Consider the following 57671-nt stretch of genomic DNA (forward strand, 5'->3'; position numbering starts at 1 on the left):
CCGCAAGCCCCCCGAGCCGCCGAAGCTCCCCGAGGCTGCCTGGATCAACAGACCCTCTCAAGATCAAACGATCCCGGCACAGCAATAGAACGACCTACCTGCCTTGATCACGTTGACAGGTTCCGCAGCACCGTCGCGTAGAGCTCGGGGCAACGGCCCAGGAGAGTAAACACCATTTCCTGCCGGGCCACCCCCAGGGACGTGAGTGCGTTGGCGAAGCGCCCTGTGAGGCCGGCGAGCTCGCCATAACTGATACGGGTGACCGTGTCGTTTGCTGCGATGCAGCGCAACGCCTCCCGCCCGCCAAGGCCTGCGGCCACCTGACGGTCCACGGCTTCGTATCCCATGTTCAGCCCGCCACCGGGCAGCCCGGCCAGCTGCGACCGGGCCTCGTCCCAGGTGAATTCGGCGCGGACGCGGTCATAGTCCTGGAGCATGAAGTCGGCGCCGGGCCTGGGCTGTTTATGGATGACGCGGTGGTCCATGGCCGAGTCCTTGTCCTCGCTCCGGAATCCTCAAGGAGACGCTCCGGCGTTCGTGGTGGCGGTGATGCTGGCGGTGCGGCCTCACGGCTCTGCGGACGGTCCGTGGGCGGCACATGGCGGGGAATCGGGTACGGGGCCATCCGTGTGTGCGGTCACATGGCTCACCACCGCGACCACCCCGTCGATTTGTTCGGCAAGGCGTGTCAGGACCGAGATCTGGCTCCGGTTCTCCAGTCGGCCTTCCAGGGTGACGACGCCGTCCACCACATGGGTGGTGACCGCGCTGGGTCCGAGTCCCATGGTGTCTTCGAGTACGTCCTCGACGAGGCGTCGTCGTATCTCCGCGTCGGAGCGCAGGAAGAGGCGCAGCAGATCCCGGCGTGTGACGATGCCGACGAGCCGGTCCTCGTCGTCCACGACCGGGAGCCTCTCCACGCCACTGCGGGTCATCAGCCGGGCGGCTTCCGGTGCGGTCTCCTGCGCGTGGACGGTCACGGCCGGCGTCGACATGACCTCGGCAGCGGTGAATTCGGCTCCGGACGAGGTCCTGGTGGCGGCGTCGGGAGCGTCGCCCGTCACCGGATGTCCCGTCGCCTGTCGGCTCAGCAGGTCGCTCTCGGAGACGACGCCGACAACACGGTCCTCGTCGTCGAGCACGGGAAGTCCGCTGATGTCGTGCTGCGCGAGCAGCTTCGCGACCTCCTTGAAAGAGGTGACCGAGACGACCGAGACGACCTCGTCGGTCATCAGGTCTCCCACTCTGATGTGCCTCATGGAGGCACCTCCTGCTCTCTCACGGAGACCCGCATGGACGTAATGCGGGCGACTCGTTCAGAAACCACGATTCACCGGGCTGCACCGGGATGAAGAGGGCCGAATGGGTCTGTGCCGGGACCAGTCGGACCCGGATCGGGTGCTCAGACACGGCACGATTCTCTCGACAGGGACCATTGGGCCCCGGGCGGCCCTGACGGCCCCTCTCTCTGCGGGGCTCGCGGTGCCAGCGTGAGAGCTGCCCCTGCCCGTGGCAATCGGTGAGGAGGAACCATGAAAGGCACCACAGGCAGCCCGGAACTGGGCTCCGTCATCGTCGGCGTCGACGGCTCAGAGCCGGCCCACCGGGCAGCGCTGTGGGCAGCGGCCGAGGCCGCGCGCCGTGACAGCCCGCTGCACATCGTTCACGCAGTGGACACGGATGGTCGGACTCTCTACCTTTCGGCGGAGAGCGTCGAGCGGGTTCGCGACGCGGGCCGCGAACTGCTGCGGGACACCGCCGCTGCCATCGGGGAACGGTACTCCGGCCTGCACATCACCACGGAGCTCAGCTGCGGCGCACCCGTCCCCAGCCTGCATCGGACCGCCAGCCTCCGCGGCACTGTCGTGGTGGGCAACCGTGGTCTCGGCGGGTTCGAATACCTCATGCTCGGATCCGTCGGCCTGAAGGTCGCCGCAAGTGCCACGACGCCCGTCATCGTGGTCAGGGGCATGGACGACGGGGCCGAGACGATCGTCGGCCAACAGGTCCACCATCTGACTGCCGTGGCGAACCGGATCCGTGACGAATTCCCGGGCCTGACCGTGCAGGCGGATGCCGAGAAGAGCCTGACCGTGACAGGAGTACTGGTGGAGGCATCGCGGCATGCGCATCTGCTGGTGATGGGCGGGCGGCGGTCGCCCGGTTACATCGGCCCCACTCTCGGGCGGGCGACGCACAGCCTTCTGCACCACGCGCACTGTCCCGTGCAACTCATTCCGCAGCGGGGTTCCGGACACGGGAGTGAGTCGTGATGGGCGCCGCCGAACACCGTGAACTCGTCGTCGGTATCGACCCGTCGAGGAACTGGCACCTGTCGTTGGCCTGGGCGGCGGACGAAGCACAGCGACGCGGGCTGGAACTCCGGCTCGTGGTGGCCGTACCTCCACTGCACGACGCGCATCCCCGCGATGACAGCCCGCGCAGAACGTCCCTGCTTCAAGCCGGGGCGAACGCTCTTCAGGAGGGGGCCGCCTGGGTCCGGGCGCGCCATCCGCGGCTGCGGCCGGCCACCGATCTGCTCGACGGATACCCGGCTGCCGTGATCGGCGGGCTGTCCGGGCGGGCCCGGATGGTCGTCCTCGGGTCCCGACACCTGAGCCGTACGGCCGAATACCTCAGTGCCGACTCCCTCGTCGTCCCCGTCACGGCCCAGGCACGCTGTCCCGTGGTGGTCGTGGGTGATGCGGAGCATGTCACTCAGCAGCCGACCTACCTGGTCGTGGGAATCGACGGCGGCGAGTCCTCGAAGGCGGCGCTGGGGCTGGCGTTCGAGGAGGCCGACCTCCGCGGTGCCGCGCTCCGCGCCGTCTCGGTGTGGCAGCCGCCCCTTTTCACGCTCCAGGACGAAAGGGACGCTGTACAGGCGCAGCGACGCATGCTCTCCGAGGTTACGGCGGGCTGGTCGATCAAGTACCCGGACGTGCATCTGACCCATGAGGTGCCGACCGGACACCCGGTGGAGGAGCTGGCCAGTGCGGCCGAGCATGCCTTGGCCGTCGTCGTGGGGCGCCGCGGCCGGGGTGGCTACACGGGCATGCGGCTCGGTTCCGTCGTCCACGGACTGCTGCACCGGGCGCACTGCCCGGTGATCACCGTTCCCCTTGTGTGAATTCCCGCCGTGATGACCAGCCCGGCCGTGGAGGAGGAGCCCGGACAGGAGTCCTGCGGGCTGGCCGGGCCGGAGGCCGAGCGCCGTCTGGCCGAGCAGGGCCGCAACGAGGTGGCGGAGGCGCACAGCGCGTCTTTGTACGCCCGCGTTCTTGCTCAGCTTCGTGATCCTCTGATCATGGTGTTGCTGGGGGCCGCACTGCTGACCGTTGTGATCGGTGACCACTCGGATGCGGTGGTCATCGGTCTGGTGATCGTCTTCAACACAGCGGTGGGGGTCGCGCAGGAGATCCGCGCCGACCACGCCGTGGAGGCCCTGTCGGTGATGTCGGCACCGAGTGCTCGTGTCCTGCGGGACGGCGCCGCATGGGAGGCCGCCGCAGCCGTTGTGGTGCCAGACGACGTGCTGCTGCTGCTGCTGCTGCTCGGCGAGGGCGACATCGTCGCTGCCGCCGCCGAGGTCCTTGAGGCATCCTCCCTGCTCATCGACGAGTCCATGCTCACCGGGGAGTCCGTTCCCGTGGACAAGGACGCCCGCTCACTGCTGGCGTCGGCCCTGCTGGCTGTGGCGGCGCTGTATGTTCCGCCGCTGCAGTCGATCCTGGAGACCGAGCCGCTCGGTTGGTCCGGGGCCGCCCTTGCGACGGCCGCCCTCATGAGCGGCTACCTGGCCGCTCGGCTCACACGAAGCGCATTTCGAGAAGCGAAGGCCGTGAACGTGAAGTGAGAGTCAAGCGGGCACAGACCTTGGCGGCGCCCTGATCCCCCCATCGACCGCACTGTCTCCACGGGCCGCATGGCGAAGCCGGGCCGACTGCTGCGGTTCGCTGTGCCTGGAGGGCGTTTCAGTCAAGCTCCATGCGTACGTCCACGACGCCTTCGACCGCGCGAATGGCCCGAGCCAGTAGTGGCACCAGGGAACGGTTCTGGAGAGGTCCCCGCAGGGTGACGACACCGTCCATCACGGAGAATTCCACGCGGTCCGGAGGAGAGAGTTCGGCGACAACAGCGGATCGGATCTCCTCGTCGATCTCCTCATCCGGGCGCAGGAAGACTTTCAGCAGGTCGCTGCGGCTCACGACGCCCTCCAGCATGCCGATGCCGTTCACGACGGGCAGACGCTTCACTCGCTTGCGTGCCATGATGCGGGCGGCCTCGGCGAGTGTGGCATCGGGATGGACGGTGACGGCCGGGCTCGACATCAGCTCCTCGGCCAGCACCGCGTCGGCTTTGGACGCCTCCTCGAGCTGGCCGGGCAGTGTCGGGGCGCCCTGCCGGAATTCCTCCTTCGGCAGCAGGTCCGCCTCGGAGACCACCCCGACGACACGGCCCTCGCCTTCGAGTACCGGTACCGCGCTGACCTTCCACTGGTGCATCAGCTCGACGATCTCCTTGTACGAAGCCTCGCGGCCGATGGCCACGGCCGTGTGGGTCATGACATCGCTGACGGTGTACCGGGATGCAGCCATGGCGTGCTCCTCGGGCGTAGCTCTCGGATGGCGGCACGGCGGCGTGCATCACACAAAGCCGCCGCTGCCGTGAGGGGCGTAGAGATCGAGCAGACGGATCCGGGCGGCCTGCAACCGGTGGGCGAGAACCTGCCCGACCCAATGGCCGATGGCCGAGCCGAAGGCGGGATCCGCGTCCATCATCATCCGTACCCTCGCTGCGTCGAACTCATGGGTACGGACATGCGTCATCGCCTCGGCTCCGAGGTGCCAGATGTAGGGCTCGAACAGCCAGGACCAGCCCACCAGCTCGCCGGGCCCGAGGTTCTCGATCGCGGCCGGTGAGCTTCCCGGTACGCGGAAGTCCAGCGTGACGGTGCCCGAGCGCAGGATCCAGAAGCGGTCCGCGCGGTCGCCTTCGTGGAAGAGACGGGTTCCCTCCTCGAAATTGACCTCCTGCCCGATCTGCATCAGGCGGGCACGGTACACGGCAGGCAGAGCTGTAGTGATGCGAGTGGGAGAAGCGCTCATCGGTGGACCTCCTCTGTAGCCTCCGATTTCAGCATCGCCGGACAGCCGCCTCACAGACATGGGTCGACCGGCCCCTGCCGCGGTCCCGCCCGGCCCTGGGCCGGAGAGCTCTGAGAAACTTGCCGGTTCCGTCGGCCGAGGTCATTCCTGCGCCCGATTGCGAGATCGGATCAGAGAGCTCCGTGCGTGTGCCCCAGCAGATTCTGCTCGATGTGTCGGCGGACATCTGCGGCGAGTGAGCTGAGGCATTCTGAGGGTTCCGCCCTTGGCGCGGTGGGCGCCCGTATGGTGCGGGCCCCGGCCGGCAGCGCCGCGAGGTCGGTGACGAACCGCTGCCGGGCCGTGTCCAGCTTCGTGCGTTCCGAAACACGGTGCCCTTCCCGCATGACCGACTCCAGCAGCGGGGTGCCGTCCGGGGGCGGGGGCTCGTCGATGAGAGTGATGAGATCTGCATGTTCCGGCCTTCGGAACACCTGTTTGCGTCCCGGCGCTGTCACCTTGGCCGAGGACAGTTTCATCACTGGCCGACCGTCGTACTCGACCAGTTTGTACGCGGAATCCAGGTAGGGGGCATCCGCACAGACGCCGATTCTGGTGCCGACCGCGTACGTGTCGATGGGCGCTTTGGAGCGGACCAGACCGTCCACTGCGAACTCGTCGAGACCACCGCTCGCCACAATCCGTGTCTCTCGGAGGCCGGCGGCATCGAGGATGGTCCGTGCCCGCACGGCCAGGGCCCCGAGGTCACCGCTGTCCAGCCGGATGGAGCACCCCAGGTCGAGCCCCAGATCGCGCAGTACGCGCGCTGCCGTAGCCACGCCTGTCTCGGTGTCGTAGGTGTCCACGAGGAGCGTCACCGGGCCCGGATGGGACCGGGCGAAGGCCCGGAACGCGTTCTCCTCGGCACCGAACGCCTCGATGTACGAATGGGCCATCGTGCCTACTGCGGTCAGGCCCTCGGAGTAAGCGGCCGCCACATTGCTGGTTCCGGCGAAGCCGACCATGGCCCCCAGCCGGGCGGCCTGGTGTCCGGCTTCGATGCCATGGGTGCGGCGCAGGGAGAAGTCCACGACGGGGTGTCTGTCGGCGGCCAGGACACACCGGGCGCATTTGGAGGCGACGGCGGTCTGGTGGCTGAGCTGGTTGAGTACGTAGGTTTCGACGAGCTGGGCCTGCGGGAGAGGCGCGGTGATTTCCAGCAGGGGCTCTCCGGCGAGCACGATGCGTCCTTCGGGCATTGCCCGTACCTCGCCGCTGAATTCCAGGCCGAGCAGCGGGGCCAGATCCTCGGGCCGTCGTCCCATGACGGTGGCGAAGACGTCCACGTCATCTGCGTCCACACGGTAGGCGGAGAGGTAGTCGAGGACTGGCTCCAGCCCGGCACAGACAAGAAAGCCCCGGTCCGGCGGCAGATCGCGTACGAACAGACTGAACGTTGCCGAACCGGTCATGCCCTCGCGCAGATACGACTGAGCCATCGTGACCTCGTAGAGGTCGGTACTCGTGGCATCGGACATCGACGGCACCTTCCTCCCCGCCGCGTCACCCCTGCCGGTATGCCTGTATTGCCTCCCGGCCCCGCGCGCTCACGCCGCACCACGCTGCTCCTCCACTATCGGCCTTCCTCGCATCGTGGGCCAGCCAGACGCCGGGGCGCTTCCTGTCGCGGCCGAAGTGCACGTTGTGCGTGCGGACCGGCCGGACCACGGAGGGGGCCGAACGTTCCGCATCGGGACCGAACTGGTCCTGACGAATGGCCTGCTCCGGTGCAACTGTGAGGAGAGGTGCCTCTTACCCGGTCGAGTGGAAGGCGGTGGGGACGATGAGGCTGCCCCTGGTCTCGGGTGTGGACGGATCGGAGACCAGCCTGCGGGCGGTCGACTGGGCCGTCGACGAGGCGGCCCTTCATGGGCTGCCGCTGCGGGTGGTGTACGTGTTGGAGGGGGAGTACCGCGGGGACGCCGCACCGGTGCTCAGCCTCGGTCGTCCTTCGGAGCGGGCGCTCGCCGAAAGCATCGTCGAAACTGCCGCTGAGCGCGTCCGCCGCCGCCATCCGGACGTCGACGTCACGGCCGAAGTACTGCCCGGGGACGTGGTGACCGGCCTCCTGCGCGAGGGGCACAACGCAGGGGCGCTGATCACCGGGGAACGAGGCCGCGGAGGGGTCACCGGACTTCTGCTCGGCTCCGTCAGCCTCGCCGTGGCCGCGTCGCACCCTTGCCCCGTCATCGTCGTGCGCGGCGACAAGGCCGGTATCGATGGCACGCACGGGCGGATCCTCGTCGGGGTCAAGGAACCGGAGGGAGGATCAGCGGCGATCCGGTTGGCCTTCCGTGAGGCTGAAGCAAGGGACTGTGTCCTGGACGCCGTACATGCCTGGCGCTGCCCGCCGCGCAATCACGCCGATCACCCCCGTACTGCCGGTGAGCCGCACCTCTACTGCAAGGAACGCGCGGCCACTCTGATCGACCACGCGGTGGCCGACTCCGTACGCGATCACCCGACGGTCCGACTGCACTCGGCGGCAGTCGAGGGAACGGCCGCAAAGGTGCTGGCCCAGCGATCGGCTGCCGCGGATCTGATCATCGTCGGAGCGCATCGTCGCCGCAGTCATCCAGGCCCCCACCTCGGCCGGGTCGCTCGCACCCTGCTTCACCACGCCGACTGTCCGGTGGCTGTCATACCTCCGGCGACTTGAATGTACGAGACGCGCCTACCTCACCCGCTCAGTGCTGACGCATGGTCGGGGACGTACGTCTGAAGGTCCCTCGGCGGACGTTGGTATCCGGTGGCCGGCGGGCGTGGAGGCAGTTCGATCGCCGGCGGAGCGACCTCCTCGTACGGCACGGTCGACAGCAGATGGGCGATCATGTTCAGCCGTGCCCGGCGCTTGTCGTCGCTCTCGACCACGTACCAGGGAGCTTCCGAGATGTCCGTATGGACGAACATCTCGTCCTTCGCCCGCGAATAGGCCTCCCAACGGCTGATCGATTCCAGGTCCAGCGGAGAGAGCTTCCACCGGCGGGTGGGATCCTGCAGCCGACGCCGGAACCGCTGCTCCTGCACCGCGTCACTCACCGAGAACCAGTACTTGCGCAACAGGATGCCGTCCTCCACCAGCATCCGCTCGAAGATCGGGCACTGGCGAAGAAACCGCTGGTGCTCCTCCATGGTGCAAAAACCCATGACGCGCTCGACGCCCGCGCGGTTGTACCAGCTCCGGTCGAGCAGGACCACTTCACCCGCGGCCGGCAGATGCCCGACGTAGCGCTGGAAATACCACTGGCCGCGCTCGCGCTCGGTGGGCCGCGGCAGCGCGACGATACGTGCTACCCGGGGATTGAGGAACTCGGTGACGCGCTTGATCGTGCTGCCCTTGCCCGCCGCGTCACGCCCCTCGAACACCACGACGAGCCGTGCGCTCTCGGCGCGCACCCACTCCTGGAGCTTCACGAGCTCGGTCTGGAGCCGGTACAGCTCGCGCTCGTACAGCGAGCGCGGCAGTCTTCCGGGCCCGCCCGAACCTTTCTCATCCGACATGGGATGACGTTACGGAGAAGACCATGCTCGAGGTCAAGCGTCAACGCCGAACGGGCTTCGTTGCGCGGATCCGGAACGGCGGTACGCGTGGCTGCGCCGTGACGGCGACCGCCCGGATCGAACGACCACGGGTACCGGATCCCCGCTGGTCGAGGCATGCCAGGTATCCCGGCGCCTTTCTGCCGCGGCGGGCTGTGTCTGCTCGGTGAGCCTTGTTGCCTACGTTCAATGGCGATGCGTCGGCCGACGTCGCCGGGGGCTGCGTGTCCCCTCGGACCCGATCCTGGTGGACCGGGCACCAGGATCGTTCGCGCCCGGCTGGGATGACTCGTGGGTTCTCCCAGCCCCGTGCTCAAGGTGACGGACATGGGCGTCGGGTCCTGGGAACACGAGCGACACATGGTCGGTGTCCGACCAGTGCACGTCGTAGGGAGGGGTCCCATCCGCATGGCGGAGTCCGACGATCTCGCCGTCGCGCCTGCTGGCGCCGGTGGCCGGACTTTCGACAACAAGATGATCGCCGAGGTGAGCTCGCATGATCGTCACCGATTCCTCACTATGTTGCTGTACTCAAACTGCCACGTACGGCGTGCCGCTGCCGTGGGGTCCAGTGGGCCCGTTTTGGACCCACTGGACCCCCAAAACGGGCCTGGTCGGCTCAACCGTGGGCGTCCGGTTCCTGATCCGCTCGACACATGACCACTTCTGACCGCCACACCCCGAAGGAGGAGCCACATGCATCACCGAACCGTTGCAGAGCTCATGACCCGAGGCGTCGTCCGGGCGCGGCGTGACCTGCCATTCAAGGAGATCGTCAAACTATTGGCGGAGAACGATGTCACCGCCGTGCCCGTGGTGGACGAACTGAACCGGCCCATGGGCGTGGTGTCCGAGGCCGACCTGCTGCGCAAGTCCTCCGACCAGGCCGATCCATCCGGGCTGACGCCGATCCCGCATATCGAGGCGTGGGAGCGGGCCAAGGCCGAGGGGGCCAGAGCGGAGGAGCTGATGTCGGCTCCCGCGGTGTGTGCGCGTCCGGAGTGGACCGTGGTGGAGGCAGCCCGCCTCATGGAAGTACAGGACGTGAAACGTCTGCCCGTTGTGGACGAGACGGACAAGCTGCTGGGCATCGTCAGCCGCAGAGACCTGCTACGAGTCTTCCTGCGCCACGACGATGCCATCCGTGAGGAAATCAACCGCGATGTGCTGCAGCAGACGATGGGCCTCGCTCCCTCGGCGGTGACGGTCGAGGTCCGGCAGGGAGAGGTGGTCCTCAACGGATCCGTCGAGTTCAAGAGCCTGATCCCCATCATCGAACGGTTGTGCCGGAGCGTCGACGGTGTGGTATCCGTCGCCGAGCACCTGAATTACCGGACCGACGATGTACGGAGTTCACCCGCCGGCACGTGAGACCGCCGTGCCGCTGTTGTCTGACCACAGGGCTGGCGACCGTCCCGCCGAACGCCTGTTCCGAGATCACTTCACCGCCCTCACGACGCGAGGCCGGAGCAGTCCCGCCCGGTGAAGTCCGCCCTCCGTGCCGGAGTGCTTCGGCGGCGGATTCTTCCGCCCGCCGGGCCCGTCGATGCGCAACCGCCGGAGCACGCGCGACCTGCTGCCCGCCGCGCGCGGACCGGGTTCCTCCCCGAGCGCCACGCCGGGTTCCGTGTGCGCCACGGAAGGATCTGGGGTATTTGTCGAATGAAGAGAACCCGTGTTCGGTGCGTCTGCGCAGATGCTCACCCCGTCGATCCCCTGCCGTCGTCCTCCGCGCCCTGGGTTGGGGCACAGGGGCGACAGCAGTGCGGAAAGGCGGGGCGCCGACACCGTCGTTCCGGCTTCTTGCGAGACGGAGGCAGTTGTCATGGAGCCAGTCGTCACCGTCGGCCTTGACGGGTCCCCCGAGAGCCTGGCCGCTGCTCGTTGGGCCGCCGACGAAGCCGAGCGGCGCAAGCTCACGCTGCGCCTGCTGCACGCGTGGCCTCTGCTGGTGCCGGAACCGACCCGCATTCCCGCCGAGATGGATCAGAACTACTGGGCGAGACGGATCGTGCACAACACTCGGGCAGAGCTCCAGGCACACCACCCGGGCCTCCCCGTCGTCGGCAGCCTGGTCGCCGACGATGCCGAGCACGCGCTGCTACGCGCGGCATCGGAGTCCGAGATGATCGTGCTCGGTTCGCGGGGGCTGGTGCCCGTCGAGAGCTACTTCCTCGGCGACATCAGCATGCCCGTCGTGGCACGCGCCGAGCGGCCGGTGGTCCTGGTGCGAGCCAGTACGGGCGAGGACGGCCCACAGCCCACCCGAACTGCGACAAGCGGCGTGGTGGTGGCGCTCAAACTGCACGGCCCCTGCGACGACCTGCTCCAATTCGCCTTCGAGACCGCTGCCGCGCGAGGCATACCTCTTCGGGCCGTCCACGGCCGAAGCCTGCCGGTGGACGCATACGTGCCCTGGGGCGTGAACCATGACGTGGCGGAAGAAATCGTTCAGGACGCACAGAAGCTCCTCAGCCAGACCCTCCGCCCCTGGCGTGACAGGTACCCGCAGGTGGACGTCACCGACAGCACCCCACTCGTAAGCCCCGCCAAGGCTGTCGTACGGGCCGCCGAGGGTGCCGATCTGCTGGTCGTCGGCCGACGACAACACCATCGCGCCCTGGCACCACACCTGGGCCCGGTAGTCCAGGCCGCCATTCATCACGCACGCTGCCCTGTCGCGGTCGTCCCCCACGATTGACGCGAGGAACCGCACAGGGCCGACGCGTCGACGCATCGGGCCGACCGCGCGTTCCTCGGAGCCGTCGGCCCCATACGAGTCGTACGCGCCGTTCAGCCCCCCGGCAGGGTCCATGTATCCGTTTCTCAACGACGCGGCGCCGCGCCACCCTGGAACTGTCGACGGTCGGCCGTCCGAAAGACGGTGATTGGCATGATGTGGTACTACGGCGGCTGGAACGGATGGCTGCTCATGACCGTGATCATGATTGTGTTCTGGTCGCTGCTGATCGTCGGGGTCGTCGCTCTCACTCACTACCTCACCAACACCCGGCGAGGTCATCAGCCCGGCCCGCCCAGCGGTGAGACAGCATGGGGAAGCCGACGAGCCGAAGACCTGCTCGCAGAACGGTTCGCCCGCGGGGAAATCGACGAGGACGAGTACAAACGCCGCCTCACGCTGCTGCGTGAACAGCGGTGAACAGCGCCGCCGCACACTGCGGCCGGGCATCCGCTGGGGCGTTGCCGCGGTGCGAGGCACCGCCATGCGCAGGATGCGCCCGACAGCCCACCTGCCCACGGTTCCGGCTCGGGGTGATCTCGCTGCAGGGGAGCACTCCGGGCGCAGGAGAGTGGCAGAGCCTCCTCCGCCGTCATCCGACGGTGTAGGGGCGCATCATTTCGTTGTCTTCGTGTTCGAGCATGTGGCAGTGCCAGACGTACCGGCCCGCCCGGTCGAATGTCGCCTTCAGCCTCGTCACGGCACCCGGGTAGGCGACTGCTGTGTCCTTGAACCCGCTCTCCCACGGCTCTGCGGGCCGGGCGGCGCGGCCGGCCTGTTGCCGGTCGAGGACCTGGAACTGGACCTCGTGGACATGGATCGGGTGGGCATCCTTCGTGAGATTGTGAATCTCCCAGATCTCGGTGGCACCCAGGGCCGGATTCTCCGTGACGGGGTCGTCCCAGTGCATCGGCACAGCGGCCCCGTTTCGGTCCAGGGTGCCGAGCAGTATTTGCCGGGGGCCGACGTGCGGCAGCGATGCGGAGTTCTGCTCGCTGAGGGAAAGCCGTCGGATGCGGCTCGCCTTCCCCAACGGCTCGAACGACGGCAGCGACAGCTGGGAGGGTGGCACGGTCGTGTCTGGTGTGGTGAGTGCTCCGACCGTGAGCTTCATGACCTGCCCGGTGGTGGCGGGGTCCGCCGGGGGGAAGTCCGTACCCGCCTTCCCGCCCTGGAACGCTTTGTCGGGGCCCTCGTTGATGAGATAAAGCTCGGTCCCGACTGGTAGGGACGCGAAGTCGACGATCACGTCGGCGCGCTCGGCGGGAGCGATGAGCACCTGGTCGCGCCGTACGGGCTTGGGGAGGAAGCCTCCCTCGCTGCCGATCTGCCAGAAGGGGAGGGCGGGGGCCGCGGGTCTGTGGGCGAGTGGGCGGGTGACGATCTTCAGGATCAGGTACCGCGAGTTGCATCCGTTGAGAAGCCGAAACCGGTAGCGGCGCGGTTCGACTCGAAGGACCGGCCAGGTTCTCCCGTTGGTCACCATCATGTTGCCGAAGAACTCGGGGTTCCAGATCGGAGGGATGTCGCTGCCCGGGATGTAGGGGCCCCTGAATCCGTCGAAGGCAGCGCGTCCGGCCGGGTAGAAGAGGCTGCCGTCGACGTGGAACGAGCGGTCCTGGATGGCGAGAGGGATCTCGTAGTACTTCCGACCGGGCGGATCACCGGCCCGGGGTGCGGGACCGGGCAATACCCCGTCGGGAAGGTCCGCAGGTCCGCCCCGCAGGAGGTAGAACCCTGCCAGTCCGGCGTAGACATTCAGCCGCGTGACGCCCAGGGCGTGATCGTGGAACCAGAAGGTCGAGGCTCTCTCCGCATTGGCGTACTGGAACACGGCGTCTCCCCGGCCCCAGGCGTCGCCGAACCTGTCTTCGAACTTGCCCTTGAACTCCTCGTAGAACGAGCCGACTTCAGCGTATCCCGCAGGAAGGTCGACCGCGCCTGGAAGGTACCAGGCTTCGGGGTAGCCGTCGCTCTCCTCCGTGTTCAGCCCGCCATGCAGGTGTGTCACGATCGGCACCGGGCCCGAGTACGGCCCGGGTGTCGAGCGGAATCCGGGACGTGAGTCCCGGGCCGACGCTCCGCCTGGAGGGTTCGCCCAGTGCAGTGTGAGGTCGACCGGCAACAGGTGCGGCAAGTATCGGCCTTTGCGATCAAGCAACTGGTTCTTCCACCTCACCCGCACAGGCGTTCCGGCGCGGGCCTCGACGGTGAACGCGGGGGAGTGGAAGCTGCGCGGATGCAGAGTCGATCCGTACCCCCACACGGTCGTCGCCGGCAGGCCGGGGGGAAGCACCTGCTGCTGGAACTGCCGCACGCCGATCACGTAGTGGTCGATGCGATCAGCGACGCCGCCCCCGGCCTGCGGCATGACGGGCGGGACGACCAGCGGCGTGACGTACTTGTTCACCTTTCCTGGATCCAGAACGCCCTTGCCGCCGGGCTCGCGGAGGCGTGGAGCCGCGGTGGCTGCCGGAAGGAGCGCGAACATTCCGCCGACCGCTGCCTGCACGACATGTCGCCTCGTGACCACCTACATCCTCCAAACTTGTCGGACCGGCTCCGGCGCTGCTTCCTTCACCAGCTTTGCCCGGCAGCACCCCGAGACCGCCAACAAGAACCGGGCACCATCAGGTTGTCGCAGCTGGCAGATCCGCGCGTTGCGGTAATGCTCCAGGGGAGGGACCTGGCGACCAGCGCGTGAACATGTACTGGGCCTGGACCCGCATGTGCCAGAACCCGCGGGATGCTGCTCTGAGAGGCTTACGGCGCGGCACTCTTCAATTGAAGCGGGAGTTGATGGCTGGAGTCCGCGCAGGTCGTAAAGTGCCGCAGTGGCAGCTTGAGGTGCTGAGCGGCGGCCGTTACGAGTTGTGGCGGCTGACGCGGCCCCTGGGAGTGGACGAGCGGTACCGGGAGCCGGCCTTTCTGCAGGCGCGCCGGAGGTATCAGCAAGCCCAGAGGCGTTCACTGCCTGATGGGGTGTGGGGTGGTCCTGTGGGTGGGGATCTGGCGACGTGGCCGGGGCTGCCCTATGTGTTGCTCTTCCTGGAGTGGGAGGCGAGGTACCCGCGGGAGTGGACGCGGCATGCGAAGGCGTGGGGTACGAAGGAGAGCCTGATCCGGGAGGTGGCCCGTGCTCGCCAGGAGGAGGCGATCAAGGCGAAGCTCACCGACCTGGTCGAGATCGTCGTCCACCGGGCGTATCGCTGCAAGGATCGCGAGTACGTGCGGGTTGCCCGGGCTGTCGACAGCGCTGACCTACGGGGCAGGCTCGATCGTGCAGTCGATTCGGACAGTTCGTGGGCCCGGTGCCATGCCGGGTATGTGCTCTGGCTCCTTGACCGCCCTGACCTGCCGAACACCCGTCATGTCTGGCAGACCTGGGTGGCAGGCGGGGCTGCGGCGTTGATGTGACCGGGGGACGATACAGGGAAGGTTCCCGTGATCATGGAGTGTTCTACGCCCCGTGACCTGCCTGGAAGACCGTGCCTGCTGACGCTTCATCCCTGATTCCGCCTGCCCTTGACCGGCTCCGCGAGCAGTCCGACGTCGGGCCCGGGGAGGTGCCCGGCCTGCTGCAGCGGCTGGCTCAGGTGCCGGATCCGCGCGATCCGCGCGGCGTGCGCCATGCCCTGGCCGTCGTGCTCACGCTAACCGCGTGCGCGGTGCGGACCGGCGCGACCTCGCTGCTGGCGGTCGGCGAGTGGATCGCGGACGCGCCGCCGCACGTGCTGGAGCGACTCGGCGTGCGCCCCGATCCAGTACTGCCCCGGAGGCTGGTGCCCTCGGAGGCGACGGTCCGCCGACTGCTCGCCCGCATCGACGGTGATGCCCTGGACCGGGCGGTGGGCAGTTGGCTCGCGGACCGCAGACCGAAGGCGACCGGGACCGCCGGGCACCGCGGCCTGGCCGTGGACGGCAAGAGCCTGCGTGGCGCGGCCAAGGCGAAGGGCCGGAAGATTCACCTGCTCGCCGCTCTGGAGCACACCACCGGGCTGGTCCTGGCCCAGCTCGACGTCGCCGAGAAGACCGGTGAGGTCACCCGCTTCCAGCCGCTGCTCGACACCGTCGCCGACCTGGCCGCAACCGTGGTCACCAGCGACGCGCTCCATACGCAACGCGAGCACGCCGCCTACCTCCTGGGCCGAGGGGCCCATTACATCGCGATCGCCAAGGGCAACCAGAAGAAGCTGCGCAAGCAGCTGAAGCCCCTTCTCTGGAAGGACATCCCGTTCCAGGGCCGCACCCGGGGCGTCGGCCACGGCCGCGCGGAGATCCGCCGGATCAAGGTAGTCATCGTGAACAACTTGCTCTTCCCCGGCGCCCGCCAGGCCGTCCAGATCAAGCGCCGCCGCACCGACCGCAAGACCGGCAAGACCACCATCACGACCGTCTACGCGGTCACCAGCCTGACCGCCGAGCAGGCCACCCCGGCCCAGCTCGCCCGACTCGTCCGCGACCACTGGACGATCGAGGCCCTGCACCACGTCCGCGACACCAACTTCGCCGAGGACGCCTCACAGCTACGGACCGGCAACGCACCCCGCGCGATGGCCACCTGGCGCAACCTCGCCATCGGAGCCCTCCGGACAGCCGGAGTGAAGAACATCGCGGCCGGCCTCCGCCACAACGCCCGCGACCCCTGTCGCCCCCTCGCACTCCTCGGCCTCGGATGAGCACAAACCCGGCGTCACGCGACTACGCCGAAACCCTGCGGGCCGTACGGCTGTCAGCTGGTCTCGGCCGTCGGACGGCGGAGGAACAGCGCGGCGAGGAGGACGCCGACGAGGGAGACAATCCCCGCCGTGAGCATCGCCGTGTGCAGCCCGCCCAGCGTGGCGAGCGTGGGACTCGTTGTCGCCGAGAGCACGTTGGTGCGTGCGGTGACGATGGCTGCCAGGCCTGCAGTCCCGATGGCGCCGAGGAACTGCGGCAGCTGTGACAGACCGCCCGCGACGCCTTGTTCGTCGTCCCGCAGCCCGGACGTCATCGTGGTGATGAACGAGACCACGGTCAGCACGTGCCCGAAGCCCATGGCGCCGGATGTCAGCAGGAGGAGCGCCAGACCGCCGTCCTCGGGCAGCAGGAACATCGCGCCGGTGCCGAGTCCCTGCACGGCCAGGCCGGTGGCCATGGCGCCCACCTTGCCGAGCGCGCCGATCAACCGGGCGGCGAGCATGCCGCCGATGAGCGCGGCGGTACCCTCCGCGAGGAAGCCCGCGCCGGTGGCCAGCGCCGAGTATCGCAGCACGTCCTGCATGTACAGGCTCAGCAGGACCGTCGTACCACCGCACATGCCGAACGTGATGAACCCGATCAGCCCGCTCCACTTCACGGTCGGCTTGTTCAGCAGACCCAGCGGGATCAGCGGAGCCACATCCCGCCACTCCACCAGGAGGAAGGCGCCGAGAGCCACCACGGCCAGCGAAAGGGAGCCCGAGGTGTACGCACTGGCCCAGCCGGCCTCGGGGCCTGTCGAGATCCCGTAGACCAGGGCGAAAAGGCCGACGCTCGCCAGGACCGCACCCGGGATGTCGAGCCGGGCCGCCGAGCGCGTGTCGGTTGTCCTGGGCAGCAGGACGGTCGCGCCGAGCAGCACCAGCGCACCGATGATGACCAGGATCAGCATGGTCCAGCGCCAGTTCAGACCGCTGGTGATCACACCACCGCCGAGGGTGCCGAGGACGAACCCCAGGGAAAGCACCGCGCCGTTGACGCCGAAGGCCTTCGTCCGCTGGGGCCCTTCAGAGAACGCCGTTGTCATCAGAGCGATGGCGGTCGGCGCGATCACGGCGGCCGAGGTGCCCTGGCCGGCGCGGGCCGCGATCAGCATCGCCGGGTCCGTCGCCAGACCCGCGAGCAGAGAGAACCCGCTGAACAGAGCAACACCTGTGGTGAATAACCGGCGGCGGCCGATGAGGTCGGAGACCCGGCTAAACAGCGGCAGCAGACTCGCCGTCGGAAGCAGGCAGGCCGTTGCCACCCACTGCAGCGAACCGGTGCTCGCGAAGTCCAGGTCGCGTCCGATCTCCGGCAGGACCACGGTCACGACCGAGAAGTCCAGACCCGTCATGAAGGTGGCGCCGCACAGCGTGACCAGGATCAGCCAGCCCTTGGCACCAAGTCTGTCCGCCACCTCCTCTCCAGAGTCCACGTGTGATGTATGGGTTGCCGCCATGGGCCGCCTCTCGCATGGATTCGATGGGCAGACGCAGAATTTGCGGCGCCGATCACGTCGGCGCGCTCTCAGCCTGTGCCGTGCGGCGCTCGCTACCCATCCCTCTGCCAGAGGTATCCCTGCCGTGGCTACACCTGACGGGTACAGGCAGGGCGCGGCAGAAAACGGCATCCTGGAGGTCATGGAGCGGCGATCGGAACTCGGCGAATTCCTGCGCACCCGGCGGGCCCGGCTGCAGCCCGAAGACGTCGGTCTGCCCGACTACGGCGGCCGGCGGCGTGTACCCGGCCTGCGCCGCGAGGAACTGGCGCACCTCGCGGGCGTCAGTGCCGGCTACTACACACGCCTGGAACAAGGCCAGAGTCCCAACGCCTCCGACGCCGTGCTCGACTCGCTCGCCCGCGTCCTCCAACTCGACGAGGCACAGCCTGGCTCGCCACAAGCCGAAGGCCCGTCGACGCCCCCGCCCCGAGCAACGGCGCCCGAACATCCAGCTGATGATCGACGCGTTCGGAGACGTTCCCGCGCTGATCATCGGCCGCTGCAGCGACGTGATGGCCTGGAACCACACCGCGCACGCCCTGCTCGCCGGGCACCTGCCCTATCAAGCGCCCGCGCAGCCCCGGCAGCGACCCAACATCGCGCGCCTGGTCTTCCTGGACCCGCACACCCGCGAGCTGTACGCCGACTGGCGGGGCAAGGCCCGCGACACGGTCGCGGACCTGCGCATGACCGCTGCCCGCTACCCGGACGACCCGGAGCTGACCGAACTCATCGGTGAACTCACCCTGAACAGCGCAGAGTTCGCATCGCTGTGGGCAGCTCATCCCGTCCACAAGTGCATCACGCCCACCCGCGTCTTCCACCACCCGCTGGTGGGCTCCATGACGCTGAACAACGAGCTCATGGAGCTGTCCCATGACGCGGGCCAGCGCATGGCAGTATTCACCGCCGACACGGACTCCCCCTCTGCGGCGGCACTGCGGCTCCTTGCGGACCTCAGCACTGCATCCCGGGAACAGGCCCATGTCGCGGCCGCGGACGCCAACGGCTCTTCTCGCTGATCGCCGGGTCACCGAGCCGCGCCAAGGCGCCGCAGGCCGTCACGCACCGCAACCATCACGTTGCCGAGAAGACTTCAATCAGTCCCGTGTCCGCTCGAAAAGCATGATCAAATCTGTTCACCTGGATGTCGTCTCTGGTCAGGCGGCTGGTGAGAGGTATTCACACATCGTGAATAGACAGGATCCTGACGCCACATCGGTACCACGTGCACCAGGAGCTTCAGCGTGTTCGACGACGCCCATCGCGGCCTGCCCTTGACCCCGGGGCAGTCGGGAATCTGGTTCGGTCAGCGGCTGGACCCGGACACGCCCGCCTACAACATCGGCGTCTACATCGACATCGACGGAGCGCTGGACCTACCGCTGCTCGCCGAGTCCACGCGCCGCTTCCTCGGTGAGGCGGACGGCCTGCGCGCCCGCGTGGCCGAGCGCGACCGCGAACTGGCGCAGTGGGTCGAACCGCTGGGCGACTGGCGCCAGGGATACGAGGACCTCTCCGCTCTGCCCGGCCCCGAGGCGACGGCCCGAGAGCGGATGGCCGAGGACATGGCCAGGCCGCGTCCGCTCGGCATACCCCCGCACCTGACCAGCACGGTGTACCGGCTCGGCGGTCAGCGGTACTGGTGGTATCTGAGCATCCACCACCTGCACACCGACGCCTTCGGCGCCGCGGTCGGCGGCCGCCGCGTCGCGGAGATCTACACCGCCCTGGCCGAGGGGCGGGATCCGGCCGAGGGCGCGCTGAAGTCCCTGACGGTGATGCTCCACGAGAGCGCCGAGTACCGTGCCTCCGCCGACCACGAGGCCGACCGGGCCTACTGGGCGGAGCAGTTGAGCGGCCGCCCCGAGCCCGTTTCGCTCACCCCCCGCACCGCGCCCAGCGCGCACCGCATGCTGCGGCGCAGGATGTGGCTGCCGCCGGAGACCGAAGCGGGGCTGCGCAAGGTCGCACGCCAGGCGAGGTCGAGCTGGCCGCGGGTCCTGGTCGCGGCCGCGGCCGCGTACCTGCACCGGATGACCGGTGAACGGGAGGTCGCCCTCGGCTTCTCCGTCTCGGCCCGGATCAGCGGCCCCGCCCAGAACATCCCCGCCATGCTGTCCAACCTGGTCCCGCTGTGGCTGCGGACCGACCCTGGCGCAACCCTTGCCGAACTCACCGCTCAGGCAGCGGCCGAGGTCAAGGACGCGCTCACCCACCAGCGCCACCGCCACGAGGACATGCGCCACGCGCTCGGCCTCACCGGCACCAGGCGGCGGCTGTACGGCCCGACGGTCAACATCATGCCGTTCGATTACGACCTGAGGTTCGGCGGACTGCCGGGCACCATGCACAACCTCTCCAACGGGCCCGTCGACGACCTGTCGATGGCCTTCTACGGGGGCCGCCCCGGCAAGCGCGACGACCTGCGCGTCGACTTCGACGCCAACCCCGACCTCTACACCGAGGCCGAACTGGCCGCCCACCAGGACCGGTTCCTGTACTTCCTCGGCCGGCTCCTGGAATGCGACCGGCCCATCGGCGAGATCGACCTGCTCACCCCCGCCGAGTGCGAACGCGTTCTCACCGGGTGGAACGACACCGGCCACGAGGTCCCCGACACCACCCTCCACGACCTGATCGCCGCCCAGGCCGCCCGCACCCCCGACGCCCCGGCCGTGACCTTCGAGGGGGAGACCCTCTCCTATGCCGTGCTCGAGGAGCGGGCCGGCCGGGTGGCCGCGTTCCTCGCCGGACAGGGCGCGGGCCCCGAGTCCGTGGTCGCGGTCCGCCTGCACCGCTCGGCCGAACTTCCCACCGCCCTCCTCGGGGTACTCAAGGCCGGCGCCGCCTACCTGCCGGTCGACCCCGAACTGCCCGCCGAACGCGCCGCCGTCATCCTGGACGACGCCCGGCCCGCGTTCGTCCTCGACTCCGAGACCATCGGCTCCGCCCTCGCGCACCCCGCCACCGCACACGTACCGGCCGACCCCGCCGCTCCCGCCTACGTCATCTTCACCTCCGGCTCCACCGGCCGTCCCAAGGGCGTCGTCGTCCCGCACCGGGCCGTCGTCAACCGGCTGTTGTGGGCGCAGGGACGCTACGGACTCGACGCCACGGACCGGATCCTGCAGAAGACGCCATACGGATTCGACGTCTCCGTATGGGAGTTCTTCTGGCCGCTGCTCAGCGGGGCCGGCCTGGTCCTCGCCCGGCCCGGCGGCCACCGAGACCCGCGCTACCTCGCCACCCTCATCGAGGCCGAGCGCATCACCACCGCGCACTTCGTGCCGTCGATGCTGCGCGCCTTCCTCGACGAGCCTTCGGTGGCCGCCCGCTGCTCCGGCCTGCGCCGCGTGCTGTGCTCCGGCGAAGCGCTGCCCCCCGCCCATGTGGACGCGTTCCGCGCCGTGCTGCCGGACGTCCCGCTGCACAACCTGTACGGGCCGACCGAGGCCGCGGTCGACGTCACCGCGTGGGAGTGCGGGTCCTCGGGCGGCGCGGTGGTGCCGATCGGCGCACCCGTCTGGAACACCCGCGTCCAGGTCCTGGACGGCGAACTGCGCCCGGTACCGGCCGGCTCTCCGGGTGAGCTCTACCTGTCGGGCATCCAGCTGGGCCGAGGCTACCTGGGCCGGCCCGGGCTGACCTCGGAGCGGTTCCTCGCCGACCCGCAGGGCCCGGCCGGCACCCGGATGTACCGGACCGGTGACCTGGTCCGCTGGGACCACGACGGGCAGCTGGAATACCTCGGACGCACCGACCACCAGGTCAAGGTGCGCGGGTTCCGCATCGAGTGCGGGGAGATCGAGGCCGCCCTCACCGCGGACCCCCGGATCGCCGAGGCGGCCGTACTGGCCCGGCAGAACGCGGCGGGGGCCAGCCGGCTGATCGGCTACGTGGTCCCGGCCCCCGGGACCACCGCACCCGACTCCCACACGCTACGCGCGTCACTCGCCCGCACGCTGCCCGATTACATGGTGCCCGCGCTGTTCACCGTCCTGGACGCCATGCCGCTGAATCCCAACGGCAAGCTGGACCGGGCGGCGCTGCCCGCTCCGGACCCGGCTCCGGCCGGCGCCGGGCCGGACGGAGGCGAGGTCGCGAGGACGACCGGCCCGGTGGACGTCATGCGCCGGGTCTTCGCCGAGGTGCTGGGTGTATCCGACGTGGACGCCGGCCAGAGCTTCTTCGCCCTCGGCGGCGACAGCATCATGGCCATCCAAGTGGTCGGCCGGGCCCGCCGCGACGGCCTGGAGGTCGATCTGCGGGACGTCTTCGCGCACCCGACTCCCGCCGCGCTGGCCCAGGTCGCGGTGGAGTCCGGTGACGGAGCCGCGGCCGGCACCACCCCCGAGGTGGCGGCGGTGGGAGCCCTGCCGCTGACTCCCATGGCCCAGTGGCTCCGCGAGCGCGGCGGTCCCGCCGAATCGTTCCACCAGTCGGTGCTGCTCCAGGTCCCGGCGGACCTGGACGCGGACACCCTGACCGGTGCCCTGCACACCCTGATCGGCCACCACGACGCCCTCCGCCAGCGCCTGACCGATGCCGGTCACGCCTGGGCCTTGGAGATCACCGCCCCGGACACCACACGGACCGCCCAGGTGCTGCGCCGGGTATCCGCCCCCGCCGGGGAGTTCGAAGTATCCCTCGCATCCGAGCGGGACGCGGCGGCCGCCCGGCTGGCACCCGAGGCCGGCGTACTGCTCCAGGCGGTGTGGTTCGAGGCCGAGGCCCGCCTGCTGCTGGTGGGTCACCACCTCGCCGTCGACGGGGTGACCTGGCCGCTGCTCCTGGCCGACCTGCGGGCCGCCGCCGAGGGCCGCGCCCCGGCGCCCGTACCGACCCCGCTGCGCGCCTGGGCCCAGGAGCAGGCCCTACGCGCATGGGACCCGGCGCTGCTCGCCGAACTGCCCTACTGGCAGGCCGTCCTGGCCGACGGCGCATCCCCGCTCGGAGCCCGGGAGCTCGCCCGGGAGACCGACACGATCGCCGACGCGCGGAGCCTCGACATCGCGCTGCCGGCGGGCGACCTGCTCACCGCCGTGCCCGCAGCCTTCCACGGCGACGCCGAGGACGTGCTGCTCGCCGCGCTCGCCCTCGCCGCCCGCTGCCGGCACGCGGGCCCGCTGATCGTCGACGTCGAACGGCACGGTCGCGACAGCACGGGCACCGACCTGTCCGGCACTGCCGGCTGGTTCACACGGATCTTCCCCCTACGCCTCGACGCCGGCCGGGAACTGCCCCTTACCGATACCGTCAAGGGGCTCAAGGAGCAGCTGCGCTCCGTACCCGGCGCCGGTTCCGGCTACGGCCCGCTGCGCCACCTCAACCCGCAGACCGGGCCGCTGCTCGCCGCTCTCGCCAGGCCCCAGGTGCTGTTCAACTATCTGGGCCGCACGCCCGCGCCCGGCAGCGACTGGGCCCCGGCCCGTCACCCTGCGGCCTTCGGCGGCGGCGGCGCCCCCGAACTGCCGCTCGCGCACCCGCTGACCGTGGACGCCTTCGTCACCGACGGCCTCGACGGGCCCGAGCTGCGCGCCCGCTGGACCTGGGCCGGGGGAGTGCTGGACGACGCGTACGTACACGCCTTCGCGGACGCCTGGACGGCCGCGCTGGACGAGCTCCGGAACACCGCCGTGCAGGGGCACACCCCGTCCGACTTCCCCCTCGTCCCCCTGGACCAGGAGCGGATCGACCGGCTGGAGGCCGAGCACCCCGGCCTCGTCGAAGTCCTGCCGCTGAGCCCGGTCCAGCAAGGCCTGCTGTTCCAGGCCCGCTACGACGCCACCTCCGGCGGGGACCAGTACCTCACCGAGTGGCGCCTGGACCTCGAAGGCCCACTCGACGAGGACCGGCTGCGGGCCGCCTGGCAGGCCCTGGTGAGCCGCCACGCCGCCCTGCGCTCCGCCTTCACCGACGGCGACGAGGAGACCGGCGAGCCCCTCCAGGTCGTCGTGGCCGACGTCGAGGTGCCGTGGAACGGTCCCACCGACCGTGCGCCCCTCGACCCCGCCCGGGCGCCCCTGCTCCGGGTCCGGCTGGAAGAGATCGGTGAGGACCGGCAGCGTATGGTCCTGACCCACCACCACCTGATCCTGGACGGCTGGTCCATGCCCGTCCTGATCGGCGAACTGTTCGCCCTGCTCGACGGCGCGGAACTGCCCCCGCCCGTTTCCCCGCCCGCCGCCCACCACGCCTGGCTCGCCCGCCAGAACGCCGACTCCGCCCGTGCGGCCTGGCAGGACGCCATGGACGGACGGGACGAGCCCACCCGGGCCGGGGCCACCACCACCGGCGAAACGCACGTGCGCGAACTCGACGCCGAGCGCACCACTCTGCTGGCCGGGCACGCCCGCCGGCACGGGCTCACCCTCAACACCCTCGTCCAGGGCGCCTGGGCGCTCGTCCTCGGCGTGCTCACCGGCCGCGACGACGTGGTCTTCGACACCCCCGTCGCCACCCGCCCCGCCGACCTTCCCGGCATCGAGAACGCCGTCGGCCTCTACCTGTCCACCGTCCCGGTACGGGCCTGCCCCGACCCGGCAGAGCCGGCCGCCGCCTTCCTGGCCCGCCTCCAGGAGCAGCAGGCCGGCCTCGCACCCCACCACCACCTGGGTCTGGCCGAGATCCACCGGCTTGCCGGACCGGGCGCGGTCGCCGACACCATGGTCGTCTTCCAGAACTACCCCGTGGCCCCGGACGCGTTCCGCCCCGCTCGGGGGCTGAAGGTCACCGGCGTCGGCCACCACATCACCACCCACTACGCGCAGAAGCTGACCGTGGTCCCCGGCGACCGGCTCGCACTTCACCTCACCGGCGACGCCCCTGTTCTGGGCCTGCTCACCGCCGTGCTGACGGACCTCGCCGACGGCGGCCTGGAGCGGGCCGTCGCCCGCTCTGCCGTCCTGCCCGCCGACGAGCGGGCCCGCGTCCTCGCTGCCGGTCAGGGGGCCGCGGACGCCGTCCGCCCCGCGACCACCGTTCCCGCGCTGGTCGAGGCCGCCGCCGCCCGCACCCCCCAAGCTCCCGCCGTCCGCTGTGGCGTGAGCACCCTGAGCCACGCCGAACTGGGCGCCCGTGCCAACCGGCTGGCCCGGCTGCTCGTCGCCCGCGGCGCCGGTCCGGAGACCACCGTCGCCGTCGCGGTGCCCCGCTCGTCCGACCTCGTCGTCGCCCTGCTCGCCGTCCTCAAGTCCGGTGCCGCGTACGTGCCGGTCGACCCCGGCTACCCGGCCGGCCGGATCGCGCACGTGCTTGCCGACACCGATCCCGTACTGGTCCTCACCACCGGCGCCGCGGCCGCCGCGCTGCCCGCCGACGGTCCGGACCGGGTGCTGCTGGACGCCCTCGGGACCGTGGCCGAGCTTGCTCTGTTCTCCGACGGCGACCGTGACCTCACCGACGCTGACCGTACGCTCCCGCTCCTGCCCGACCACCCCGCGTACACCATCCACACCTCCGGCTCGACCGGACTGCCCAAGGGCGTGGTCGTCCCGCACCGGGGCGTCGCCCACTACCTCGCCCACCTCGTCGAAGCGGCCGGCCTGACCGGGCGGGACACCGTCCTCAACCTGGCCTCCGTCGCCTTCGATCCCTCCGTCCGCGACCTGTTCGCCACCCTCGCCGCTGGAGGCTGCGTTGCCCTCGTCACTCCCGACGAGGCCAACGACCCGCGTGCCCTGGTGCGCGTCCTGCACGGGCACGGCGCGACCGCCCTGCTGTCCGCCGTCCCCTCCCTGCTCGCCGCCGTGGCCGAGGAGGCCCGCGCACTGCCCGTCGCCGAACGGCCCGCGCTGCGCCTGGTGATGACCTGCGGTGAAGCGCTGACCGCCCGCCATCTGGAGCACCTGGGCGCGCTCGGCGCGCAGTGCACTGTGGTCAACCAGTACGGGCCCACCGAGGCCACCATGACCAGCACGCGGCAGCCCGTCGCCGAGCCCGGTGCCGACCGCGGCGACGGCCGCCTCCTGGTCGGCCGCCCCCACCCCGGAACCGGGTCCTACGTCCTGGACCGGATGCTGCGCCCGGTCCCGGCCGGTACCCCCGGCGAGCTGTACCTGGCCGGCCCCGGCGTCACTCGCGGCTACGCCGGCCGGCCCGGGCAGAGCGCCGAACGCTTCCTCGCCGATCCGTACGGTGAGCCGGGCACCCGCATGTACCGAACCGGCGACCTCGCCCGCCTCACCGACGACGGCCGCATCGACTACCTGGGGCGTGCCGACCACCAGGTGAAGGTGCGCGGCCACCGCATCGAACTCGGCGAGGTCGAGGCTGTACTGGAGCGGTACGCGGGTGTCGCGCGGGCCGTGGCGGCGGTCCGGTCCGTCGGCCCCGACGGGGACCTCCGGCTGATCGCGTACGTCGTCCGGGCCGGCGAAACCGAGCCGGTTGACGCCGCTTCGCTGCGCCGGCACGCCGCCGCGAGCCTGCCCCCGTACATGGTCCCCGCAGCCTTCGCCCTCCTGGACCGGCTGCCGCTCACCCCCAACGGCAAGGTGGACCGGCGGGCCCTGCCCGAACCCGCCGCCGAGGACCTCGGCCCGGTCGGCGGACGCGACCCCCGCACTCCGTTGGAAGAGCTGCTGTGCGGCCTGTACGCCCGGCTGCTCGGCCTGCCGTCCGTGGGCATCGACGACGGCTTCTTCGAACTCGGCGGGCACTCCCTGCTCGCCACCCGCCTCACCTCGGCGATCCGGGCCGCCGTCGGCACCGACCTCCCGGTGCGTGCGGTGTTCGACGCACCGACGGTGGCCGCCCTCGCCGAGCGGATCACCACTACCGGCGCGGACGGCGGTGCCAACGACCTCCGGCCGGTTGTCGCCGTAGCCCCCGCCGACCGTCCCGAGCACCTTCCGCTCTCCGCGTCCCAGCGCCGCCTGTGGTTCCTGCACCAGCTCGACCAGGGCGCCTCCAGCGCCTACAACATGCGGGCCGTCCTGCGGCTGCGCGGGCCCCTGGACACGGCCGGCCTCGGCGCCGCCCTGCACGACGTCACCGGGCGCCACGAGGTACTGCGGACCGTCTTCCCGGACCTCGACGGCCGCCCGTACCAGCGGATCCTCGAAGCCGGCGCAGGAGACGTCACCGGATGGGCGGTCCTGCCCGTAACCGAGGACGACCTCGGCGCCGCCGTCGAGCGCACGGTGAACCGCCCCTTCGACCTCGCGCACGAACCCCCGCTCCGGGCCGCGCTCTTCACCCTGGACACCGAGGACCACGTGCTCGTCCTGGTCCTGCACCACATCGCCGCCGACGGCTGGTCCTTCGGTCCGCTGGCCGCCGACCTCTCCACCGCCTACGGGCGGCGGGCGGCCGGCCAGGCCCCCGACTGGTCCCCGCTGCCCGTCCAGTACGCCGACTACAGCCTCTGGCAGCACGACCTCCTCGACCGCGTCGGCGAGGGAGCCGAGGACACCCTCGCCGGACGGCAGCTCGCCCACTGGCGGGGCCGCCTCGCCGACCTGCCCGAGCGCATCGAGCTGCCCGCCGACCGCCCCGCCGGTCAGGCCGACGCCCCCGGCGGCTCCTTCGCCTTCCGCATCCCCGCCACCCTGCACGCCCGGCTGGCCGAACTCGCCCGCGACCACTCGGCCACCGTCTTCATGACCCTCCAGACGGCACTCGCCGCCCTGCTGACGCGCTCCGGCGCCGGCACCGACATCCCGCTCGGGACCGCCGTGGCCGGACGTACCGACGAGGCCCTGGAAGGGCTGGTCGGGTGCTTCGTCAACACCCTGGTGCTGCGCACCGACACCTCCGGCGACCCCGAACTGCGCGAACTGCTGCGCCGGGTCCGGGAGACCGACCTGGCGGCCTACAGCCACCAGGAGCTCCCCTTCGAACGGCTGGTCGACGCGCTCGGCACCGCCCGCAGCGCCGACGACAACCCGCTGTTCCAGGTGATGCTCTCCGCCCAGCCCGAACTCGCTCACGACGCGGTCGACCTGCCCGGCATCAGCGCCGAACCGATTCCCGTCGGAGCCGTCACCGCCCGCTTCCCGCTCTCCTTCAACATGACCGAACGCCGCACCCCCGCCGGTGCGCCCGACGGCATCGACGGCCGCGCCGAATTCCGCGCGGACCTCTTCGACGACACCACGGTCCGGCGTCTGACCGACCGGTGGACCAGGCTCCTGGAGGCCTTCGTGCACGACCCGGCCCGGACCGTATCCACGGCCGCCACCCTCACCGAGGACGAGCGCGCGCTCGTGCTCGACCAGTGGAACCACTTCGCCCTGGACGTTCCCGCCGGCACCCTCCCCGAGCTGTTCGTGACGCAGGCCGCCCGCACCCCCGAGGCCGAGGCCGTGGTCTGCGACGACCGGCGCCTGACCTACGCCGAACTCGACGCCCGCACCGAGGCCCTGGCCCGGCGGCTGCGCCTCCTCGGTGTCGGCCCCGAGCGGCGGGTCGCCGTGGCCGTGCCCCGCTCGCCGGAACTCCTGATCGCCCTGCACGCCGTACTGCGCGCCGGCGGTACGTACGTTCCGACCGACCCGGACCTGCCGGCCGAGCGCATCGCCCTGCTGATGGCGGACGCCGAGCCGCTGTGCGTCGTGACCACTGCCGAGGCCCGTGGTTCCCTGCCCGCGGACCTGCCCGCCCCGGTGCTCCTCGCCGACGAAGAGGGCGCGGCGGACACCGGCGACCACACCCCCTTCACGCTGCCGCACCCCGACTCCGCCGCGTACGTCATCCACACCTCCGGCTCCACCGGCCGGCCCAAGGGCGTCACCGTCTCCCACCGTTCGCTGGCCAACCGCCTGTGGGGCATGGTCGAGCAGTACGGGCTCGGCGCCGACGACCGCGTCCTGCACAAGACCTCCACCGGCTTCGACGCCTCCGTTGGCGAGCTGTTCTGGCCCGCCCTGGTCGGCGCCACGGTGGTCATGGCCCGCCCCGACGGCCACCGCGACCCCGCCCACCTCGCCGAGCTGATCCGGGCCGAGCGGATCACCAGCGTGCACTTCGTGCCGTCCATGCTGCGCGCCTTCCTCGACGAGCCGGCCGCCGCGCACCGCACCGCGCTGCGCCGCGTGTTCTCCGGTGGCGAGGCCCTGCCCGCCGCGCTGGTCCGCCGTTTCCACGAGGTTCTGGACGTGGCCCTGTTCAACCAGTACGGGCCGACCGAAGCCACCGTCGACGTCACCTGGTACGAGGTCCCGCGCGACCCGGAGGCCACCGGTACCGTCCCGCTCGGCCGTCCCGAGCCCAACTGCCGCCTCTACGTCCTTGACGCCGCGCTGCAGCCCGTCCCGCCCGGCGTGACCGGCGAGCTGTACCTCGCCGGGGTCCAGGTGGCCCGCGGCTACCTGGACCGGCCGGGGCAGAGCGCCGCCGCGTTCGTCGCCGACCCGTACGGCCCGAGCGGCTCCCGCATGTACCGCAGCGGCGACCTCGCCCGCTGGCGCGATGACGCCGTCCTGGAGTACCGCGGCCGCGCCGACGACCAGGTCAAGGTCGGCGGGGTCCGGGTGGAGCCCGGCGAGGTCGCCGCCGTGCTGGGCGCCCTGGAAGGAGTCCGCGCCGCCGCCGTGCTGGCCCACGACACCCCGACCGGCGGCAAGCGCCTCACCGGCTACGTGGTCCTCGACGAGCCCGCCGCCGGCCCGGCCACCGGCCCGGACGCCGGGGAGATCCGCCGACGTGCCGGGCGGGTCCTGCCGAGCTACCTCGTCCCCGCCGAGATCCTGCTGCTCGATGCCCTGCCGGTGACCGGCAGCGGCAAGCTCGACCGGGCCGCGCTGCCGGCCCCCTCGTACGCGGCACCCGTCCCGTCCCTGGTTCCGGCCGACTCCCCGGGCGGGCCGGAGCAGGTCCTCCGAGAGATCTTCGCCGAACTGCTCGGCCGCCCCGAAGTGGGCCCCCAGGACGGATTCTTCACCCTCGGCGGCGACAGCATCATGTCGATCCAACTGGTCAGCCGGGCCCGCCGGGCCGGACTGCACATCACCCCGCGCGAGGTCTTCGAGCACCAGACCCCGGCCGCGCTGGCCGCCGTCTGCCGCACCGAGGGCGGCCCGGCCGACCGGGGCGCCGACGACGACGGCACCGGGCCGGTGGAACTCCTGCCGATCGTGCACCAGTTGCGGCAGCGGCGCGGCCCGGTGGACTCCTTCCACCAGTCCGTCCTGCTCAACGTCCCCGCCGGTCTCGGCGAGAAGCGGCTCGTCCTCGCCGTACAGGCACTGCTCGACCACCACGACGCGCTGCGCCTGCGGCTGACCCGCACGGCCGGCGGCCTGGTGTGGGCCATGGCCACCGCCGAACGAGGGTCCGTGGACGCGGCCCGCTGCGTCCGCCGCGTGGACGCGACCGGCGCCGACCACGCGGACTTCCCCGGCCTCGCCGCCGAGACCTCCGCCGCCGTCGCCGACCTCGCCCCCGAGGAGGGGCGCATGGTCCAGGCCGTCTGGTTCGACGCCGGACCCGACGCCCCCGGGCGGCTCCTGCTGGCCGTCCACCACCTCGCCGTCGACGGGGTGTCCTGGCGGATCCTGCTGCCGGACCTGCGCCAGGCCTGGGAGGCCTTCGCCGCCGGCGAGCCCGTACGCCTGGACCCGGCGGGCACCTCCTTCCGCCGCTGGACCCAGCTGCTCGGCAACCGCGCGCAGGACCCGGCCCTGATGGACGAACTGCCCTACTGGACCGAGCTGCTGGCCGCGCCCGAGCCGCTGCTCGGCCTGCGCCCGCTCACCCCGGCCGAGGACACCGTCGCCACCTCGTCCAGGCTGACCATGACCCTGCCCGAGCACATCACCAGCCCGCTGCTGTCCACCGTCCCGGCCGCCTTCCACGGCGGTGTCAACGACGTCCTGCTCGGCACCCTCGCCCTCGCCGTCCAGCGCTGGCGGCAGCAGCCCGGTGTACTGATCGACCTGGAGAGCCACGGCCGGGCCGAGGAGTTGGCGGACGGCGCCGACCTCTCCCGCACGGTCGGCTGGTTCACCAGCCAGTACCCGGTCCGGCTCGGCGTCACCGGCGACCACCCCGCCGAGGCCGTCAAGCAGGCCAAGGAGCAGCTGGCAGCCGTCCCCGGCGCCGGCCTCGGCTACGGGCTGCTGCGCCACCTCAACCCGCAGACCGCCCCGCTCTTCCTCGCCTGCGCAACCCCGCAGATCGGGTTCAACTACCTGGGCCGGGTCACCGCCTCCGAAGGTGCGGACGAAGGAGTCTGGACCCCGGCCGGGGATACCGAGGCCCTGCGCGCCGGAACCGATCCCGCCACCCCGCTGGCCCACACCCTCGCCATCAACGCCATCGCGCTCGACGGCACCCACGGCCCCGTCTTCTCCGCCACCTTCGCCTGGGCGGCCGGGCTACTCGGCGAGAGCGACGTCCGCGTCCTGGCCGACCTGTGGCTGAACGCCCTGCGCACCCTGGTCGAGGGCGGCGACGGCGCCGGCGGCCACACCCCGTCCGACTTCCCGCTGGTCCCGGTCAGCCAGGAGCAGATCGAGGGTCTGGAGGCCGCCCACCCCGGCCTGGAGGACATCCTTCCGCTCTCCCCGCTCCAGGAGGGCCTGCACTTCCACGCCGTGTACGACAACGGCGCGGGCGACGTCTACACCCCGCAGCTCCTGCTCGATTTCGCCGGACCGCTGGACGCCGACCGGCTGCGCACCGCCTGGGACGCGCTGCTGCACCGGCACGCCAACCTGCGCGCCGCGTTCGTCCACGACCACACCGACGCTCCGGTGCAGGTGATCGCCACCGGAGTGGAACTGCCCTGGTCCACCACAGACCTCTCCGCCCTCGACGAGGGCGCCGCGCGGGCCGAGGCCGAGCGGATCGCCGCCGCGGAGCACGCCCGGCCTTTCGACCTGACCGCCGCCCCGCTGCTGCGGGCCGTGCTGCTCGGGCTCGGTGCGGACCGGCACCGGCTCGTACTCACCCACCACCACATCCTGCTGGACGGCTGGTCCGTGCCCGTGCTGGCCCGGGACCTGTTCACCCTCTACGCGTCCGGTGACACGGGCGCCCTGCCGCCGGTGACCCCGTACCGCGACTACCTGGCCTGGCTCGCCGGGCAGGACCGCGAAGAGGCCCGCACCGCCTGGCGCCGCGCCCTCGCGGGCGTCGACGAGCCGACCCTCGCCGCCCCCGGCGCCACGGCGGACGGTACCGCCCCCGCCCGCCTCCACGCCGCCCTCCCCGACGGGCTGGCCGCCCGGCTCACCGCCTGGGCCCGCGGCCGCGGCCTGACCCTGAACACCGTGCTCCAGGGAGCCTGGGCGGTGCTGCTGGCCCGCCTCACCGGCCGTGACGACGTCGTGTTCGGCACCACGGTCTCGGGCAGGCCCGCCGAGGTCCCCGGCATCGAGTCCATGGCCGGCCTGTTCATCAACACCCTCCCGGTCCGCGTCCGGCTCGACGAGGACGCCCCACTGGCCGCGCTGCTGCGCGGCATCCAGGACACCCAGGCGGAACTCCTGCCCCACCAGTACCTCGGGCTGAGCGAGATCCACCGGCTCACCGGCCTGGCCTGCCTGTTCGACACCGCGATGGTCTACGAGAACTACCCGCTCGACCCGGCCGCCACCGTCCTGCCCGGCGCCCCCGGCCTCACCGGCGTCGAGACCCGCGAGGCCACCCACTACCCGCTGATGCTGGTCGCCGCCCCGGAGGGCACCGGACTGCGGCTGCGCCTGGACTACTCCCCGGCCGCGTTCACCACCACCGAAGCCGACCGCATCGCCCGGCAGTACACGGCCCTGCTCGAGGAGTGCGCCGCCGACTCCACCGGCCGCACCGTCGGCGAGCTGGGCCTGCCGGACGCCGCCGAACGCCGGCGGCTCCTCAACGACTGGAACGCCGACCGGCCCGGGGCAGGTACCGCGCTGCCCGCGGTCACCCTCGCCGAGGCCTTCTCCGCGCAGGCCGCCCGGGTTCCCGACGCCGTCGCCGTTCGCTGGGACGGCGGAGCCCTCACCTACCGCGAGACCGAGGAGCGGGCCGGCCGGCTCGCGGTCCGGCTCGCCGCCGCCGGAGTACGCACCGGTGACCGGGTCGCCCTGCTCATGGACCGTTCGCCCGAACTCGTCGTGGCAATCCTCGCCGCGCTGCGGGCGGGCGCCGCATACGTGCCCCTCGACGCCCGGCTGCCGCAGGCCCGGCTCGCCTCCATGCTGCGCACATCCGGCGCCCGCCTGGTCCTGACCGACCTCCGGCACGCCGAGGAGGCGCCCGCACTGCTCCCCGAAGCCGAGCGCCTCCTCACGGTCGCCCCCGAGGATCCGCGGCTGCCGCACGCCACTGCGCCCGATGCGCACCCGCACCCGGACCACGCCGCCTATGTGATGTTCACCTCCGGCTCCACCGGCGAGCCCAAGGGCGTCGAGGTCACCCACCGCGGTGTCCTCTCCATGGCCGCCGACGCCCTGTTCGCCGACACCACCGACGGCACCCCGCACCGCGCCCTGCTGCACTCCCCGTACGGGTTCGACGGAGCCACCCTCGAACTGTGGGTGCCGCTCCTCGCGGGCGGCGAGGTCGTCCTGGCCCCGCCCGGCGACGTCGACGTCCCCGTCCTGGCCCGCACCCTGCGCGCCCACGACGTGAGCCTGCTGCTGTTCACCGCCGGCCTGTTCCGGGTGGTCGCCGAGGAGGATCCGGCCGCCCTGGCCAGTGTCCGACAGGTCCTGGTCGGCGGTGATGTGGTCACCCCGGCCGCGGTCCGCCGCGTCCTGGAGCACTGCCCCGGCACCAGCGTCACCAACATCTACGGCCCCACCGAGATCACCGTGTTCGCCGCGAGCCACACCATGGCCGGCGTCGCCGAGGTCCCGGACACCACCGTCCCGATCGGCCGCTCCCGCGACTGGATGCGTACGTACGTACTCGACGCGCGGCTGCGCCCCGTACCCGTCGGCGTGGCCGGCGACCTGTACCTCGCCGGTGACGCACTCGCCCGTGGCTACCGGGGCCGACCCGGGCAGACGGCGGCCGCCTTCACCGCCGACCCCTTCGGGGCGCCGGGGGAGCGGATGTACCGCTCGGGCGACCTGGTCCGGTGGACCGAGGACGGGCTGCTGGAGTTCCTCGGCCGGGCCGACCAGCAGGTCAAGATCCGCGGGTTCCGCATCGAGCCCGGCGAGGTCGAGGCGGTCCTCGGCGAGCAGCACGGCATCGCGGACGCCGTGGTGCACGTGCACCGCACCGCCGCCGGCGCCAAGCTCCTGGTCGGCTACCTGCTGCCCGAGCCGGGCGCGGCGGCCCCGGACCTCGACCGGATCCGGGAGGCGGCCGCCGCGCGACTGCCCGAGTACGCCCGTCCCGCGGCCCTCGTCGTCCTCGACGCACTCCCGCTGACCGCCAACGGCAAACTCGACCGCGCCGCCCTGCCCGCCCCCGCCCTGACCGGGACGGGTGGCTCCGCAGCCGCCCGCCGGGCTCCGGAAGGCACCCGCGAGGAGCTGCTGTGCGGCCTGTTCGCCGAGGTGCTCGGCGTCCCCGAGGTGGGCCCGGAGGACGGGTTCTTCGCCCTCGGCGGCGACAGCATCATGTCCATCCAGCTGGTCAGCAGGGCCCGCCGCGCCGGACTGGTCTGCACCCCGCGCGAGGTGTTCGAGCGGCAGACCCCGGCAGCGCTCGCCGAGGTGTGCCGGAGCACCGACGAGCAGCCGACCGTCGCCGTCGCCGACGAGGCCACGGGAGAGGTCGAGGCCACCCCGGTCATGCGGTGGCTGGCCGATTGGCGCGGCACCGTCGACGGTTTCCACCAGGCCGTGGCCGTACGCGTCCCCGCCGGGTTGGGGGAGGAGCATCTGACCGCCGCCCTCCAGGCCGTCATCGACCACCACGACGCCCTGCGCCTGACGGTCCGCCCCGACGGCGGCCTGAGCGTGCCCGCCACCGGAGCGGTCGACGCGGCCGACCTGGTACGAACGGTGCCCATGTCCGGCGCCGACCGGGACGCCGAACTCGCCGACGCCGTGGCACGGCTCGCCCCGGAGCAGGGGGTGATGGTCCAAGCCGTCTGGTTCGACGCCGGATCCGACACCTCCGGTGAACTCCTCCTCTCCGTCCACCACCACGCCGTGGACGGGGTGTCCTGGCGGGTCCTGCTGCCCGACCTGCGGCAGGCCTGGGAGGCCGTCGCCGTCGGCGAACCGGTCCGGCTCGACCCGGCCGGGACCTCGTTCCGCCGCTGGGCGTCGCTGCTCGCCGAGCGCTCCCGGGAACCGGTCGTCGCCGCCGAACTCCCCTACTGGACCGAGCTGCTGTCCGAACCCGAGGCGCCGCTCGGCTCCCGGCCCCTCGACCCGGCCCGCGACACCACTGCCACCCAGCGGCGGCTGAGCACCGAGCTGCCGGCCGCCACCACCGAAGCCCTGCTCTCCACGGTGCCCGCCGCCTTCCACGGCGGGATCAACGATGTGCTGCTGGGTGCGCTCGCCTGCGCCGCCCGCCGGTGGCGGCCCGACGCCGACGGGATCCTGGTGGACCTGGAGGGCCACGGCCGCGACCACGAGCGCGCCGACGTCGACCTCGCCCGTACGGTCGGCTGGTTCACCCAGGTCCACCCGGTCCGCCTGCGGGCCGGCACCGCAGACGCGGCGGCCGCCGTCAAGGCCGTCAAGGAGCAGCTGCGGTCCGTGCCCGCCGGCGGCTCCGGCCACGGACTGCTCCGGTTCCTCAACCCCGAGACGGCGCCCGTCCTCGCCGTCCTCGCCAAGCCGCAGATCGGCTTCAACTACCTCGGTCGTACGGGAGCCGTCACCACGAACGCCACCGCGGCCGACTGGATACCCGTGGACCTCGCCGGGGGCGCGGGCAGCGGCGCCGCCACGCCGCTGCCGCACGCGCTGGAGATCAGCGCGGCAACCGCCGACGGCCCGCACGGGCCGGTGCTCACCCTCACCGTCGCCTGGGCGGGCGACCTGTTCACCGAGGCCGAGGCCCGCGGGCTGGCCGACGGCTGGCAGGCAGCCCTGGAGACCCTGGCCGCAACGGCCGGCCAGGGCACCGCGGGCGGGTACACCCCGTCCGACTTCCCCCTCGTGTCCCTGACCCAGCACGCCGTCGAGCAGTTCGAAGCGGCCCACCCGGACCTGGAGGACGTGCTTCCGCTGTCCTCCCTCCAGGAAGGCATGTACTTCCACGCGGTCTACGAGGACGAAGGACCCGACGTCTACACCATGCAGCTCCAGCTCGACCTCACCGGCGAACTGGACGAGGCCCTGCTGCGCCGGTGCTGGGACGCCCTGCTGCGGCGCCACGCCAACCTGCGCGCCGCCTTCTCCCAGGACCAGGCCGGCCGCCCCCTCCAGGTCGTGGTCCGTGAGCCCGAACTGCCCTGGCACACCGCCGACCTGACGTTCCTTCCGGAGGGCGAGCGGGAGGCTGCCGCCGACCGGCTCGCCGCCGACGACCACGCCACGCGCATCGACCTCGGTCGGCCGCCCTTGATGCGGATCACCCTCGCCCGGCTCGGCGCCGAGCGCCACCGGCTGATCCTCACCAACCATCACATCCTGTTGGACGGCTGGTCGATCCCCGTCCTCGCCCGCGAGCTGTTCCAGCTGTACGCCGAAGGCGGTCAGGCCGGCGCCCTCCCCCGGGTCACCCCCTACCGGGACTACCTCGCCCACCTCGCCGCACAGGACCGGCCGGCCGCCCACGCCGCCTGGACCGAGGCCCTCGACGGCCTGGACGAGCCCACCCTCCTCGCCCCGGAGGCGGCCGACCTGCCTCCCACCGCCCCCGGGAAGCTGGACGCGAGCCTGTCCGCGGAGAACGCCGCCGCGCTGCGGGCCGCCGCCCGCGCGCACGGCCTGACCGTCAACACCCTCCTCCAGGGCGCCTGGGTGCTGCTGCTGGCCCGGCTCACCGGCCGCGACGACGTCGTCTTCGGTACCACCGTCTCCGGCCGTCCGCCCGAGATGGCCGGTGTCGAGTCGATGGCGGGCCTCTTCATCAACACCCTGCCGGTCCGATTCACGGCGACCGACCCGGCTGAGCCCCTCTCCGCGGCGCTGGCCCGACTCCAGTCGGAGCAGTCGACCCTGATGCCCCATCAACACCTTGGTCTGGCGGAGATCAACCGGCTCTCCGGCCTGCCCCGGCTCTTCGACACCCTGGTCGTCTTCGAGAACTACCCCGTGCCCCAGGGCGCCGTCCCGGCCACCGGCCTCACCGTCGAGCACACCCGGATCAACGACTCCACCCACTACCCGCTCACCCTGGCCGCCGGGCTGCGCGGCGACGAGCTGTGGCTGCAACTCCACCATCTGCCGGACGCGTTCACGGAACGGGAGGCCCGTGTCCTGCTCGACCGCCTGACCGGCCTGCTGGCCGCCGTCGTCGCCCGCCCCGAAGCCCCCGTCGCAACCCTCGGCATCCTCACCGCCGGGGAGGAGCACTGCATCCTCATCGACTGGAACGACACCGCCGACGACACCCCGCGCCGCGAGCAGAGCATCCCCGCCGCGTTCGCCGCCCAGGCCGCCCGCACCCCCGACGCCGTCGCCGTCCGCTTCGACGCCGGCAGCTGGACCTACCGCGAACTCGACGAGCGCACTGACCGGCTCGCCGCCCGCCTCGCCTCCCTCGGCGTGGTCCCCGAACAGCGGGTCGCCCTCCTGATGGAACGCTCCGCGCACGTCGTGGCCGCGATCCTCGCCGTGCTCAAGGCCGGTGGAACGTACGTACCGCTGGACGGCCGGCTCCCCGCCGCCCGGCTCGCCTCCATGCTCGGTCAGTGCGGCGCCCACGTGCTCCTCACCGACGACCCGGAGGCGGCCGCCCCTCTCGGCGCCGCCCACGTGGTCGCGGCCGACGACCTCGGCTGCACCGCACCCGCCCCCCGCCCGGCGCTCGGCCCCGACCACGCCGCCTACGTGATGTTCACCTCCGGCTCCACCGGAGAGCCCAAGGGCGTCGAGATCGCCCACCGCGGAGTGGTCTCCCTGGCCACCGACCGCCGCTGGGACGACGGCGCCGCCGAGCCGCACCGGGTGCTGCTGCACTCCCCGTACGGCTTCGACCCCTCCACGTACGAGCTGTGGATGCCCCTGCTGAACGGCGGCTGCGTGGTCGTCGCCCCGTCCGGACAGCTCGACGTCCCCACCATCGCCGCCACCGTGCGGGAGCACGGCGTGACCTCCCTGCTCCTCACAGCCGGGCTGTTCCGGGTGGTCGCAGAGGAGGACCCCGGCTGCCTGGCCGGCGTCCGCGAGGTGCTCACCGGCGGCGACGTCGTCACCTCCGCCTCCGTGCGCCGCGTGCTGGCCGCCTGCCCCGGCGTGGTCGTCACCGACATCTACGGCCCCACCGAGATCACCCTGTTCGCCACTCAGCACAGCATGCGCACCCCTGCCGAGGTGCCCGGCAATGTGCCGATCGGCCGCTCCCGTGACGGCATGCGGGCCTACGTCCTCGACGGCCGACTGCGGCCGGCGGCGCCCCGAGCGGTCGGCGACCTGTACATCGCCGGCGACGCCCTCGCCCGGGGCTACCTGAACCGGCCCGGTCTCACCGCCGAGCGGTTCACCGCCGACCCCTACGGCGCGCCCGGCGACCGCATGTACCGCACCGGCGACCTGGTCCGCTGGACCGAGGACGGCCGGCTCGACTTCCTCGGCCGCGCCGACCACCAGGTCAAGATCCGCGGATTCCGCATCGAACTCGGCGAGATCGAGGCAGTGCTGGGCGAACAGGACGGCATCGCCGACGCAGCGGTCCTCGTCCACGAGGCACCCTCCGGAGGCAAGCACCTCGTCGGATACCTCGTGCCCGAGCCGGGCCGGGAGGCCGACACGGCCGCCGTGCACGCCGGCGTCGCCGAGCGGCTGCCGGAGTACATGGTTCCCGGCGAGCTGATGGTGCTCGCCGAACTCCCCATCACCGTCAACCAGAAGCTGGACCGGGCCGCCCTGCCCGTTCCCGACTTCGGCGGTACCACCGCCGGCCGCGGCCGGGCGCCGCGCACGGAGCGCGAGCGGCAGCTGTGCGCCCTGTTTGCCGAGGTGCTCGGCGTCGTCGAGATCGGCCCGGACGACGGGTTCTTCGCGCTCGGCGGCGACAGCATCATGTCGATCCAGTTGGTCAGCCGGGCCCGCCGGGCCGGGCTGCTCTTCACCCCCCGCGAGGTGTTCGAGCACCGGACCCCGGCCGCCCTGGCCGAGGTCTGCCGCAACGCGGACGACGCCGACCCGGGTCCGGCCGAGCCCGACCTGGGCACCGGCCCGGTCGGCCGGGTGCCCGTCGTCGAGTGGCTGCGCCACTGGCGCGGCACGGCGGCTGGCTTCCACCAGTCCCTGCTGCTCCAGGTACCGCCCGGGCTGGGGGAGGAGCGGATGACCGCCGCCCTCCAAGCACTGCTCGACCACCACGACGTCCTGCGGATGCGCCTGGACGCCGACTGGCGGATGGCGGTCGCCGAGCCGGGGGCCGTCGACGCGGCGGGACTCGTCCAGCGGGTGCCGCTGGGCGACGCGCACGACGCCGTGTCGGGCGATACGGGCGAGGCCGCGGGCGTAGCCCAGGTCGAGCGTGTGGTCTCCGAGGCCGCCCGCGCTGCCGTCACCCGGCTTGACGCCGAGGCGGGGGTGATGCTTCAGGCCGTGTGGTTCGACGCGGGTCCGGAGCAGTCCGGCCAGCTGCTGCTGGCCGTCCACCACCTCGCCGTGGACGGCGTGTCCTGGCGGATCCTGCTGCCCGATCTGCGGCAGGCATGGGAGGCCGTCGCCGCCGGCCGGCCGGTCCGGCTCGATCCGGTCGGGACCTCGTTCCGGCGTTGGGCCGAGCTGCTCGGCGACCGTGCCCTGGCAGCACGGACCGTTGCCGAACTGCCCTACTGGACCGAGACCCTGGGCGCGGACACCGTGCCCCTGGGCGCCCGTCACCTGGACCCGGACCGCGACACCGCCGACACCGCCCGCAGCCTGACCGTCGAGCTGTCCCCGACCGCCACCGGGCCGCTGCTCGGCACGGTCCCCACCGCCTTCCACGGCGGGGTGAACGACCTGCTGCTCGGCGCGCTCGCGCTCGCCGCCCGCCAGTGGTGGCCCGGCACGGACGGGATCCTGGTGGACCTGGAGGGACACGGCCGTGTCCACGACTGCTCCGATGTGGACCTGTCCCGTACGGTCGGCTGGTTCACCCAGGTCCACCCGGTCCGCCTGAGGGCCGGCCACGGGGACCCGGCCGGCGCCGTGAAGGCAGTCAAGGAACAGCTGCGCTCCGCCCCCGGCGGCGGAGCCGGCTACGGACTCCTGCGCTTCCTCAACCCGGAGACCGCACCCGCCCTGGCCGCGCTGCCGGCCCCGGAGATCGGCTTCAACTACCTCGGCCGCGTCGGCACCGGAGCACCCGAGCCCGCCGACTGGACCCCGGTCCGGCAGCAGCCGGCCGGCCTCGCGGACGGCGTCGCGCACGCCCCCCTCGCTCACCCGCTGGAGATCAACGCCGTCGTGGCCGACGGCCCCGACGGCAGCCCGGTCCTGGCCGCCACCTTCACGTGGGCCGACGGCGTGCTCGACGAGCCGGGCGTCCGGGAGTTCGCCGCCCTCTGGCGCCACGCCCTGGAATCCCTCGCCGCCACCTCGCCGGAGGCGGCCGGGCACACCCCGTCCGACTTCCCGCTCGTCCCGCTCATCCAGACGGACGTCGAGCACCTGGAAGCCGCTCACCCCGACCTGGAGGACGTGCTCCCGCTCTCCCCGCTCCAGGAGGGCTTCCTCTTCCATGCCCTGTACGACACCGCCGACTCCGGCTCCGCCGACGTCTACACCGCCTCGCTCCGGCTCGAACTCCACGGCCCGATGAACCCGGAGCTGCTGCGCGACTGCTGGCGCGAGGTCCTGCGCCGGCACCCCAACCTGCGCTCCGGCTTCGTCCACGACACCGCCGGGCAGCCTGTCCAGGTGATCGTCCGGGATCCCGGACTTCCGTGGCGCTTCGCCGACCTGACCGGCCTGTCCGAGCAGCGGCAGGCCGAGGAGCTGGCCCGGATCGAGGGCGAGGAGCAGTCCGTACGCTTCGACCTGGCCCGCCCGCCGCTCATCCGGATCGCCCTCGCCGGCCTCGGCGGGGATCGGCACGTCCTGCTCTTCACCCCCCACCACATCCTGCTCGACGGCTGGTCCATGCCGGTCCTGCTGAACGAGTTGTTCGCCCTCTACGCGGCCGGCGGCTCGGACCGGGACCTGCCCCAGCCCGTGCCCTACCGCGACTACCTGGCCCACCTCGCCCGCCAGGATCGCGAAGGCGCCCGGGCCGCCTGGGCGGCCGCGCTGGCCGGGCTGGACAGCCCCACCCTCGTCGCCCCCGAGGGCGCTCCGGTCGACGAGCCCGGCCATGTCGCCCTCGACCTGCCGGCCCCGGCCGTGGCGGCGCTGCGCGGCTTCGCCCGAACGCACGGCCTCACCGTCAACACCCTCGTGCAGGGCGCCTGGGCGATCCTGCTGGGACAGCTGACCGGCCGTGACGACGTGGTGTTCGGCGCCACCGTGGCGGGCCGTCCGCCGGAGGTCCCCGGTATCGAGTCGATGGTCGGCCTGTTCATCAACACCCTGCCGGTCCGCGTCGCCCTCGACCCCGCCGCGAGCGTCCTGGACACCCTCACCGCCGTCCAGAACGGCCAGGCGGAGCTGATGGCCCACCAGCACGTCGGGCTGAGCGAGATCACCCGGCTGTCCGGGCTGCCCCGGCTCTTCGACACCCTGGTCGTCTTCGAGAACTACCCGGTGGACCAGGAATCGTTCGCCCGCTCCGGCTCCGGCCTGCACCTGGCCGACGCCCGCGGCCGGGACGCCACGCACTACCCGCTCAGCCTGATCGTCCTCCAGCAGGGCGAGGGCCTGACCCTGCGGCTCGGCTACCAGCCGACCGTGTTCGACGAGGCCGCCGCCACCGCTCTCGCCGGACGACTGCACCGCATCCTCGTCGCCCTGACGGCCGCGCCCGGGGCCCCGCTGGCCACCGTGGACCCGCTTTCCGCCGCCGAACGCGGGCAGGTCCTGCACGACTGGAACGACACGGCGGCGCCGCCCACCGACGGCCCGGAAACCCTGCCGGCGCTGATCGCCGCGCAGGCCGCCCGTACCCCGGTCGCCGAAGCGGTCGTGTACGAGGGCGCCTTCCTCACGTACGCCCAACTGGCCTCACGAGCCGCCACCCTGGCGAGCCGGCTCCGCGCGGCGGGCGCCGGACCGGAGACCCGGGTCGCCGTTGCCGTGCCCCGCTCCACGGAACTGGTCGTGGCCCTGCTGGCCGTCCTGGAGACGGGCGCCGCGTACGTTCCCGTCGACCCGGGCCTGCCCGCCGACCGGCTCGCCCTGCTCGTGGAGGACGCCGGCCCGGTGTGCGCGTTGGCCACCGCCGGATCGGCCGCTGTCCTGCCGCCGGGAACCACCGTCCTGACGGTGGACGCGTCCGATGAGCCGGACCCCGGGGCGGTGCTCACCGGCACCGCCGCCGACCCGCGGGGCCCCGCCTACCTCATCCACACCTCCGGCTCCACCGGCCGCCCCAAGGGCGTGGCCGTCTCCCACGAGGCCATCGTCAACCGGCTGCTGTGGATGCGCGACGAGTACCGGGTCACCGGAGCCGACCGGATCCTGCACAAGACCCCGACCGGCTTCGACGTCTCCGTCTGGGAGCTCTTCCTGCCACTGATCACCGGCGCGGCCCTGGTCGTCGCCCGGCCCGACGGGCACCGCGACCCGGCCTACCTCGCCGCCCTCGTCCAGGCCGAACAGGTCACCGCCGCGCACTTTGTGCCGTCCGTGCTGCGCACCTTCCTGGACGAACCGGCCGCCGCCGGCTGCACCGGACTGCGTCACGTGGTGTGCAGTGGCGAGGCGCTGCCCGCCGACCTCGCCGCCCGCTTCCACACCGCCCTGCCCGCCGTCCCGCTGCACAACCTGTACGGCCCGACCGAAGCCGCCGTCGACGTCACGTACTGGCCCTGCGAGCCCGGGGCCGAGGGCCCGGTGCCCATCGGCCGGCCGGTCCGCAACACCCGCCTGTACATGCTGGACGCCGCCCTGCGCCCCGTGCCGCCCGGCTGCCCGGGCGAGCTGTACCTGGCCGGCATCCAGCTGGCCCGCGGCTACCACGGCCGGCCGGACCTGACCGCTGAACGCTTCACCGCCGACCCCTACGGCCCGCCCGGAACCCGCATGTACCGCACCGGAGACCTGGCCAGGTGGCGGGCCGACGGCGCGGTGGAGTACCTCGGCCGGGCCGACAAGCAGGTCAAGATACGCGGCGTGCGCATCGAACCGGGGGAGATCGAGGCGGTGCTGGCCGGACACCCGACCGTGGCGCACGCCGCGGTGGTGGTGCGCACCGACGAGCGCGGCGAAGCTCGCCTGATCGGCTACGCCGTCCCGACCGAACCCGGAGCGGCGGACCTCGACACCGAGGCTCTGTTCCGTCACCTGGCGGCCCGACTTCCGGAGTTCATGGTGCCCGCCGCCCTCGTCGTGCTGGACGCCCTGCCGCTCAGCATCAACGGCAAGCTGGACCGCACGGCCCTGCCGGAACCCCGCTTCGCGTCCACGGCCACCGGAGCGGACAGCGAGCCCCGGGACGACGAAGAGCGGCTGTTGTGCGCCCTGTTCGCCGAGGTGCTCGGCGTGGACCGGGTCGGCCGCACCGACGGGTTCTTCGACCTTGGCGGCCACTCCCTGCTCGCCGTCCGCCTGGCCGGCCGGCTCCGCGCCGATACCGGCACCGACCTCGGCATCCGCACGGTGTTCGAGGCCCCCACCCCGGCGGCCCTCGCCGAGCGGCTGCGGAGCGCCCCAACGGGCGACCCCGGCGGAGCCCTGGACGTACTGCTCCCCCTGCGGACCGAGGGCACCCTGCCGCCGCTGTTCTGCGTCCACCCGTGGGCCGGGCTCGGCTGGCCGTATGCCGGCCTCGGCCGACACCTCGGTGCGGCCCGTCCGCTGTACGCGCTGCAGGCCAGGGGCCTGGCGGAGCCGGAGCAACACCCCGAGTCCATCCACGAGATGGCCGAGGATTACCTCTCGGTCATCCGCACCGTTCAGCCTGAGGGCCCGTACCACCTGTTGGGCTGGTCCTTCGGCGGACTGGTGGCCCAGGAAATGGCGGTACGGCTGCGGGAGCGCGGCGAGCAGGTCGCCTCGCTGACCCTGCTCGACTCCTACCCGGCGGCCGTACTGCCCGCGACCACCACGGCACCGGAGACCGAACTCCCGCAACACGCCGACATCCTGGCGGCCCTGCTGCGCTTCCTCGGTCACGAGGTGCCGCAGAGCTCCGACGGCGCACCGCTCGACCCCGCCACCGCGCGGGAGATCCTGCGGCGCGACGGGGCACCCCTGACAGACATCCCCCCACACACCCTGGACGCCCTGCCGCAGATCGCCGCCCGCCACGCCCGGCTGATGGGCGAGTTCACCCCGCGCCCCTACGACGGCGACGTGCTGTTCCTCAGCGCCGAACGGGACCGCCTGCCGGACGGGCCCGCGCCGGCCGCCTGGGCCCCGTACGTCACCGGAGACCTCCGGGTGCACGCGGTGGACTGCGGACACCACGACATGACCCTGCCCGAACCGCTCGCCGAGATCGGCCGCCTCCTCGCCGAACACCTCGGCTGACCGAGCCCGTGCCGGCCCGACCCCGGCACGGCCCCCGGACCCACACCCCGCAACGAAAGGCGAACCCCATGACCAACCCCTTCGAGAACGACGACGCCCAGTACCTGGTCCTCGTCAACGACGAGAACCAGCACTCGCTGTGGCCGGTCTTCGCCGAGGTCCCGGCCGGCTGGACCGTGGCACTGCCCGCCGCGAGCCGCGCGGAGTGCCTGGAGTACGTGGAGACCCACTGGACCGACATGCGCCCCAAGAGCCTCGCCGACGCGATGGCCGCGGCCGGCCAGATCTGACCTCCCGGCCCTCCCCACCCGCACCCGCACCACACGAAGGAACCCGACGCCCCATGCCCCAGACAGCCATCTCCCCGTCCCTGCTCGTCAGCCATGTCGAGCTCTACGTCACCGACGCCGTAGCCGCCGCCGAGGCGTTCACCGACGGCTACGGCTTCCAGGTCTTCGCCACCTCCGAGCGCACCGGCCACCGCGCCGGCGCCCAGGGCGCGTGCCGGTCCCTGGCCCTGCGACAGGGCGGCATCGTCCTGGTCGTCACCCAGGCCCTCGACGACATCCACCCGGCCGCCGCGTACACCGCCGCCCACGGTGAGGGCATAGCCGACATCACGCTCGCCGCCGACGATGTGCGCGCCGTCCTCGCCGACGCCGCCGCGCGCGGCGCCGACGTCCTGGCGGAGCCCGCCGAGCACGACGGCGGCTGGGTCACCGCAACGGTCCGTGCCGGATTCGACGACGTCCGCCACACCCTCGTCCAGCGCCCGGCCGGCGCCGAAGCCCATGGCACGCCGCTGCCGCTGCCCGGCTTCGCACCGGTCGTCGAACCGGCCCCGCTGCCCGCCGACTCGCCGGAGCTGACCGTCCTCGACCATGTCGCCGTCAGCGTCAAGATGGGCGAACTGGCCACCGCGACCGGCTACTACGAGCAGGTGTTCGGCTACGAGACCATCTACGAGGAGCTGATGGTCCAGGGCCGGGAGGCCATGGACTCCAAGGCAGTCCGCAGCCCGGCCGGTGACCTCACTTTGACCGTCCTTGCGCCCAGCCCGGAGCACGAGGCCGGCCACATCGGCGACTTCCTCCGGTGTCACGGCAGCGGCGGCGTGCACCACCTGGCCTTCGCTACCACCGAGATCGTGGAGACCGTGGCCCGCCTGGACAAGCGCGGCATCGTCTTCCTCTCCACCCCCGACACCTACTACGAGGCGCTGGCCGAGCGCCTGGACCTCACCCGCCACTCGATCGACGAGCTGCGCGAGGCGGGCATCCTGGCCGACGAGGACCACGCCGGTCAGCTGTTCCAGATCTTCACCCGCACCGTCCACCCGAAGCGAACCCTCTTCTACGAGATCATCGAGAGGGTCGGCGCCGATACCTTCGGCGGCGGCAACGTCCGTGCCCTCTACGACGCCGTCCAGGCGGAAAGGGCCGAGCACGAGGCGACCACCGACACCGACACCGCGGAGTACGGCCGGTGACCCTCCCCGCACTCGACGCGATGCTCACCCCCGCGGACGCGGAGGCCCTGGCGGCGGGCGTCCTGCCCGCCGCCGTGGAGCGGTTCGTCGCCGGCGCGGCCGGGGCAGAACTCACCCTCGCCGCCAACAGGGCCGCCTTCGACCGGACGCACCTGCTGCCCCGCGTCCTCAACGACGTGTCGGCCGCCGGCACCGCCACCACGCTCCTGGGGGAACCTGCCGCACTCCCCGTGGCGATCGCTCCGATGGCCTACCAGCGCGCCGTCCACGCCGAAGGAGAACTCGCTTCCGCCCGGGCCGCGCTGGCGGCCGGCGTCCCCTTCACGGCCTGCACCTTCAGCAGCACCACGGTCGAGGAGATCGCGGCCACCGGAGCCACCGTCTGGTTCCAGCTGTACTGGCTGCGCGACCGCGCCCTCACCAAGGAGCTGCTCGCCCGCGCGGAGGAAGCCCGGGTGAGCGCGCTGATGCTGACCGTGGACACCCCGCGCATGGGCCGCCGCACCGCCGACCTCCGGGGCGCCTTCACCCTGCCCGACGGGGTGGGCGCAGTGCACTTCGACCGCGGCCGGGACGGGGTGCCCGCCGGCCGGCAGGACGGCGTCAGCGCCATCGCCGCGCAGACCGCCCACCTGGTCGACCCCTCCCTGTCCTGGGCGGACCTGGGCTGGCTGCGGGAGCACACCCGGCTCCCGCTGGTCCTCAAGGGCGTCCTCGACCCCGCCGACGCCGACCGGGCCGCCGCCTGTGGCGCCGACGGCATCGTCGTCTCCAACCACGGCGGCCGCCAGCTCGACGGGGCCCTGCCCGCCCTGGACGCGCTGCCCGGCGTGGTCGACGCGGTGGCCGACCGCTGCCCGGTTCTCCTCGACAGCGGCGTCCGCAGCGGTACGGACGTACTCAAGGCCCTCGCCCTCGGCGCCGCCGGCGTCCTGCTCGGCCGGCCCGCCCTGTGGGGGCTGGCCGCCGGGGGAGAGGCCGGCGTACGCAGGGTGCTCACCCTGCTGCGCGAGGAACTCGAAACCGCCCTGGCCCTCGCGGGCTGCGTCACCCCGGCCGACGCCGCCCGCCTGAGTACCGTACGACTTCCGGCAGGCGACCTCCAATGATCACGCTCGACACGCTCCACCCCTCCCTCGGTGACCCGCTGCTCACCTCGATGAACTTCCTCAACGAGATCGCCGGCCGCTACCCGGACGCGCTGTCCCTGGCGGCCGGCACCCCTCACGAGGGCTTCTACGACGTCGAGGACGTCCACCGGGCCCTGCGCCGCTTCTGCGACCACCTGCGCACCGAGGACGGCCGCAGCGAGGAGGAGGTCCGCCGGACTCTGCTGCAGTACGGCCGGACCAAGGGCGTCATCCACGACCTGATCGCCCGCCAGCTGGCCACGGACGAGGGCATAACCGTCGACCCGGAGGCGATCCTGATCACCACCGGCTGCCAGGAGGCCCTCTTCCTCACCCTGCGAGCCCTGCGCCGCGACGACCGGGACGTCCTCCTCGCCGTCAGCCCGGCCTACATCGGCGTCTCCGGCGCCGCCCGGCTCCTCGATCTGCCCGTCCATCCGGTCGCCGAGGGACCGTACGGCATCGACGTCGCCGATCTCGCCGACCGCATCGGGAAGGCCCGCGTCGAGGGACTACGCCCCCGCGCCCTCTACCTGGTCCCGGACCACGCCAACCCGTCCGGCCTGCGCATGCCCCTGCCTGTCCGACGGGACCTGCTGGACCTGGCAACCGCCGAGGACATCCTCATCCTGGAGGACAACCCCTACGGACTGTTCCCCCTCGACGGCGACAGGCTCCCCACCCTCAAGGCCCTGGACGAGGCCGCGACTCCTCGGGTCGTCCACCTCGGATCCCTCTCGAAGACCGTCTTCCCGGGCGCCCGCATCGGCTACGCGGTCGCCGACCAACGCGTCGAGGACGGCCCGTACCTGGCGGACGTCCTGGCACGGGCGAAATCGATGGTCACCGTCAACACCTCGCCGATCGCCCAGGCGGTTGCGGGCGGCCGGCTGCTGGAGCACGACTGTAGCCTGGTCCGCGCCACCGAGCGGGAAGCGGCCCACTACCGCGGCACCCTCCTCCACCTGCTGGACGGCCTCGCGGCCTGCTTCCCCGCGTCCGGTCCGGTGCGCTGGAACACCCCTGCCGGCGGCTTCTTCGTGGTGGTGGAGGTCCCTTTCGAGGTCACGCCCGAGGCCGTGGAGACCTCAGCCCGCGACCACGGCGTCCTGTGGACCCCCCTGCACCACTTCTACGGGTCCACGACCCCGCTGCGGTGCCTGCGCCTGTCCTGCAGCGCCCTTGGCCGATCCCAGGTGAACGAGGCCCTGGACCGCTTCGCGTCCTTCGTCATGGCATGTTCCGCATAGGCCTCCGTACGGCGCGACGACGTGCTGGCCGGTTACCGAGCAGCCTTCCTCACCGCCGCAGGCATCTCGCTCGCGGGGCTGCTCACCGCCGCGGCCGGTATCCGCAGCCCCCGCAGCCTGAACGGCTGACAGGCGCAGCCGCTGGATGCCCGGCGGTGCAGGCACCGCAGAGGGCCGCGAAACCGCGAAGCGGATCGCGGCCCTCTGCCTCTGATCCGGAAAGACCATTGAAGCCTCGCTATCTTCGAACGTGCTGGTCGGAGGGGCTGGCGTGACGGCTCTGCGGGGTGCTCGTGCTGGTCGCGGGCGGGAGTCTGTGGTCTTGATCATCCGTCGACTGTCTGTCATCGGTTGACTTCGAGGTCGGTCAGGACGAGCAGAGCGCGCAGGAGGGCGGTGGCGCGGGCGGGGTCGGTGCGAAGCTTGGTGAGCACGCGCCATGCCTTCAGGTTCGCGAAGCCGTGTTCGACCGGGGCGCGTCCGGCGGCCAGGATCTGGTTGGCCTGCTTCTGGCCGGGCGTGAGCTTGCGGGCGCGGGTGGCCTTGTAGCCGGTGACGATGACCAGGTCGGCTGGGTTGTCGGGCTTGTCCACGCCGATGAAGCCGAGGTCGGCCAGGGCGCCGAGACCGGCGGCCTTCAAGTGCTCGACGATCTTGTCGCGGCGGGCGGCGGTGGCGTCGTGGGTGCGTCCGGGCCGGGCCGCGGAGATCCAGATCAGCTTGCCCCTCTCGTCGGTCAGGGCGAGGAAGTGCAGGCCGTGGCGGTGGTGCTTGCCCGAGTAGTTTGGGCGGTTGGCCGCTCCGGTGCGGCGCTGGGTGGGGATCAGGGTGCCGTCGATCAGCACGACCTCTCCGCCCCGCCTGGCTATCTGGCGAAGTGCCCGGTCCAGGCGCGGGGCCTTCGCGGCGAGCAGGTCGATCATCTCGTCGCGCCAGCGCCGCAGGGTGGACTCCGGCACGCCGTTGCCGCCGGCGAGGTCGAGGAGGCGTTGGTCGTGCCGCAGCATGGCCAGTACGAGCACAGCGATGCGGCCCGGCGGCAGCGGCCTGAACGGGGAACGTATCGCTTTCAGGCGGGATCGCAGCAGGTCAGCGAGGTAGACCAGGGTGCTCGTGGACAGGTTCAACTTGCACTGGTAGACAAGGGAGACGCCCTCGGCGGGCTCGTTGTTATTCGTCATACAATCTCAACGACCGTCGGGGGCGCCCAAGTTACGCGCTGATGCGCGCGGCCGGCCTGGTCACGGGCGTGTGGTGAAGCGGCCGTCGGGCAGCTTGCGCAGCCAGCCCCGCCCGGCGAGCTTGGACAGCTTCCCGCGCAGCGGCTCCAGCTTGCCCCGCACCGCCACCTCCAGCCCCAGAACCGCGCCGACCTGCTTGACCGTCACCGGCGCCCCGGCCTGGCACACGATCGCGAGGAAGCGCTGGTACTCCGGCGGCAGCGTATCTTCGGTCACGCCGGGCCCTCGGTGCGGGATCAGCAGCACCGCATGGCCCGCGACCTGCGCGGTCGCCGGCTCGGCGGCGAGCTGCTCGGCCATCCGCTGCTAGACCCGCTCGGCGATGGCGAGCTCGTCGCGCTCGGCCCGCGCCTGATCAAGCTGCTTGGCCAGCTGTTCTTCCAGTTCGTCCAGTTCCGCGCGCCGCGCGGCGATTCGCTCTGCGATCTCGGACTTCACCATGAACCGGATGGTAAGCGGCGCAAGGGCGGTGGAGCGGAGGAACCAGAGAAACCGCCCCGGCCCGCTTCATCAGGCGTTCTCTGCGTCTTGGTCGGATCGGGTGCAAGCCACGTGAGCGATGTCGGCCCTGACGGCCGGGGTCCTGTTCGGCTCAGGAGTCCTGGACGAGCAGCTTGCCCTGGGCGCCGTCCTCGGACACGAAGGCGAACACCCTCGGCGACGAGCCGAGGTTGAGATGGAACGGCATCCAGTTCGAGTCCAGCTGCAGCAGCAGCAGCCAGGGGCCGCCGTCCGGCCACTCGTCGCCCTGGAAGAACGAGGGTGTTCCGCCGATCTTGGCGCCGTCGATCCGCTCGACGTAACGGTCCCGGTCGGCAGCGGGCAGGGCTTCGAGTTCCTCATCCGTCATGGGATCGGGCTCGCCGACCGGGCGGAGGCCGACGGTGAACTCCACCGGCGACCCGTCGCGGCTGTAGATCCCGGGGCCGGTTGCCAGCGGGCGCACAGGGCCGGCGTAGTCCCCGCCTGGCTGCACGATCACCGCGTTCTCGCCGCCGTCGGGGTCGATGACGTCGGGGTCGAAGAAGTCGTCTTCTCCGTGATCGGCGTGGGTCACGAAGACGTAAGCCATCTTGCCCTGGTCGGCCGCTCCGAGCACCGGACCCAACTCGATCTGGCCGACGAACCGCATCGGCCGGTCCCATGCCGCACTGATCGGCCACTGCGGGCCTGTCAGCCACACGGGTTGGCCGCCGAACTTGGTGGTCGGCGTGGAGATCGGCCGGCCGGTCACGGAAAAGCCCTCGATGCGCAGTGTTCTCACCATGCCCGGCATCATGTCAGCCGATGGCGACATCTCAGGTCCGGTCGGACTTCGCTGAGACAACCTCCCATCGGTCAAACTCTGCGGAGCCTGGTGAGGATCTCACCAGGCTCCGCACCGACCCAGCCCGCGCTACCGCCCTTCTGCGCGCTCTGCCCGTCCTGACGAATCACGAAGCCAGCCGGTGACGGACGATCAAGACCGCAGACTCCCGCCCACCACCAGCACGAGCACCCCGGCCGAGCGCCACGCCAGGGCCTCTGACCAGCACGTTCGAAGATGGCGAAGGCTCAATCTCTCCCCCGGCGCTAGCTGGGGTGTCCGGTGGGCGCGCGGCGGATGGCGATGAGGGCGACGTCATCGTCGAGGCCTCCGCCGGTGTAGGCGACCAGGTCGCGCTCGATGTGGTGCAACAGGGCCTCGGGAGGGCTGTCGGTCCACTGGACGGCGCGTTCCGCGAACGGGTAGAAGGTGCCGTCGTGATCACGGGCCTCGATGACACCGTCGGTGTAGAGGAGCAGGGTGTACCCGGGACCGAAGGGCAGCACGTCAAGGGTGTAGTCACCGGGGTCCGTCATGCCGACACCCAGCGGGGGTGCGGGGCGCAGGTCCGGGACGGTCACCGCGTTGCCCGGACCGAGCAGCAAGGGCGCCGGGTGGCCGCAGCTGGTCATCCGGATGACGGGCTCCTCGTCGGGGATCTCCAGCAGAAGGGCGGTGACGAAGCGTTCCCCGGCCTCGTCCTCCGGCGCAAAGTCGGCCAGGTGGCGCGCAACGCTCCGCTCCAGGGCGGCGGCCAGATCGGGCAGGGCGGCGTGCTCGTGGGCGGTCTCGCGGAACGCGCCGAGCAGGAGGGCAGCCTCACCGATGGCGGGCAGGCCCTTGCCCCGCACGTCACCGATCATCACCCGGGCCGCGCTGTCGGTGCGGGCCGCGGCGTACAGGTCGCCGCCGATCACGGCCTGGTCCTCGGCGGCCAGGTAGAGGCAGGCGAGCTGCAGCGGGCCGAGCCTGCTCGGCAACGGCCACAGCAGGACGTGCTGAGCGGCCTCGGCCACCGACCGTACCTGGGCCAGCTCGCGGCTGCGCCGATCACGCACCACACAGATGAGCACGACCAGCGCCGAAAGCAACGCTATGGAGAGAGCCTGCATCAGCGAGTTCCGCGAGGTGAGCACACCGAAGCGCCAGCCGATGAACCCCTGGGCCACCACCGCCAGAGCCCCGATACCGCCCGTCGTCCAACGCCCGGCGCCGAACCACGCGGCGATCGCGGGCGCAATCACCAGCAGCGGACTGAGGACAATGTCGACCGGGATCACGGCATCCGCAACCGTGATCACCACGATGAGCGCGACCGGGATCACCAACGACTGCCACGGCTGCCTCATGCCGGCAAAGCGCCGCCCAAGCACGCTCATGCTCCTAGACTGCACCCTCCCGCAGCGGCCAGCGAGAAGAGCCGGCCGCATCGGCGGGACGGTACGCGTGTGGGATCTGGCCGGCGGGAGCAGACGGGCCCACCACTGGTGTTCCCGCTGCCGGTTCACGCTCTGACCCCGACGTCGAGTGGTGGGCTTCGGCCATGAGGTCGCGGTACTGGCGCGCCACGAGGACTCGGCGCCGCTCGACCGCCGGGCGTGAGCGGAGGCGGCGGCATCGGTCCGGGCGGACCCCGGGCTGTGACACCGCCCCGGCCACCGAGATGCCCGCCGACGATCCGGCCGCGATGCTGCGCCGCGCGTACGCCGACCCGCTGGTGCGCTTCGGCCGGACCTCTTGGACGACCTCGGCGTCACCTTCGGTGAGGGCTGGGAGCTGGCCTCCCGGTCGGCACCGGGCGCCGACCGGGTCCACCGGTGGCGAAGGTGCCGAGGGCAAACCGGTGCGGGGTGCTGCGGCCGGCCCTGTCCACGACGGCGAAGCTGTGCTCGTCCACTGTTGTCGGCCGCCTCGATGCGGACCTGGGCGGCCAGAGCGGGCAGGCCGGCCCGTTCGGCGAGCGCGACCAGCGGAAGCAGCCCCGCATCCGCGATCAGATCCGGCTCGTCGAAGAGTGCGGAGACATGGACGGCGGCATGGGAAGATTGCATCTCGGAAGAGCCTTGTCATCGTGCGTGCTGGAAGCCTCAAAAACTCCCATCATCGCAGGTCGCAAGGCTCTTCCTCGTTCCCGGAGAAGTTGTCCACAGAACAGACGTCAGCCGGTGGATCCGGGCTGAGGGCTTCTGTCACCATGGCGCGATGAGGAACACCGAATCCGTCACCCTGTCGCTCACCGGACCCGCGAGCCACACGATCGTCCGAGAACCGGGCGTCGGCAGCCTGACGATCGGACCGGCCGACGCCGGCGGCCCGCGACCCGACCTCGTCGTCCTGGCCGACGACACGATCAACTGGTCCGCGTTCGACGGGGACGCCTTCTGGCCGCGCTACCTGACCTACCGGGGGAACGACGTCGGCTTCTTCGCCTGGTCGATGAAACGCCCCGTCGAGTCCGTGACATGGATACCGCAGGCCGCCGCAGAAGTTGACGCCGGCCGGGCCCGGATCAGGGAACTAAGGGTCGACCTGCACGCGGTCGGCCTGGACATCGTCCTGCCGAACGACTGCTCCAGCTTCGTGGCAGTCGGCGACCTCTCACTGCTCAAACCGAAGCTGGCCGCAGACGCGCTCTGCCCACGGCTGAGGTTCTGCCCCACGACCAAGCCATCACGGCGAGACGATCCGCTCAGCTTGCCGAACTTCCCCACCCTGGCCGCCGCCACCTCGGTCAGTGTCACTGTCGAACCGTTGCGGCAGGCATTCGACTGCACCAGCCTGCTGCAATTTCCCCGAACACGGCATGTTTCACTGCAGGGCCAGCTCACCGGCCTAGAAGCGCTGGCACGCTTCAACGATCTGGTGGGACTGGAACTGCGGTACTGCCCCGATCTGTCCCCCCTGCCATCCCTGGGCGCCTGGCCGGACCTCACCACCTTCATCGGCTGGAACATCGACGAAGCCACCGGCAAGCGGCTGCGCACCGAGATCCGCAGCCTCACCCGGACGGCGGGGCGGCAGTGGGAGTTCGCCTCGGCGAAACAGCTGCGATCGCCGGAATGGTTCGCCACGGAATACGGCCTTCCGTTCTCCGGGTGGCCGGCGAAGGCTGCACGCGTCGCTGTCAAGGAATACCGTGCCGCCGAAGCCGGCATGGTCGCCTCGCCTTCCCTCCGTGGCGCCGAGGCGGCAATCCGCGCCTTCGTCCGAGCTGTCAACGTGCTGCCGGCTGTCGAGACGACAGAACGTGAGGATGCCGCTGAGGCGGTCGTACAACTCGCCGCGAGCGCACCGGTGGACATCGCGGTGGACCTCGCCCTGTCCTGGTTCGAGTTGGAGCGGGACTTCTAGTAGGGCTTTGTTGGGTTCTGGGATGTGGTTCGGGTTCTGGGGTGAGTTGGCCGCATATCGAGCAGGCGCCGGTCAAGGTGGCCAGGAGGGTCTGGAGTTCGCGGAGGACCGTGTATAGGGTCAGGCCGGCGCAGGGGCTTTCGGGTCGAGCCGCAGCAGGGTGCAGAATGCCTGGGCGAGTGAGGCGAGGGTGACGTGGCGGCGCCAGCCGAGGTAGTTACGGCCCTCGAAGTGGTCCAGGCCGAGGCCGTCCTTGAGTTCGCGGTAGTCGTGCTCAACTCTCCATCGGATCTTGGCGATTCGCACCAGCTCGCGGAGCGGGATGTCGGCGGGCAGCGTCGAGAGCAAGTATTCGGTCGGCTCGGCCGAGTCGGGAGGCCACTCCACCAGCAGCCAGCACTCGGGCAGGGAACCGTCGGCGGCCCGGCGGATGGTGCGGTTGGCCGGACGGACGCGCAGGGCCAGGAACTACGAGCGCATCTCGGCGTTCGGGTTGTGCTTGGTGGCGAAGACGCACTCGTTCTGCGACCTGCATAGCTTGGCGGCCCGATGCCGCCGGAACGTCGGGTTCAGGACCTGGGGCACCTCGATGCCCACAAGGCCGACGCGATCGTCGCCGCCTGCGAAGAAATCCGCTCCGGCAAGCTGCACGACCAGTTCGTCGTGGACGTCATCCAGGGCGGGGCGGGCACCTCGACCAACATGAACGCCAACGAAGTCATCGCCAACCGCGCCTTGGAGCACCTCGGCCGACCACGTGGCAACTACCGCCATCTGCACCCGCTGGACGATGTCAACGCCGGGCAGAGCACCAACGACGCCTACCCCACGGCCCTCAAAGTGGCCCTTCACCTGACCGCCCACCGGCTCAAGGAGGCCATGGCGACCCTGCGGCACGCCTTCGAGACCAAGGCCGACGAGTTCGCGGACGTGATCAAAACGGGCCGTACCCAGCTTCAGGACGCGGTACCGATGACGCTCGGACAGGAGTTCGGCACCTATGCGGTGATGCTGGAAGAGGACGAGCAGCGTCTCGCCGAGGCCTGCGGACTGATCCGTGAGATCAACCTGGGCGGTACGGCGATCGGTACCGGCCTCAACTCCCCTCCACGCTATGCCGAACTGGCCTGCGCGTACCTGTCCGACATCGCCGGCATCCCGCTCAGCACCGCGTCCGACCTGGTCGAAGCCACCCAGGACGTCGGAGCGTTCGTCCAACTCTCCGGAGTCCTCAAGCGCATCGCGGTCAAACTCTCCAAGACCTGCAACGACCTGCGCCTGCTCTCATCCGGCCCCCGGGCGGGATTCGCCGAGATCAACCTCCCCCCGGTACAGGCCGGATCCAGCATCATGCCGGGCAAGGTCAACCCGGTGATCCCCGAGGTGGTCAACCAGATCGCCTTCAAAGTCGTCGGCAACGACGTCACCATCACCTTCGCCGCAGAAGCCGGACAGCTCCAACTCAACGCCTTCGAACCGGTCATCGCCCACTGCCTGTTCGAAAGCCTCACCCAACTGCGCGCCGGATGCCTGACCCTGGCGGAACGCTGCGTCCGCGGCATCACCGCCAACCGCGACCACCTCCGGGCCACGGTGGAGAACACCATCGGCATCGTCACCGCCCTCAACCCGCACATCGGCTACGCCCAGGCCGGCGCCGCCGCACAGGAAGCGCTCGTCACCGGCCGCACCGTCGCCGACATCGTCCTGGCACAGGGACTCCTCACACAGGCCGACCTCGACGACATCCTCCGCCCGGAAGCCCTCGTACGATCCGGCAGCCGCAGTTCCGGGTGACAGCGGGAAGGAAGCGGGCAGCGATGGCGCAACCCGGCCATCCCGCCGGCAACACCCTCACCAACGGATGGCAGTGTTGGCGCATGGCCGAAGACGAAAATCCCCATCCTGATGACTGGCCGACGCAGGCACGCCAGTCGTTCCTCACCGCCATGTGGAACATGACTCTCGACGAGGATGCCTACACCGACGGCTACCCGTCGTGGATCGAGTCCTGGCTACGAGGTCACGGGCAGGACAACGTTCCTGGCAGCGCATCGGCTGCGGCGCTGCAACGGATCCTGGCATGCGGTGTGGATCCGGACGATCTGACGGACGTGGTGCGGCAGATGCAGCACGATCTTGTCTACAACGTCTGCCAACTGATCGACGATCCAGGGCTGTTGGGCATCGGACTGGACGAGGACTGGTCCGAGCAGACGGACGTCCGCTGGGAGCTGGTGGCGGTCCGCACCGCACGGCCGACAGTGCGGGCAGCGATCGATGGACTGCACTCCTCACTCGACGATCTCGACCCAAGCGGTCGCTGCGGCGAGCCACGCGGCCGACCCGTTCCCGCCCGGCTGCCGGGCCAGCCCCTCCACGCGCGGCTGGCCGTTGCCCACGTCCGCTCGGGCGACCGTATCCAGGCGATCAACACCTGGCGGAAGGCGACCGGCGCGTCGTTGATGGAGGCGAAGGCAGCCATCGACCAGCTTCTCGACCAGTCGCGGCAAGATCCGGAGAACTCGCAGCAATGACCGAGGAACGGCTGTCGCACACGCCGAAGTTGTGACGGCCAACCGGCCGGCGGAGATTCGCAGCTCCCTTACCGTGCCCCGGAAATCCTTCGGTGAGCACCGCAGAGCTTCCCTGGATCGGGATAGGATCGAATCCAATTCAACGGGAAATCGGACTGCGCCTGAATTTGATGGATGCTTGAGTTTCAGACGAGAGGGCACCAATGGACAAGCGCGCGAAGCAGATCCTTTTCCGAACCCATTGGAAGAATGGCTGGATCGACCGTTCTGCTCGTCGCATCGACCCGGCGGACTTCGAATATGCGAAGTCAATGGGCCTGATGTTCGACCCGGTGGCGACAACACATGATGTGTGTGTACGGCAGATCAGGGAATCGCTTCTGAGCGTTCCGGTGGAGAAGGCCGCACGCGCGTTCCTCAGCAGCCTTTCGCAGCGTCGGCTGGACTGGCGGTCGGGCTTGGCATCGTATGTCATCGCCGAACAGGTGGCAGCACACTCATACGCCCCCGCGGTGGTCGGGCAGCTCTTGGGCGCTGGCGGAAAGGTGATCCACACCAGTTACTCCTGTGGCGCATGCCGGGACTGCGCCGTCGAAATCGTCGGCCACGAGGCGTACGAAGCCGTAGACCTCAACGTGCTGAATTTTGAGCGAATCAAGTGGGGTGGCATCCGGCACGATCACCTTGAATATATATGGTTCGACCTTGAGCAGTTGTCGAAGTCGAATATCCCTGATCCGACCCCCGAGGACATCGCGATACTCGCCGCGTTGCTGGAGGTCATCGAAAAAAGCCGGCCCACCGACCACCCGGGTGCATTGGTGAAGAACCTGGCCCCCGTGATCACCTCCACGAAGGACGAAAGGGTTCAGCTCATCGAGATCCTCGCCGGCGCCGGCGTGCTCCGCCGCCGCCGGAGGGACCTCACGGTGGGGACCAGAGGCGACTGGAGACTCGTAGGGGAATGGCGTGGCGAAGACGGCTACGACAAGAGCGCGGTCGAGGCGCTCTTCGGGCAGTATCTCTGACGAGCACGCCGATGCTGTCGATGGTAGCCGTTCCGGCAAGGTGCGTCGTCGAATGCCCGGGGTGTGCCGCGCCAGAAGGCCCGTAGGGCAACTCCCCGTGACCCGCAGAT

General features: G+C 71.3%; 33 protein-coding genes and 2 pseudogenes. 20 read left to right on the top strand and 15 right to left on the bottom strand.

Features of this window, described 5'->3' with window-relative positions:
- Positions 1 to 107: 107 nt before the first annotated feature.
- Both ABZ826_RS30865 and ABZ826_RS30870 read right to left on the bottom strand, forming a co-directional pair.
- Complete coding sequence (locus ABZ826_RS30865) at positions 108 to 485, bottom strand: AMP-binding protein (protein ID WP_361455530.1); 378 nt, start codon at positions 483 to 485, stop codon at positions 108 to 110.
- Between the two features lie 81 nt (positions 486 to 566).
- Positions 567 to 1259, bottom strand: a complete 693-nt coding sequence (locus tag ABZ826_RS30870; RefSeq protein ID WP_361455533.1) for a CBS domain-containing protein — start codon at positions 1257 to 1259, stop codon at positions 567 to 569.
- A gap of 273 nt (positions 1260 to 1532) precedes the next feature.
- On the opposite strand from ABZ826_RS30870, the gene ABZ826_RS30875 reads away from it, so the two are divergent.
- Genes ABZ826_RS30875 through ABZ826_RS30885 form a run of 3 tightly spaced genes read left to right on the top strand, consistent with a single transcriptional unit; the run spans position 1533 to position 3856 of the window.
- Positions 1533 to 2273: a universal stress protein gene (locus tag ABZ826_RS30875; protein WP_361455536.1), complete on the top strand. Its 741-nt coding sequence runs from the start codon at positions 1533 to 1535 to the stop codon at positions 2271 to 2273.
- On the top strand, positions 2273 to 3130 hold the full coding sequence (locus ABZ826_RS30880) for a universal stress protein (RefSeq protein ID WP_361455539.1): 858 nt from the start codon (positions 2273 to 2275) through the stop codon (positions 3128 to 3130). Before ABZ826_RS30875 ends, ABZ826_RS30880 begins: the two co-directional genes overlap by 1 nt.
- 12 nt (positions 3131 to 3142) lie before the next feature.
- Positions 3143 to 3856 carry a cation-transporting P-type ATPase gene (locus ABZ826_RS30885; protein WP_361455542.1) on the top strand — a complete coding sequence of 238 codons (714 nt, stop codon included), beginning with the start codon at positions 3143 to 3145 and terminating at the stop codon, positions 3854 to 3856.
- A gap of 118 nt (positions 3857 to 3974) precedes the next feature.
- Here the strand turns inward: ABZ826_RS30885 and ABZ826_RS30890 are convergent, their stop codons facing one another.
- The 3 genes from ABZ826_RS30890 to ABZ826_RS30900 all read right to left on the bottom strand — a co-directional run bounded on the left by ABZ826_RS30890 (position 3975) and on the right by ABZ826_RS30900 (position 6625).
- Positions 3975 to 4598, bottom strand: coding sequence for a CBS domain-containing protein (locus ABZ826_RS30890; protein WP_361455545.1), 624 nt, complete (start codon positions 4596 to 4598; stop codon positions 3975 to 3977).
- A gap of 48 nt (positions 4599 to 4646) precedes the next feature.
- Positions 4647 to 5108 carry a cyclic nucleotide-binding domain-containing protein gene (locus tag ABZ826_RS30895; protein ID WP_361455547.1) on the bottom strand — a complete coding sequence of 154 codons (462 nt, stop codon included), beginning with the start codon at positions 5106 to 5108 and terminating at the stop codon, positions 4647 to 4649.
- Positions 5109 to 5278: 170 nt separating this feature from the next.
- On the bottom strand, positions 5279 to 6625 hold the full coding sequence (locus ABZ826_RS30900; RefSeq protein WP_361455550.1) for a nicotinate phosphoribosyltransferase: 1347 nt from the start codon (positions 6623 to 6625) through the stop codon (positions 5279 to 5281).
- Between the two features lie 305 nt (positions 6626 to 6930).
- Here ABZ826_RS30900 and ABZ826_RS30905 point away from each other — a divergent pair, with 305 nt between their 5' ends.
- Positions 6931 to 7806, top strand: coding sequence for a universal stress protein (locus ABZ826_RS30905; RefSeq protein WP_361455553.1), 876 nt, complete (start codon positions 6931 to 6933; stop codon positions 7804 to 7806).
- A 20-nt stretch (positions 7807 to 7826) separates the two neighbouring features.
- Here ABZ826_RS30905 and ppk2 read toward each other — a convergent pair whose 3' ends face one another.
- Positions 7827 to 8648 (bottom strand): polyphosphate kinase 2, encoded by an 822-nt coding sequence (gene ppk2, locus ABZ826_RS30910; RefSeq protein ID WP_361455556.1) that lies wholly within the window; start codon positions 8646 to 8648, stop codon positions 7827 to 7829.
- Positions 8649 to 8873: 225 nt separating this feature from the next.
- A complete protein-coding gene (locus ABZ826_RS30915) occupies positions 8874 to 9185 on the bottom strand; it encodes a DUF1918 domain-containing protein (RefSeq protein WP_361455559.1) in 312 nt (103 codons plus the stop codon).
- A gap of 198 nt (positions 9186 to 9383) precedes the next feature.
- On the opposite strand from ABZ826_RS30915, the gene ABZ826_RS30920 reads away from it, so the two are divergent.
- The 3 genes from ABZ826_RS30920 to ABZ826_RS30930 all read left to right on the top strand — a co-directional run bounded on the left by ABZ826_RS30920 (position 9384) and on the right by ABZ826_RS30930 (position 11847).
- The gene (locus ABZ826_RS30920; RefSeq protein WP_361455561.1) at positions 9384 to 10058 is read left to right on the top strand and encodes a CBS domain-containing protein; all 675 of its coding nucleotides are present in this window, start codon (positions 9384 to 9386) and stop codon (positions 10056 to 10058) included.
- A 454-nt stretch (positions 10059 to 10512) separates the two neighbouring features.
- Positions 10513 to 11388, top strand: a complete 876-nt coding sequence (locus ABZ826_RS30925) for a universal stress protein (protein ID WP_361455564.1) — start codon at positions 10513 to 10515, stop codon at positions 11386 to 11388.
- A 192-nt stretch (positions 11389 to 11580) separates the two neighbouring features.
- Complete coding sequence (locus ABZ826_RS30930) at positions 11581 to 11847, top strand: hypothetical protein (RefSeq protein WP_361455566.1); 267 nt, start codon at positions 11581 to 11583, stop codon at positions 11845 to 11847.
- A gap of 172 nt (positions 11848 to 12019) precedes the next feature.
- Here ABZ826_RS30930 and ABZ826_RS30935 read toward each other — a convergent pair whose 3' ends face one another.
- Positions 12020 to 13960, bottom strand: coding sequence for a multicopper oxidase (locus ABZ826_RS30935; protein WP_361455569.1), 1941 nt, complete (start codon positions 13958 to 13960; stop codon positions 12020 to 12022).
- Positions 13961 to 14211: 251 nt separating this feature from the next.
- Between ABZ826_RS30935 and ABZ826_RS30940 the strand changes: the two genes are divergently transcribed.
- Both ABZ826_RS30940 and ABZ826_RS30945 read left to right on the top strand, forming a co-directional pair.
- On the top strand, positions 14212 to 14844 hold the full coding sequence (locus ABZ826_RS30940) for a hypothetical protein (RefSeq protein ID WP_361455572.1): 633 nt from the start codon (positions 14212 to 14214) through the stop codon (positions 14842 to 14844).
- 149 nt (positions 14845 to 14993) lie between these two features.
- Positions 14994 to 16106: an ISAs1 family transposase gene (locus ABZ826_RS30945; RefSeq protein WP_361455575.1), complete on the top strand. Its 1113-nt coding sequence runs from the start codon at positions 14994 to 14996 to the stop codon at positions 16104 to 16106.
- Positions 16107 to 16159: 53 nt separating this feature from the next.
- Here ABZ826_RS30945 and ABZ826_RS30950 read toward each other — a convergent pair whose 3' ends face one another.
- Entirely contained in the window at positions 16160 to 17566 is a 1407-nt protein-coding gene (locus ABZ826_RS30950; RefSeq protein WP_361455578.1) for an MFS transporter, read from the bottom strand.
- Positions 17567 to 17789: 223 nt separating this feature from the next.
- Here ABZ826_RS30950 and ABZ826_RS30955 point away from each other — a divergent pair.
- The 7 genes and pseudogenes from ABZ826_RS30955 to ABZ826_RS30985 form a co-directional block, all read left to right on the top strand.
- Positions 17790 to 17972 (top strand): annotated as a pseudogene (locus tag ABZ826_RS30955) (helix-turn-helix domain-containing protein); the annotation flags it as partial.
- A gap of 133 nt (positions 17973 to 18105) precedes the next feature.
- On the top strand, positions 18106 to 18672 hold the full coding sequence (locus tag ABZ826_RS30960; protein WP_361455581.1) for a hypothetical protein: 567 nt from the start codon (positions 18106 to 18108) through the stop codon (positions 18670 to 18672).
- Between the two features lie 225 nt (positions 18673 to 18897).
- Positions 18898 to 44229, top strand: coding sequence for a non-ribosomal peptide synthase/polyketide synthase (locus ABZ826_RS30965; protein WP_361455584.1), 25332 nt, complete (start codon positions 18898 to 18900; stop codon positions 44227 to 44229).
- Between the two features lie 68 nt (positions 44230 to 44297).
- Positions 44298 to 44519 (top strand): MbtH family protein, encoded by a 222-nt coding sequence (locus tag ABZ826_RS30970; RefSeq protein WP_361455587.1) that lies wholly within the window; start codon positions 44298 to 44300, stop codon positions 44517 to 44519.
- Positions 44520 to 44572: 53 nt separating this feature from the next.
- On the top strand, positions 44573 to 45718 hold the full coding sequence (gene hppD, locus ABZ826_RS30975; protein ID WP_361455590.1) for a 4-hydroxyphenylpyruvate dioxygenase: 1146 nt from the start codon (positions 44573 to 44575) through the stop codon (positions 45716 to 45718).
- Positions 45715 to 46827, top strand: coding sequence for an alpha-hydroxy acid oxidase (locus ABZ826_RS30980; protein ID WP_361455593.1), 1113 nt, complete (start codon positions 45715 to 45717; stop codon positions 46825 to 46827). Before hppD ends, ABZ826_RS30980 begins: the two co-directional genes overlap by 4 nt.
- On the top strand, positions 46824 to 48098 hold the full coding sequence (locus tag ABZ826_RS30985) for a PLP-dependent aminotransferase family protein (RefSeq protein WP_361455596.1): 1275 nt from the start codon (positions 46824 to 46826) through the stop codon (positions 48096 to 48098). Before ABZ826_RS30980 ends, ABZ826_RS30985 begins: the two co-directional genes overlap by 4 nt.
- A 344-nt stretch (positions 48099 to 48442) precedes the next feature.
- On the opposite strand, the gene ABZ826_RS30990 is transcribed toward ABZ826_RS30985, so the two are convergent.
- The 5 genes from ABZ826_RS30990 to ABZ826_RS31010 form a co-directional block, all read right to left on the bottom strand.
- Entirely contained in the window at positions 48443 to 49279 is an 837-nt protein-coding gene (locus tag ABZ826_RS30990) for a transposase family protein (protein WP_361455599.1), read from the bottom strand.
- Positions 49280 to 49339: 60 nt separating this feature from the next.
- Entirely contained in the window at positions 49340 to 49639 is a 300-nt protein-coding gene (locus ABZ826_RS30995; RefSeq protein ID WP_361455602.1) for a hypothetical protein, read from the bottom strand.
- Positions 49640 to 49645: 6 nt separating this feature from the next.
- A complete protein-coding gene (locus ABZ826_RS31000) occupies positions 49646 to 49780 on the bottom strand; it encodes a hypothetical protein (protein WP_361455605.1) in 135 nt (44 codons plus the stop codon).
- A gap of 151 nt (positions 49781 to 49931) precedes the next feature.
- On the bottom strand, positions 49932 to 50606 hold the full coding sequence (locus ABZ826_RS31005) for a hypothetical protein (RefSeq protein ID WP_361455608.1): 675 nt from the start codon (positions 50604 to 50606) through the stop codon (positions 49932 to 49934).
- Positions 50607 to 50911: 305 nt separating this feature from the next.
- Complete coding sequence (locus ABZ826_RS31010; RefSeq protein ID WP_361455611.1) at positions 50912 to 52024, bottom strand: PP2C family protein-serine/threonine phosphatase; 1113 nt, start codon at positions 52022 to 52024, stop codon at positions 50912 to 50914.
- Positions 52025 to 52847: 823 nt separating this feature from the next.
- Between ABZ826_RS31010 and ABZ826_RS31015 the strand changes: the two genes are divergently transcribed.
- Positions 52848 to 53996: a hypothetical protein gene (locus ABZ826_RS31015; RefSeq protein WP_361455614.1), complete on the top strand. Its 1149-nt coding sequence runs from the start codon at positions 52848 to 52850 to the stop codon at positions 53994 to 53996.
- Between the two features lie 120 nt (positions 53997 to 54116).
- On the opposite strand, the pseudogene ABZ826_RS31020 reads toward ABZ826_RS31015, so the two are convergent.
- A pseudogene (locus ABZ826_RS31020) lies at positions 54117 to 54413 on the bottom strand (transposase); the annotation flags it as partial.
- Between the two features lie 132 nt (positions 54414 to 54545).
- Here ABZ826_RS31020 and ABZ826_RS31025 point away from each other — a divergent pair.
- From ABZ826_RS31025 to ABZ826_RS31035, 3 genes are all read left to right on the top strand, one after another.
- Positions 54546 to 55793: an aspartate ammonia-lyase gene (locus ABZ826_RS31025; protein ID WP_361455617.1), complete on the top strand. Its 1248-nt coding sequence runs from the start codon at positions 54546 to 54548 to the stop codon at positions 55791 to 55793.
- A gap of 83 nt (positions 55794 to 55876) precedes the next feature.
- On the top strand, positions 55877 to 56533 hold the full coding sequence (locus ABZ826_RS31030) for a hypothetical protein (RefSeq protein WP_361455620.1): 657 nt from the start codon (positions 55877 to 55879) through the stop codon (positions 56531 to 56533).
- Positions 56534 to 56736: 203 nt separating this feature from the next.
- Positions 56737 to 57561 carry a hypothetical protein gene (locus ABZ826_RS31035; protein ID WP_361455623.1) on the top strand — a complete coding sequence of 275 codons (825 nt, stop codon included), beginning with the start codon at positions 56737 to 56739 and terminating at the stop codon, positions 57559 to 57561.
- The last annotated feature ends 110 nt before the right edge of the window (positions 57562 to 57671 follow it).

Origin of the sequence: Streptomyces sp. NPDC047515 (genome assembly GCF_040643055.1) — a bacterium.
Classification (GTDB): Bacteria; Actinomycetota; Actinomycetes; order Streptomycetales; family Streptomycetaceae; genus Streptomyces.

Excerpts from the sequence above, each read along its gene's own strand:
- ABZ826_RS30865 (WP_361455530.1), bottom strand. The coding sequence starts at position 485 with ATGGACCACCGCGTCATCCATAAACAGCCCAGGCCCGGCGCCGACTTC.
- ABZ826_RS30870 (WP_361455533.1), bottom strand. The coding sequence starts at position 1,259 with ATGAGGCACATCAGAGTGGGAGACCTGATGACCGACGAGGTCGTCTCG.
- ABZ826_RS30875 (WP_361455536.1), top strand. The coding sequence starts at position 1,533 with ATGAAAGGCACCACAGGCAGCCCGGAACTGGGCTCCGTCATCGTCGGC.
- ABZ826_RS30880 (WP_361455539.1), top strand. The coding sequence starts at position 2,273 with ATGGGCGCCGCCGAACACCGTGAACTCGTCGTCGGTATCGACCCGTCG.
- ABZ826_RS30885 (WP_361455542.1), top strand. The coding sequence starts at position 3,143 with ATGACCAGCCCGGCCGTGGAGGAGGAGCCCGGACAGGAGTCCTGCGGG.
- ABZ826_RS30890 (WP_361455545.1), bottom strand. The coding sequence starts at position 4,598 with ATGGCTGCATCCCGGTACACCGTCAGCGATGTCATGACCCACACGGCC.
- ABZ826_RS30895 (WP_361455547.1), bottom strand. The coding sequence starts at position 5,108 with ATGAGCGCTTCTCCCACTCGCATCACTACAGCTCTGCCTGCCGTGTAC.
- ABZ826_RS30900 (WP_361455550.1), bottom strand. The coding sequence starts at position 6,625 with ATGTCCGATGCCACGAGTACCGACCTCTACGAGGTCACGATGGCTCAG.
- ABZ826_RS30905 (WP_361455553.1), top strand. The coding sequence starts at position 6,931 with ATGAGGCTGCCCCTGGTCTCGGGTGTGGACGGATCGGAGACCAGCCTG.
- ppk2 (WP_361455556.1), bottom strand. The coding sequence starts at position 8,648 with ATGTCGGATGAGAAAGGTTCGGGCGGGCCCGGAAGACTGCCGCGCTCG.
- ABZ826_RS30915 (WP_361455559.1), bottom strand. The coding sequence starts at position 9,185 with ATGCGAGCTCACCTCGGCGATCATCTTGTTGTCGAAAGTCCGGCCACC.
- ABZ826_RS30920 (WP_361455561.1), top strand. The coding sequence starts at position 9,384 with ATGCATCACCGAACCGTTGCAGAGCTCATGACCCGAGGCGTCGTCCGG.
- ABZ826_RS30925 (WP_361455564.1), top strand. The coding sequence starts at position 10,513 with ATGGAGCCAGTCGTCACCGTCGGCCTTGACGGGTCCCCCGAGAGCCTG.
- ABZ826_RS30930 (WP_361455566.1), top strand. The coding sequence starts at position 11,581 with ATGATGTGGTACTACGGCGGCTGGAACGGATGGCTGCTCATGACCGTG.
- ABZ826_RS30960 (WP_361455581.1), top strand. The coding sequence starts at position 18,106 with ATGATCGACGCGTTCGGAGACGTTCCCGCGCTGATCATCGGCCGCTGC.
- ABZ826_RS30970 (WP_361455587.1), top strand. The coding sequence starts at position 44,298 with ATGACCAACCCCTTCGAGAACGACGACGCCCAGTACCTGGTCCTCGTC.
- hppD (WP_361455590.1), top strand. The coding sequence starts at position 44,573 with ATGCCCCAGACAGCCATCTCCCCGTCCCTGCTCGTCAGCCATGTCGAG.
- ABZ826_RS30985 (WP_361455596.1), top strand. The coding sequence starts at position 46,824 with ATGATCACGCTCGACACGCTCCACCCCTCCCTCGGTGACCCGCTGCTC.
- ABZ826_RS30990 (WP_361455599.1), bottom strand. The coding sequence starts at position 49,279 with ATGACGAATAACAACGAGCCCGCCGAGGGCGTCTCCCTTGTCTACCAG.
- ABZ826_RS30995 (WP_361455602.1), bottom strand. The coding sequence starts at position 49,639 with ATGGCCGAGCAGCTCGCCGCCGAGCCGGCGACCGCGCAGGTCGCGGGC.
- ABZ826_RS31000 (WP_361455605.1), bottom strand. The coding sequence starts at position 49,780 with ATGGTGAAGTCCGAGATCGCAGAGCGAATCGCCGCGCGGCGCGCGGAA.
- ABZ826_RS31005 (WP_361455608.1), bottom strand. The coding sequence starts at position 50,606 with ATGGTGAGAACACTGCGCATCGAGGGCTTTTCCGTGACCGGCCGGCCG.
- ABZ826_RS31010 (WP_361455611.1), bottom strand. The coding sequence starts at position 52,024 with ATGAGCGTGCTTGGGCGGCGCTTTGCCGGCATGAGGCAGCCGTGGCAG.
- ABZ826_RS31015 (WP_361455614.1), top strand. The coding sequence starts at position 52,848 with ATGAGGAACACCGAATCCGTCACCCTGTCGCTCACCGGACCCGCGAGC.
- ABZ826_RS31025 (WP_361455617.1), top strand. The coding sequence starts at position 54,546 with ATGCCGCCGGAACGTCGGGTTCAGGACCTGGGGCACCTCGATGCCCAC.
- ABZ826_RS31030 (WP_361455620.1), top strand. The coding sequence starts at position 55,877 with ATGGCCGAAGACGAAAATCCCCATCCTGATGACTGGCCGACGCAGGCA.
- ABZ826_RS31035 (WP_361455623.1), top strand. The coding sequence starts at position 56,737 with ATGGACAAGCGCGCGAAGCAGATCCTTTTCCGAACCCATTGGAAGAAT.